At 61.9% G+C, this 55,976-nt stretch carries 56 protein-coding genes and 1 riboswitch (2 of these 57 only partly in view); of the genes, 20 read left to right on the forward strand and 36 right to left on the reverse strand.

The annotated features are described in order from the left end of the window. From xylB to DOM58_RS07065, 6 genes are all read right to left on the reverse strand, one after another. On the reverse strand, positions 1 to 842 hold the 5' portion of the coding sequence (xylB, locus tag DOM58_RS07040) for a xylulokinase (RefSeq protein WP_110692294.1). The gene continues 646 nt to the left of window position 1, outside the view; 842 of the gene's 1,488 nt are visible here — the first part of the coding sequence; it begins with the start codon at positions 840 to 842; its stop codon lies off the left edge, out of view. An 84-nt stretch (positions 843 to 926) separates the two neighbouring features. Beyond that, positions 927 to 2,402, reverse strand: coding sequence for a mannitol dehydrogenase family protein (locus tag DOM58_RS07045; protein WP_110692295.1), 1,476 nt, complete (start codon positions 2,400 to 2,402; stop codon positions 927 to 929). A 56-nt stretch (positions 2,403 to 2,458) separates the two neighbouring features. After that, on the reverse strand, positions 2,459 to 3,604 hold the full coding sequence (locus tag DOM58_RS07050) for an ABC transporter ATP-binding protein (RefSeq protein ID WP_110692296.1): 1,146 nt from the start codon (positions 3,602 to 3,604) through the stop codon (positions 2,459 to 2,461). A gap of 45 nt (positions 3,605 to 3,649) precedes the next feature. Then, positions 3,650 to 4,474 carry a carbohydrate ABC transporter permease gene (locus tag DOM58_RS07055; RefSeq protein WP_075563330.1) on the reverse strand — a complete coding sequence of 275 codons (825 nt, stop codon included), beginning with the start codon at positions 4,472 to 4,474 and terminating at the stop codon, positions 3,650 to 3,652. Next, on the reverse strand, positions 4,471 to 5,394 hold the full coding sequence (locus tag DOM58_RS07060; protein WP_083627909.1) for a carbohydrate ABC transporter permease: 924 nt from the start codon (positions 5,392 to 5,394) through the stop codon (positions 4,471 to 4,473). Before DOM58_RS07060 ends, DOM58_RS07055 begins: the two co-directional genes overlap by 4 nt. Positions 5,395 to 5,563: 169 nt before the next feature. Further along, positions 5,564 to 6,883, reverse strand: a complete 1,320-nt coding sequence (locus DOM58_RS07065; RefSeq protein WP_075563331.1) for an ABC transporter substrate-binding protein — start codon at positions 6,881 to 6,883, stop codon at positions 5,564 to 5,566. A gap of 446 nt (positions 6,884 to 7,329) precedes the next feature. Here DOM58_RS07065 and DOM58_RS07070 point away from each other — a divergent pair, with 446 nt between their 5' ends. After that, positions 7,330 to 8,313: a LacI family DNA-binding transcriptional regulator gene (locus tag DOM58_RS07070; RefSeq protein ID WP_188113789.1), complete on the forward strand. Its 984-nt coding sequence runs from the start codon at positions 7,330 to 7,332 to the stop codon at positions 8,311 to 8,313. Positions 8,314 to 8,370: 57 nt separating this feature from the next. Here DOM58_RS07070 and DOM58_RS07075 read toward each other — a convergent pair whose 3' ends face one another. From DOM58_RS07075 to DOM58_RS07085, 3 genes are all read right to left on the reverse strand, one after another. Continuing rightward, a complete protein-coding gene (locus DOM58_RS07075) occupies positions 8,371 to 9,840 on the reverse strand; it encodes a sensor histidine kinase (protein ID WP_342588584.1) in 1,470 nt (489 codons plus the stop codon). Positions 9,841 to 9,866: 26 nt separating this feature from the next. After that, complete coding sequence (locus DOM58_RS07080) at positions 9,867 to 10,538, reverse strand: response regulator (protein WP_110692298.1); 672 nt, start codon at positions 10,536 to 10,538, stop codon at positions 9,867 to 9,869. A 67-nt stretch (positions 10,539 to 10,605) separates the two neighbouring features. Continuing rightward, the gene (locus tag DOM58_RS07085) at positions 10,606 to 10,947 is read right to left on the reverse strand and encodes a PepSY domain-containing protein (RefSeq protein WP_075563333.1); all 342 of its coding nucleotides are present in this window, start codon (positions 10,945 to 10,947) and stop codon (positions 10,606 to 10,608) included. A gap of 215 nt (positions 10,948 to 11,162) precedes the next feature. On the opposite strand from DOM58_RS07085, the gene DOM58_RS07090 reads away from it, so the two are divergent. Together DOM58_RS07090 and DOM58_RS07095 are read left to right on the forward strand one after the other, a co-directional pair. After that, positions 11,163 to 11,639: a hypothetical protein gene (locus DOM58_RS07090; protein ID WP_157957508.1), complete on the forward strand. Its 477-nt coding sequence runs from the start codon at positions 11,163 to 11,165 to the stop codon at positions 11,637 to 11,639. A gap of 6 nt (positions 11,640 to 11,645) precedes the next feature. Continuing rightward, positions 11,646 to 12,017 (forward strand): hypothetical protein, encoded by a 372-nt coding sequence (locus DOM58_RS07095; protein ID WP_075563335.1) that lies wholly within the window; start codon positions 11,646 to 11,648, stop codon positions 12,015 to 12,017. Between the two features lie 106 nt (positions 12,018 to 12,123). On the opposite strand, the gene DOM58_RS07100 is transcribed toward DOM58_RS07095, so the two are convergent. Next, positions 12,124 to 12,465: a zinc ribbon domain-containing protein YjdM gene (locus tag DOM58_RS07100; protein WP_075563336.1), complete on the reverse strand. Its 342-nt coding sequence runs from the start codon at positions 12,463 to 12,465 to the stop codon at positions 12,124 to 12,126. A 210-nt stretch (positions 12,466 to 12,675) separates the two neighbouring features. Here DOM58_RS07100 and DOM58_RS07105 point away from each other — a divergent pair, with 210 nt between their 5' ends. Further along, positions 12,676 to 12,870, forward strand: coding sequence for a PA3496 family putative envelope integrity protein (locus DOM58_RS07105; RefSeq protein WP_075563337.1), 195 nt, complete (start codon positions 12,676 to 12,678; stop codon positions 12,868 to 12,870). Between the two features lie 181 nt (positions 12,871 to 13,051). Further along, on the forward strand, positions 13,052 to 14,713 hold the full coding sequence (ettA, locus tag DOM58_RS07110) for an energy-dependent translational throttle protein EttA (protein WP_110692301.1): 1,662 nt from the start codon (positions 13,052 to 13,054) through the stop codon (positions 14,711 to 14,713). A 200-nt stretch (positions 14,714 to 14,913) separates the two neighbouring features. Here ettA and DOM58_RS07115 read toward each other — a convergent pair whose 3' ends face one another. The 13 genes from DOM58_RS07115 to ftsB form a co-directional block, all read right to left on the reverse strand. After that, positions 14,914 to 15,072 (reverse strand): DUF1328 domain-containing protein, encoded by a 159-nt coding sequence (locus DOM58_RS07115; RefSeq protein WP_071231586.1) that lies wholly within the window; start codon positions 15,070 to 15,072, stop codon positions 14,914 to 14,916. 139 nt (positions 15,073 to 15,211) lie between these two features. Further along, the gene (lpxL, locus tag DOM58_RS07120; RefSeq protein ID WP_110692302.1) at positions 15,212 to 16,126 is read right to left on the reverse strand and encodes an LpxL/LpxP family Kdo(2)-lipid IV(A) lauroyl/palmitoleoyl acyltransferase; all 915 of its coding nucleotides are present in this window, start codon (positions 16,124 to 16,126) and stop codon (positions 15,212 to 15,214) included. A gap of 57 nt (positions 16,127 to 16,183) precedes the next feature. Next, positions 16,184 to 17,269 (reverse strand): alanine racemase, encoded by a 1,086-nt coding sequence (alr, locus tag DOM58_RS07125; protein WP_110692303.1) that lies wholly within the window; start codon positions 17,267 to 17,269, stop codon positions 16,184 to 16,186. Between the two features lie 177 nt (positions 17,270 to 17,446). Beyond that, positions 17,447 to 18,916: a TolC family outer membrane protein gene (locus DOM58_RS07130; protein WP_110692304.1), complete on the reverse strand. Its 1,470-nt coding sequence runs from the start codon at positions 18,914 to 18,916 to the stop codon at positions 17,447 to 17,449. Positions 18,917 to 19,224: 308 nt separating this feature from the next. Then, positions 19,225 to 20,199 (reverse strand): RNA polymerase sigma factor RpoS, encoded by a 975-nt coding sequence (gene rpoS / locus DOM58_RS07135; RefSeq protein WP_075563342.1) that lies wholly within the window; start codon positions 20,197 to 20,199, stop codon positions 19,225 to 19,227. A gap of 461 nt (positions 20,200 to 20,660) precedes the next feature. Continuing rightward, positions 20,661 to 21,821, reverse strand: coding sequence for a peptidoglycan DD-metalloendopeptidase family protein (locus DOM58_RS07140; protein ID WP_110692305.1), 1,161 nt, complete (start codon positions 21,819 to 21,821; stop codon positions 20,661 to 20,663). A gap of 72 nt (positions 21,822 to 21,893) precedes the next feature. Beyond that, positions 21,894 to 22,814, reverse strand: coding sequence for a DUF368 domain-containing protein (locus DOM58_RS07145; protein WP_245392188.1), 921 nt, complete (start codon positions 22,812 to 22,814; stop codon positions 21,894 to 21,896). Further along, positions 22,811 to 23,446 carry a protein-L-isoaspartate(D-aspartate) O-methyltransferase gene (locus DOM58_RS07150; RefSeq protein WP_245392189.1) on the reverse strand — a complete coding sequence of 212 codons (636 nt, stop codon included), beginning with the start codon at positions 23,444 to 23,446 and terminating at the stop codon, positions 22,811 to 22,813. Before DOM58_RS07150 ends, DOM58_RS07145 begins: the two co-directional genes overlap by 4 nt. 19 nt (positions 23,447 to 23,465) lie before the next feature. Beyond that, the gene (gene surE / locus DOM58_RS07155; protein ID WP_075563346.1) at positions 23,466 to 24,218 is read right to left on the reverse strand and encodes a 5'/3'-nucleotidase SurE; all 753 of its coding nucleotides are present in this window, start codon (positions 24,216 to 24,218) and stop codon (positions 23,466 to 23,468) included. A 140-nt stretch (positions 24,219 to 24,358) separates the two neighbouring features. Then, on the reverse strand, positions 24,359 to 25,441 hold the full coding sequence (gene truD / locus DOM58_RS07160) for a tRNA pseudouridine(13) synthase TruD (protein ID WP_110692307.1): 1,083 nt from the start codon (positions 25,439 to 25,441) through the stop codon (positions 24,359 to 24,361). Next, complete coding sequence (gene ispF / locus DOM58_RS07165) at positions 25,438 to 25,941, reverse strand: 2-C-methyl-D-erythritol 2,4-cyclodiphosphate synthase (protein WP_110692308.1); 504 nt, start codon at positions 25,939 to 25,941, stop codon at positions 25,438 to 25,440. The genes truD and ispF overlap by 4 nt, the downstream gene beginning before the upstream one ends. Beyond that, complete coding sequence (ispD, locus tag DOM58_RS07170; protein ID WP_110692309.1) at positions 25,938 to 26,687, reverse strand: 2-C-methyl-D-erythritol 4-phosphate cytidylyltransferase; 750 nt, start codon at positions 26,685 to 26,687, stop codon at positions 25,938 to 25,940. The genes ispF and ispD overlap by 4 nt, the downstream gene beginning before the upstream one ends. Continuing rightward, the gene (ftsB, locus tag DOM58_RS07175) at positions 26,684 to 27,007 is read right to left on the reverse strand and encodes a cell division protein FtsB (RefSeq protein ID WP_075563366.1); all 324 of its coding nucleotides are present in this window, start codon (positions 27,005 to 27,007) and stop codon (positions 26,684 to 26,686) included. Before ftsB ends, ispD begins: the two co-directional genes overlap by 4 nt. A 226-nt stretch (positions 27,008 to 27,233) precedes the next feature. On the opposite strand from ftsB, the gene DOM58_RS07180 reads away from it, so the two are divergent. Continuing rightward, on the forward strand, positions 27,234 to 27,563 hold the full coding sequence (locus DOM58_RS07180; RefSeq protein WP_075563734.1) for a YqfO family protein: 330 nt from the start codon (positions 27,234 to 27,236) through the stop codon (positions 27,561 to 27,563). Between the two features lie 47 nt (positions 27,564 to 27,610). On the opposite strand, the gene DOM58_RS07185 is transcribed toward DOM58_RS07180, so the two are convergent. Beyond that, positions 27,611 to 28,168: an NUDIX hydrolase gene (locus tag DOM58_RS07185; protein ID WP_110692310.1), complete on the reverse strand. Its 558-nt coding sequence runs from the start codon at positions 28,166 to 28,168 to the stop codon at positions 27,611 to 27,613. 113 nt (positions 28,169 to 28,281) lie between these two features. Between DOM58_RS07185 and DOM58_RS07190 the strand changes: the two genes are divergently transcribed. Both DOM58_RS07190 and DOM58_RS07195 read left to right on the forward strand, forming a co-directional pair. After that, a complete protein-coding gene (locus DOM58_RS07190) occupies positions 28,282 to 28,950 on the forward strand; it encodes a CoA pyrophosphatase (RefSeq protein ID WP_110692311.1) in 669 nt (222 codons plus the stop codon). A 7-nt stretch (positions 28,951 to 28,957) separates the two neighbouring features. Next, positions 28,958 to 29,632 carry a 2OG-Fe(II) oxygenase gene (locus DOM58_RS07195; protein WP_110692312.1) on the forward strand — a complete coding sequence of 225 codons (675 nt, stop codon included), beginning with the start codon at positions 28,958 to 28,960 and terminating at the stop codon, positions 29,630 to 29,632. A gap of 17 nt (positions 29,633 to 29,649) precedes the next feature. Here DOM58_RS07195 and DOM58_RS07200 read toward each other — a convergent pair whose 3' ends face one another. Further along, on the reverse strand, positions 29,650 to 31,032 hold the full coding sequence (locus DOM58_RS07200; protein WP_110692313.1) for an MFS transporter: 1,383 nt from the start codon (positions 31,030 to 31,032) through the stop codon (positions 29,650 to 29,652). A gap of 500 nt (positions 31,033 to 31,532) precedes the next feature. On the opposite strand from DOM58_RS07200, the gene DOM58_RS07205 reads away from it, so the two are divergent. The 4 genes from DOM58_RS07205 (at position 31,533) to DOM58_RS07220 (ending at position 36,521) form a co-directional block, all read left to right on the forward strand. Next, the gene (locus tag DOM58_RS07205; protein WP_110692314.1) at positions 31,533 to 32,822 is read left to right on the forward strand and encodes an MFS transporter; all 1,290 of its coding nucleotides are present in this window, start codon (positions 31,533 to 31,535) and stop codon (positions 32,820 to 32,822) included. Positions 32,823 to 33,128: 306 nt separating this feature from the next. After that, positions 33,129 to 34,421, forward strand: coding sequence for a 3-dehydroquinate synthase (locus DOM58_RS07210; protein WP_110692315.1), 1,293 nt, complete (start codon positions 33,129 to 33,131; stop codon positions 34,419 to 34,421). Continuing rightward, on the forward strand, positions 34,408 to 35,592 hold the full coding sequence (eboE, locus tag DOM58_RS07215) for a metabolite traffic protein EboE (RefSeq protein ID WP_110692316.1): 1,185 nt from the start codon (positions 34,408 to 34,410) through the stop codon (positions 35,590 to 35,592). The genes DOM58_RS07210 and eboE overlap by 14 nt, the downstream gene beginning before the upstream one ends. A gap of 8 nt (positions 35,593 to 35,600) precedes the next feature. Then, complete coding sequence (locus DOM58_RS07220) at positions 35,601 to 36,521, forward strand: UbiA family prenyltransferase (protein WP_110692317.1); 921 nt, start codon at positions 35,601 to 35,603, stop codon at positions 36,519 to 36,521. A 140-nt stretch (positions 36,522 to 36,661) separates the two neighbouring features. Here DOM58_RS07220 and DOM58_RS07225 read toward each other — a convergent pair whose 3' ends face one another. Further along, positions 36,662 to 38,101 carry an alkaline phosphatase family protein gene (locus tag DOM58_RS07225; RefSeq protein ID WP_110692318.1) on the reverse strand — a complete coding sequence of 480 codons (1,440 nt, stop codon included), beginning with the start codon at positions 38,099 to 38,101 and terminating at the stop codon, positions 36,662 to 36,664. Between the two features lie 302 nt (positions 38,102 to 38,403). On the opposite strand from DOM58_RS07225, the gene DOM58_RS07230 reads away from it, so the two are divergent. From DOM58_RS07230 to DOM58_RS07245, 4 genes are all read left to right on the forward strand, one after another. Then, positions 38,404 to 39,270: an EboA domain-containing protein gene (locus tag DOM58_RS07230; protein ID WP_110692319.1), complete on the forward strand. Its 867-nt coding sequence runs from the start codon at positions 38,404 to 38,406 to the stop codon at positions 39,268 to 39,270. 1 nt (position 39,271) lies between these two features. Continuing rightward, complete coding sequence (locus DOM58_RS07235; RefSeq protein WP_075563744.1) at positions 39,272 to 40,192, forward strand: TatD family hydrolase; 921 nt, start codon at positions 39,272 to 39,274, stop codon at positions 40,190 to 40,192. Positions 40,193 to 40,333: 141 nt separating this feature from the next. Beyond that, positions 40,334 to 40,711 carry a DUF4870 family protein gene (locus DOM58_RS07240; protein WP_075563745.1) on the forward strand — a complete coding sequence of 126 codons (378 nt, stop codon included), beginning with the start codon at positions 40,334 to 40,336 and terminating at the stop codon, positions 40,709 to 40,711. A gap of 40 nt (positions 40,712 to 40,751) precedes the next feature. Then, positions 40,752 to 41,675: a lysophospholipid acyltransferase family protein gene (locus DOM58_RS07245; RefSeq protein ID WP_110692320.1), complete on the forward strand. Its 924-nt coding sequence runs from the start codon at positions 40,752 to 40,754 to the stop codon at positions 41,673 to 41,675. Positions 41,676 to 41,725: 50 nt separating this feature from the next. Here DOM58_RS07245 and DOM58_RS07250 read toward each other — a convergent pair whose 3' ends face one another. Continuing rightward, the gene (locus tag DOM58_RS07250) at positions 41,726 to 42,592 is read right to left on the reverse strand and encodes a pirin family protein (protein WP_110692321.1); all 867 of its coding nucleotides are present in this window, start codon (positions 42,590 to 42,592) and stop codon (positions 41,726 to 41,728) included. 95 nt (positions 42,593 to 42,687) lie between these two features. Beyond that, a complete protein-coding gene (locus tag DOM58_RS07255; RefSeq protein WP_110692322.1) occupies positions 42,688 to 43,569 on the reverse strand; it encodes a LysR family transcriptional regulator in 882 nt (293 codons plus the stop codon). Between the two features lie 142 nt (positions 43,570 to 43,711). Between DOM58_RS07255 and DOM58_RS07260 the strand changes: the two genes are divergently transcribed. After that, positions 43,712 to 44,137 (forward strand): VOC family protein, encoded by a 426-nt coding sequence (locus tag DOM58_RS07260; protein ID WP_075563749.1) that lies wholly within the window; start codon positions 43,712 to 43,714, stop codon positions 44,135 to 44,137. 108 nt (positions 44,138 to 44,245) lie between these two features. Here DOM58_RS07260 and DOM58_RS07265 read toward each other — a convergent pair whose 3' ends face one another. After that, positions 44,246 to 45,517 carry an MFS transporter gene (locus tag DOM58_RS07265; RefSeq protein WP_245392190.1) on the reverse strand — a complete coding sequence of 424 codons (1,272 nt, stop codon included), beginning with the start codon at positions 45,515 to 45,517 and terminating at the stop codon, positions 44,246 to 44,248. A 178-nt stretch (positions 45,518 to 45,695) separates the two neighbouring features. Between DOM58_RS07265 and DOM58_RS07270 the strand changes: the two genes are divergently transcribed. From DOM58_RS07270 to DOM58_RS07280, 3 genes are all read left to right on the forward strand, one after another. Then, positions 45,696 to 46,586, forward strand: a complete 891-nt coding sequence (locus tag DOM58_RS07270) for a LysR family transcriptional regulator (RefSeq protein ID WP_110692324.1) — start codon at positions 45,696 to 45,698, stop codon at positions 46,584 to 46,586. 103 nt (positions 46,587 to 46,689) lie between these two features. Beyond that, a riboswitch (TPP riboswitch) is annotated at positions 46,690 to 46,819 on the forward strand. Between the two features lie 115 nt (positions 46,820 to 46,934). Continuing rightward, entirely contained in the window at positions 46,935 to 48,836 is a 1,902-nt protein-coding gene (gene thiC, locus DOM58_RS07275; protein WP_110692325.1) for a phosphomethylpyrimidine synthase ThiC, read from the forward strand. A 195-nt stretch (positions 48,837 to 49,031) separates the two neighbouring features. Continuing rightward, the gene (locus DOM58_RS07280) at positions 49,032 to 50,282 is read left to right on the forward strand and encodes a dicarboxylate/amino acid:cation symporter (RefSeq protein WP_110692326.1); all 1,251 of its coding nucleotides are present in this window, start codon (positions 49,032 to 49,034) and stop codon (positions 50,280 to 50,282) included. Positions 50,283 to 50,461: 179 nt separating this feature from the next. Here the strand turns inward: DOM58_RS07280 and DOM58_RS07285 are convergent, their stop codons facing one another. From DOM58_RS07285 to DOM58_RS07315, 7 genes are all read right to left on the reverse strand, one after another. Then, a complete protein-coding gene (locus DOM58_RS07285; RefSeq protein ID WP_110692327.1) occupies positions 50,462 to 50,647 on the reverse strand; it encodes a CsbD family protein in 186 nt (61 codons plus the stop codon). A gap of 272 nt (positions 50,648 to 50,919) precedes the next feature. Further along, complete coding sequence (locus DOM58_RS07290; RefSeq protein WP_075563754.1) at positions 50,920 to 51,198, reverse strand: peptidylprolyl isomerase; 279 nt, start codon at positions 51,196 to 51,198, stop codon at positions 50,920 to 50,922. A 112-nt stretch (positions 51,199 to 51,310) separates the two neighbouring features. Next, entirely contained in the window at positions 51,311 to 51,622 is a 312-nt protein-coding gene (locus DOM58_RS07295; protein WP_110692328.1) for a glutaredoxin family protein, read from the reverse strand. Between the two features lie 66 nt (positions 51,623 to 51,688). Next, positions 51,689 to 52,330, reverse strand: coding sequence for a hypothetical protein (locus tag DOM58_RS07300; protein ID WP_188113790.1), 642 nt, complete (start codon positions 52,328 to 52,330; stop codon positions 51,689 to 51,691). Between the two features lie 51 nt (positions 52,331 to 52,381). Beyond that, on the reverse strand, positions 52,382 to 53,026 hold the full coding sequence (locus DOM58_RS07305; protein ID WP_110692360.1) for a transglutaminase-like cysteine peptidase: 645 nt from the start codon (positions 53,024 to 53,026) through the stop codon (positions 52,382 to 52,384). 85 nt (positions 53,027 to 53,111) lie between these two features. Continuing rightward, the gene (locus tag DOM58_RS07310) at positions 53,112 to 55,031 is read right to left on the reverse strand and encodes an EAL domain-containing protein (RefSeq protein WP_110692330.1); all 1,920 of its coding nucleotides are present in this window, start codon (positions 55,029 to 55,031) and stop codon (positions 53,112 to 53,114) included. A 15-nt stretch (positions 55,032 to 55,046) separates the two neighbouring features. Then, positions 55,047 to 55,976: the 3' portion of a TolC family outer membrane protein gene (locus tag DOM58_RS07315; protein ID WP_075563758.1), read on the reverse strand. The gene runs 435 nt beyond the window's last position; only the last 930 of its 1,365 coding nucleotides appear in the window; the start codon falls outside the window, past its right edge; it ends in the stop codon at positions 55,047 to 55,049.

Consider the following 55,976-nt stretch of genomic DNA (forward strand, 5'->3'; position numbering starts at 1 on the left):
TTGTCCGGCACCACCGGATCGGAGGAATGAACGGCGATGGTGCCGGAAGTCCCCAGACTGATCGTGACCCGCCCCGGCTCGATATTGCCGGTGCCGATGGCTCCCATCATGTTGTCGCCACCGCCGCTGGAGACGAGCACGTCATCACTCAGCCCCAGCTCGCGGGCCAGCTCTGGGCGCACCTTTCCCACTGCCTCGCGGGAATCGATCAGTCTCGGCAGCACCGTGTCGAAATCGAGCTCGGGGGCGATGATGTCGAACACGTCTCGCCGCCAGGTTCGCGCTCGCGTATCGAAATAACCGGTGCCGGATGCATCGCCTGGCTCGGCCACCCGCTCGCCGGTCAGCCAGAAGTTGAGATAGTCGTGCGGCAGCAGCAGCGTGGCGATTTTCCGATAGGCGTCAGGATGGGTTTCGCGCAGCCAGGCAATCTTGGAGGCGGTATAACCGGTCTGCAGTACCAGTCCGAGCTTGTCGATGCAGCCCTGTTCGCCACCGAGCTGCTCGATCAGTCGCGCGTTCCAATCGGCAGTCTCGGTATCGTTCCAGAGCTTGGCCGGATGTAGCGGCGCGCCATCGCCATCCAGCGCCACCATGCCGTGCTGTTGGCCGGAAATACCGATGGCCCGGATCGTGTCCGCCTTCACGCCGGCATCGCTCAGCGCCTCTTCGAGGGCGCCGCGAAAGGCCTCGGTCCACTCCTCGACACGCTGTTCCCGTCGGCCGTGGTCGCCCTGTTCCAGCTGGTGGGGACGAGAAGCTTCACCAACGATGCGTCCGTCGTCACCATCGACCACCACGACCTTGGTGCTCTGCGTGCCACAATCCACGCCGATATACATCGCGTCCATCCCTTGATCAGTTCCGATTTCGTATCGCTTGCGCGGCCGGCGCGAACGCCGACCTCAATTCGTCACCCGCTGACGTCAATGCGCCACGAGATGCTCGATACAGGCTCGCGCGCCGTCGCGATAAAGCCTTTCGAGTGCATCGAGATAGGCCGCGCGGAAACGCTCGTCGTCGGCCAGATCGCCGAACAGCTGACGATTCTCGATGAAGGCGGTCGGTTCGTCGCGGTTACGTTTGGCGATCGCCGTCAGCTCGTCTTTCAGACGATCGACGACCACGATCGATTCGCCCTGCTCGTCGGCGCCCTCGGCATAGCGCGCCCAGCTGGCGACGACCGCCGCGCTGCGATGAATCTCGCCGCCCTGTGCCAACTGCTCGCGAATCACCGGCAGCAGCCATTTGGGGATGCGATCCGAGCTTTCGGCACACAGCCGCGCCAGGGTGTCCTTGATCTCCGGATTGGCAAAACGCGCGATCAGCGTGTGCTTGTAATCGTCGAGATCGACGCCCGGCACCGGCCGCAGGGTCGGCGTGCCCTCGCGGTTCATGTAATCGAGCAGGAAGTCGACGAACAGCGGGTCCTGACACACTTCATGAGCATAGCGGTAGCCGGCCAGATAGCCGAAGTAGGTCAGCGCCTGATGGCTGGCGTTGAGCAGACGTAGCTTCATCAGCTCGTAGGGCATGACATCTTCGACCAGCTGCACGCCGACCTGATCGTAGGCAGGACGGCCAGCGTTGAAATGGTCCTCCAGCACCCATTGGGTGAAGGGCTCGCAGACCACTGGCCAGCGATCCTCGATACCGAAGCGCTGGTGAATCTCTTCGATGTCCGCCTCGGTGGTCACCGGCGTGATGCGATCGACCATCGAGTTGGGAAAATGCACGTTGGCATCGATCCAGTCACCGAGTTCCGCGTCCCGCGCTCTGGCATAGGCCACGAACATCTTGTGGGCGACTTCGCCGTTACCCTGAATGTTGTCGCAGGACATCACCGTGAATGGCTCGATGCCGCGCTCCCGCCGACGCGCCAACGCCTCGGCGACGATCCCGAAAGTGGTTCTGGGGGTCTTCGGCGAGGCCAGATCGTGTTCGACATCCGCGTTTCCGAGGTCGAACTCGCCGGTGACATGGTGAAAGTTGTAGCCCCCTTCGGTCACCGTCAGCGACACGATGCGGATCTTGGGGTCTGCCAACAATTCCAGCGTTCCTTCGATATCGTCCGGCGCATAGCGATAGTCGATGATCGAGCCGATGACCCGCGCCTGGTACTCGCCCTCGGGATGCTTGATCACCAGGGTATAGAGATGATCCTGAGCGGAGAGCGCCGCCTGCATGCGACGATCGCCGGGCATCACGCCGACCCCGACGATACCCCAGTCCAGCGCTTCGCCTCGATTCATCAGATCATCGAGATACATCGCCTGATGAGCGCGATGAAAGCCGCCGACGCCGAAGTGGACGATACCCGGCGTGACCCGACTGCGATCGTAGGACGGCTTGGCGACGGTATTCTCGAGCTGGCCGAGGGCCGCCGAATTCAGCGATGGCATAGGTTGTCTCCTGAAAAGTCACTGCCCATAAAGATTCTGAATGCGTTCGGCCCCGATCAGGCCTTGGCGGCGACCGAAGACTGCTCCGCCGGCTCGCGACCAATGGCCAGTTCACTGTCGGTGTCGAACAGATGCAACTTGTCGCTGTCGCAGGCCAGCGTCAGGGTGTCACCGATCTCGACTTTCTGGTGACCGGGCAGCTGTGCGGTGACGGAATGCTCGCCCACGCTCAGTTGCACCACGGTCACCGCCCCCAGCGTCTCGACCACATCCACCGTGCCTTCGACACGATTGGTTGCCGCGCCATCGCTCAACCGGAGATGCTCCGGGCGAATACCGACCCAGACATCACCCACGTTCCGGGTGGTCACGACGGGCCGGTGGCTGTCATCCAGCGTCAGTCGATAGCCGTCGCCACTGACGACTCCTTCGGCATGCCTGGCGCGCAGAAAGTTCATCGACGGGTTGCCGATGAAACCGGCCACGAAACGATTGGCCGGGAATTCGTAGAGATTGATCGGCGTATCGATCTGCTGAATTCTGCCGTCCTTCATCACCACGATGCGCTCGCCCATGGTCATGGCTTCGACCTGGTCATGGGTCACGTAGAACGTGGTCACCTTGAGACGCTTGTGCAGCTTGACGATCTCGGCACGCATATCGACGCGCAGTTTGGCATCCAAGTTGGAGAGTGGCTCGTCCATCAGGAAAACCTGCGGATCGCGCACGATCGCTCTGCCCAGCGCGACGCGTTGACGCTGACCGCCGGAAAGCTCGCGCGGCTTGCGATCGAGCAGGGACTGAATTCCCAATGTCTGCGCCGCTTCCTCGATCTTGGCCTTGATCTCTGCCGCGGGGCGTTTTTTCAGCTTCAGGCTGAACCCCATGTTGTCGGCAACGCTCATGTGCGGATAAAGCGCGTAGCTCTGGAACACCATCGCGATATCGCGCTCCTTGGGCGGCACCTGACTGACATCTCTGCCGCCGATCAGGATTTCGCCTTCGGTATTGCGCTCCAGCCCGGCGATCATGCGCATGGTGGTCGACTTGCCGCAGCCCGAAGGACCCACCAGCACCACGAATTCGCCGTCGCGGGTGACCAGGTTGAAGTTATCGACTGCGTTGCTGCTTTTGTCGCCTTTGCCCTTAACGAGACCCTGAGCATAGTTCTTGGCGACATTCTTGAGTTCGACGATGGCCATCTCGTTAGCCCTCTGAAAAAGATTCGTTACCGGCGCGTTCGCCGATCATTTAACGGCGCCGAAAGTCAGGCCTCTGACCATCTGGCGTTGCGTGAACCAACCGAGCACGATGATCGGCGCGATGGCCAGTACCGAAGCAGCGGACATCTTGGCCCAATAGAGTCCTTCGGCACTCTTGAACGAGGCGATGTAGACCGCCAGAGTCGCCGCGTCGTGATCCGTCATGGTGATGCTCCAGAACGACTCGTTCCACGCCAGGATCAGCGCCAGCAGCCCGGTCGAGGCCAGCCCCGGCAGCGCCAACGGCAGCACCACCTTGAACAGCGTCTGCATGATGCTGGCACCGTCGATGTCGGCCGCCTCGACGATATCCTTGGGGATGTCGCGGAAGTAGGAATAGACCATCCACACGATGATCGGCAGGTTCATGGCCGTGAACAGAAGCGTCAGCCCCAACGCGTTGTCCAGAAGCCCGACCGCGCTGTAGACCAGATAGATCGGAATCAGCACGCCGACCGCCGGAATGAACTTGGTCGACACCATCCATACCAGCAGGAAGTCGGTGCGCTTGTTGGGATAGAACGCCATGGCGTAGGCCGCCGGCACCGCCAGTGCCAGCCCGATGACGGTCGAGGCGACGGCGGTCAGCACCGAATTCCAGGCGTAGTGCCAATAGCCGCTGCCCTGCGCCAACGCCGTCTTGAAACTCTCGAGCGTCGGCGAAAAGAAGAAGCTCGGCACGACCGTGAAGGCTTCCTGCTCGGACTTGAACGCCGTCAACAGCAGCCACAGGATCGGGAAGAAGATCAGCAGCGCCACGATCCACGCGAGCACGCCCATGACACCGTTGCTGAAACGAGATGAGTTCATCGTGCGGCTCCCGCGTTGAGGTTCCCGGCAATGAAGCGAATCAGCATGATGGCGAAGATGTTCGCCAGGATTACCGCCCCGATGGCGGCTGCCGAAGCGATGCCGATATCGTTCTGCTGGAATACGGTCTGAAAGATGTAGTACGGCAGGTTGGTGGTTGCCGTACCGGGGCCGCCACCGGTGGTGGTGTAGATCTCGGCAAACGAGGTCAGGAAGAAGATGCTCTCCAGCATCACCACGACATACAGCACCTGCCCCAGGTGCGGAATCACGATGTGCTGGAATTCCTGCCAGGCGCTGGCACCATCGAGCTTGGCCGCCTCGATCTGGTCTTCCGGCAGTGACTGCAGTCCGGTCAGCAATACCAGCAGCGCGAACGGCGTCCACTCCCAGGTAATCATGATGATCACCGATAGCATTGGATAGTGGGCGAGCCAGTCGACCGGCTCCAGCCCCAGTTGCCGTGCCAACCAGGCGAACAGACCGAAGACCGGGTGGAACAGCATGTTCTTCCAGATCAGACCGGTCACTACCGGCATGACGAAAAAGGGCGCCACCGCCAGCGTGCGAGCCACGCCACGGCCGACGAAGGTGCGATTGAACAGCAGTGCCAGTGCCAAGCCCAAACACACCGTGATGACCAGACTGGCCGCAACGATGATCAGGGTATTGGCCAGCGACTTCCAGAAAGTGGCGTCGCCCAGCAGGATCGCGAAATTGTTCAAACCGGCAAAGCCGTTGTACATCGGCATGAGCAGGTTGTACTGCTGAAACGAGTAATAGATGGTCATGGCCAGTGGCACGAGCATCCATATCAGCAGGAAGATGACCGCCGGCGCCATCAGCAGCCGCGTGGTACGAGCGAACGAACGAGCGCCGGTAGCTTCAGCGCTCGGGGCAGTTCGAGAAATGGCTTTCATGCGGGATTCCCGTGGCTTCGGATTGCATGACGCAACCCTTGGTCAGACTAGGCAGGTCAGACTAGACAGCTCAGACTAGACAGCTCCGACTAGTTAGCTCCGACTGGACAGCTCCAGCTTACGCAGCGACACCGCCGATCGAATCGATCGGCGGTGTCCCATGCCTTGCTTACTGCGGTTTGCCGGTCTGCTGCATGATGCGGTCGGTGAAGGTCTGCCCCTGCTGGAGCGCCTCGTCGACACTGCTCTCACCCGAGAGCATTGCTGCCATCAGCTGGCCGACACGAGTACCGATTGCCTGGAACTGCGGAATGGTGACGAACTGCACGCCGGTGTAGGGCACTTCCTGCGCGCTGGGATCGGTCGGGCTGGCGCTCTTGATCGCCGTCTCGACCAGCGGCGCAAACGGCGCTGCCTTGACGTAGTCGTCACTGTCATAGGTGGACTGCCGCGTGCCCGGAGGTACCGCCAGCCAACCCTTGTCGTCCGCCACGGCCTGGATGTAATCCTTGGAGGTCGCCCAGTCGACGAAGGTCTTCGCGGCTTCCTGATGCTTGGACGACTGCGGCACTGCCAGCGCCCAGGTGAACAGCCAGTTGGAACCCTTCTCGGTCTTCTCGTGAGGCGCCTGAGCGAAGCCCACCTTGTCGGCGATCTTGGAGGTTTCCGGATCGCTGACGTAACTGGCCGCCACGGTAGAATCCACCCACATGCCGCACTGACCGTTGGCGAACAGGGTCTCGGACTCGGTGAAGCCGTTGGAGGTCACCCCCGGCGGGCCATAATCGTTGAGCAGTTCGACGTAGGCGTTGGCCGCGTTCTTCCACTCGTCGCTGGTCAGCTGCGGTTTCCAGTCCATGTCGAACCAGCGTCCGCCGAAGCTGTTGACCATGGTGCCGAACAGCGCCATGTTCTGACCCCAGCCCGGCAGCCCGCGAAGGCAGATACCGTAGACGCCATCCGATTTCGACTGGATCTTGGAAGCGAATTCCTTCATCTGGGTCCAGGTCGGCTTGTCCGGCATTTCGATGCCGGCCTTCTCGAACAGATCCTTGCGGTAATAGGTCACCGAGGACTCGGCATAAAACGGCAGCGCATAGAGCTTGCCGTCCACCGACAGACCATCCTTGACCGGCTTGAGAAGATCGTCGGCGTCATAGCTTTCGGGCAGATTCTCCATTGGCGACAGCCAATCGTTCTGTGCCCAGATCGGCGTCTCGTAGTTGCTCACGGTGACCACGTCATACTGACCGGCGCCGCTGGCGATGTCGGTGGTCACTTTCTGACGCAGTTCGTTTTCCGGCAGCGTCACCCAGTTCACATTGATATCCGGGTGGGCATCGTTGAACGCCGACATCATGCTCTGCATCGTCACCATGTCGGGGTTGTTCACGGTGGCCACGGTGATGTCCGTGCTCTGCGCCATGGCAGCGGAACAGACCCCAAGGCCTGCGATCCCGATGCCTGAAACAAACAAGGCAAGTCTCATCTGGAATTCCTCTCGTAGTGCTTGTTATTGCTAGGGCTTTGACGGCTGTCACGCCGAGTGCCGAACGATCCCCGGGCACGGTCCGACCTTGAGATTCCAGGCTGGCGCTGATCAGAGACGAGGACCGACCGTGTGCATTGCAAGAACGGATACTTGAACGCTCATGACATCAAAGATAGATCATAACGTTAACACCCGAGGAATCAAGCTGACGATGATTAAAATAAGCAAGCAAATTCAAAAAGATAAACTCTATTAGACCAATGTTTAATGCCCAGGATAGACCTAAGTATTAGAGAAAAAGGTAGATGACAGAGACACTATCGATGATAGAAAATGATGCGAAATGATACGTAATGTCCAAACGCTCGAGATGCTGGGCATCCGTATCCGGCTTGCCGCATTCGGACACAGAAGATCATGCGGGTCATCAGGGAGATGAGGCGATGCCTCGAACCACGCTCGAAGATATCGCCCGACTGGCCGGTGTCAGCAAGATCACGGTATCGCGGGCGTTCTCCTCGCCGGACAAAGTCCATGCCGAAACCCGCACCCAGATACTGCGCATCGCTCGCGAACTCAATTACGTGCCGCCATCAGGGGCTCGTGATACCGCCGTTACCCGCACCCTGGGCGTCGTCAATCCCAACATGGGCAACCCGTTTTTTGCCCGCCTGACCCGCGAAATCACGCTGGCGGCCAGAGCTCGCGGGTATACCGTGCTGGTATTCGACTCCTACGAATCGGAGACGCTGGAGGCGGAAGCGATCGGCAAACTGATCGAGTTCTCCGTCGACGCCGTCATCCTGTCGGTGATCTCGTCGGATATCGATTACCACCCAGCCTATCTGGATCGCCTCGCCTCGGCGGGCATCCCGGTGGTACTGGTGGATCGCGAGCTCAAGGCGGTCCATTACGGCGGGGTCTACATCGACAATCTCGACTGCGGCTATCAAGCTGGACGCTATTGCCTCGAGCGGGGAATCACGCAGTTGCTGGCGGTCTCCGGGCCGGCCGACTCGATGGTCTCGATCGGCCGCATGTCAGGCATCCGGGAGGCCATCGGGGGCCGTGGGATAACGCTCGACGTGGTGTACAGCGACTTCTCCTTCGAACCCGCCTATGACGCGCTACGCGAGTATCTGCGCGACCACCCCTGGCCGCAGGGAATCATCGGTGCCAACAACCAGATCACCATGGCGGTGTTGAAGCTGTGTCACGAACGCGGGGTCGTTCCACAGCGTGATATCCAGCTGTTCAGCATCGACGACATCGAGCACAGCGACGTGTTCGGCCTGCAGATTCCCTGCATCCATCACAATTTGCCGGAGATCGCGCAGCAGGCGTTGCAGCTGGCGTTGGCGGCCATCCAGTCACCGGATCAACGAGGTTTTCGCACCGTGGTTCGAGGCCAACTGCTGACGCAGTGATCCATGATTCAGTGACCCGATCCTCCGCCGACGCGACCATGGTCTAGCCACACGCCGTCATCCGGGCGTCGAAGTCTCCCCGGACTGCACGGAGACCGGCGACGCCGGAAGCCACACGTCGGCGGCCAACCCGCCGATGGCGGCGCGCTCCAGACGCAGCGTGCCGCCGTAAAGCATCATCAGATCCTCGACGATCGCCAGCCCCAGCCCCGAACCGCCGGGACCGGAACCCGCACTGGAACCCGCGTCGCGCACATCCAGACGCACGCCTCGCGCCAGCGCGGCCTCGCTCTGGGCTTGAGTCATCCCCGGGCCGTCATCCTCGATTCGCAGACGCACACCTTGTGACACCCGAGAGACCTTGAACAGCACTCGGCCTTCTGCCCAACGCAGCGCGTTCTCGAGCAGATTGCCGGTGAGCTCCTGAAGGTCCTGGGGATCGATCCGCGCGGTCGCCCCGGAATCGATATCGGCATCGAAGCGTATTCCCCGTCGCGACGCCAGCTTGGCCAGCCCCTGCACCACCGGGGCGATGGCGTCATGAATCGACACCCGTCCGGAAAAAGCCACGCCACCCGCTGCCGAGGCCCGGGCCAGGTGGTGGCGAACGGCATCGTCGATCCGCGTCAGTTCGGTATTGATGGGCCGGCGCTGCGTCTCCGGGAAGCGTTCGGAAAGCGTCTTGAGCACGCTCACCGGCGTCTTCAGCGCGTGGGCCAGGTTGCCCGCCGCCGCGCGTCCGCGCTCGATCAACCGCCGGTCACGCTCGAGCACGCCGTTCATCGCCAGTGCCAGCTCCTTGAGCTCCACCGGCAACTGGGTATCCAGGCGCTCGATCTCGCCCTCCTCCACCGCTCGCAGATTGGCCGACATCCGGCGTAACGGTGCCAGCCCCCAGCGCATCTGCAGCGCCAATCCGGCCAGCAGCAACACGCCGAAAGTGGCAAGCGACAGTATCAACAGACGTTCGAAGCGTCCGACTTCGTGATTCAGCTCCACGGTCGAACCCGCCAGTGCGACATGGACCGTCTCGCGGTGCCCCGGCAGGCGCAGATCGCGCTCGATCATGCGCAGGTCGTCGTCGCGGGGACCCTCGACTTCGTAGACATGGATTCCATCGTCATCCTGGGGCACCGGCAGTCGCTGATCCCACAGCGAACGCGACGTCAGGGTGAGATCGTCGCCGTCGGTCACTTGCCAGTACCAGCCGGAATAGACCCGATCGAAGCGGGCGTCACCCAACGAGCGGTTGAGCTGCAGGCGCTGGCCGATGTTGTCGACCTGCATGCCGGCCAGCAATGCATTGAGCAGGGATTCGAGACGGCTATCGAAAGAGGCGGTGGCGGATTGGCGGAAGTTGTAGCTCAGCCCGGCACCGGCCAGCGGTAGCAGCACGATGACCAGCACCAGCGATGCGACCAGCAGCCTCGCGCCCAACGGCGCCAGCCGCAGCCACTCGCCAAGCCGGGCCACCCAGCATGGCCGCCAGCGTTTCCAGCCGTCTTCTCTCGAGCGATCGCCTTTCAAGTCTCGGCCTCTCAATTCTCGATCTTTCAAGCCCCGGCCTCGAGATCGACCAGGCGATAACCCTGGCCACGAAGCGTTTCGATGCGGGCACGACCGAACTTGCGCCGCAGACGACTGATCTGGACGTCGATGACGTTGGAATCGGGTTCATGATCACGGTTGTAGACATGCTCGACGAGCTCGGCGCGGCTGACGATCCGCGGCGAAGCATGCATCAGATACGAGAGCAGCCGCGACTCCTGGGCGGTCAGGGTGATCGGGCGACCTGCCAGTGAAACACTGCCCGAATGTGTATCCAGGGTCAGCTCGCCCACCCGAATCACCGGATGAGCGTGGCCGTGACTGCGCCGAACCAGGGCCCGTAGCCGAAACAGCACCTCGGCGGTCTCGAACGGCTTGACCACATAATCGTCGGCACCGGCGGAAAAGCCGGCCGCCTTGTCGGACCAGCGTTCACGTGCCGTCAGAACCAGTACCGGCAGATCGATATCATCCTCGCGCCACTGCGAAAGCCATCGTGTGCCGTCGCCGTCGGGCAGCCCCAGATCGAGAATGACCGCGTCATAGCGTTCGGTACGCACCAGATAATCGGCCTGCTGCCCGGTGGTGGTCGACTCGATCAACAGGCCGGCTTCCGCCAGCGCGCTCGCCAGCGCCTCTGCGAGCGCGGCATCGTCTTCGACCAGCAATACCTTCATTACCGACTCCCTGACTCAAGACACGTTATCGCCCTCGACGCTCGACAAGCGCTCGACAGGCGACAACCTAGGGCGATTTCTTCATCGCCTCGATATTGACGCCTTCGACGCTCAACAGCTCGCCGCTGGTGGCATCGAACTCGAATTCGACCACCTGCCCCTGGGGCCCGATCATTTCTACCTCGTATTCGATCAGGCCGTCGTCCTGTTCCAGCTCGACCTCGAGGATCTGGCCATCATAGCGAGCTTCCAGCCAATCCATGACCTCGTCGATGCCCACCAGATGGCCTTCCTTGACCTCCTGGTGCAGATCTCTCCAGTTGTCGCCGTCGGCGCTGACAGGCACCAGAGTGCCGCTCACCAGCAGCGGCAGGATCGACAGCAGCACGAGCGCGTTTCGAAGTTTCATTTCCATAGTGTGCCGCAATCGCCATTAACCCGAGATGAATCCGCCAGATCAAGACATCTCGCCGATGGCGTCCGCTCAACGAGAGCGATGAACCCAGGATGAACGCCGCCTTCAGTTCGGGGCAAGGTCCCCCCGAGTATAACGGTAGACATCGGCAGAGCCTGCGCGCTGCCGCAGTGGACGTTTTCACGATACCCGGTATCAGGAGACTAGTGATGAAAAATCCATGGATGCTCTCCGCCGTGGCACTTGGCAGCGGGATCAGCGCCGGTGCCATGGCAGACGACAAAACCCTCTCCTACAGCCAGCTGGACACGCTGCTCAACGGTGCCGAACGCTACGGCTTCAGTCGCTATGAAAAGCTCGACGTCGATCATGACGACAACCGTCTCGAGATCGAAGGCTGGCGGGAAGACGGCTGGGAGCTCGATGTTTCGATGACGCTCGACAATGCCGCCCCGACGCGTGAAAGCCAGCGCAAGTCGAACACGCCGGACTGGAGTCTGAGCGGAGAAGAACTACGAGAGGCGCTGGATCGCGCTCGTGATCAAGGCATGCAACATTTGGAGGAGCTCGAGGTCGATAGTGATGGGCACATCGAGATCGAAGGCTACACTGGCAATCAAACTGAGTTCGATCTCGAACTGCATCGCGACGATCTAAAGTTCGTAGATATCAACACCGGGGGGTGAAACCGGATGACCGATAACCGCCAGAATGACAACGCCGCCTGGCGCGCCGCCCAGCAATGGCGCGAGCGCGTCCATCAAACTCGTCCGCGTCAAGGGGCCGGCGGTCTGCGCCTGCTGGCGACCTGGCTACTGTTCGGCGTCATGCTGATCATCGGCACCCTGCTTGGCCTGTTCTTCCTTGTCATCGGCTGGGCGATGCTGCCGTTTCTCCGCCACCGGATGAAAAAGCGGGCCGAGCAGGTTCGCGCTTCCCGAGCGCAATATGCCGGCGGCAGCGCGGATCCGGATATCGGCGCTCACGAAAGTGATGCCAATGCCGCCAAGCGTTCCCAGCACGTCCTCGATGGCGAATACGAAGTGCGCTCGAAGGAATCCTGATCGCACCGAATTGGCACACGCCATGCGATCTTAGCCGCTGCCCTCGGCCGACTTTTTTTGATGCTCTTTACGTTAATGGGTATCCCAAAAACGCTTCGGATCGGTTTCAAGCTTTCTTGACGAACTCCGATTTGAGCTTCATCGGTCCGATACCGTCGACCTTGCAGTCGATGTCGTGGTCACCATCCACCAGTCGAATGTTCTTGACCTTGGTGCCGACCTTCACCACCAGGGACGAGCCTTTGATTTTAAGATCCTTGATCACGGTGATGCTGTCACCATCGGCGAGCGGCGTGCCGTGCGCATCGGTTACGACGCTGTCCTGGCCATCCTCGGCGCCGGCATCCGCATCGGACCACTCATGGGCACACTCGGGGCAGATAAACAGTTGGCTATCGACGTAGGTATATTCGGACCCGCACTGCGGGCAAGGAGGTAACTGGCTCATGCATAGACTTCCGGCGTTCAGGAAAGCCGCGGAGTCTACGCTGCCCGTTTTGGGCTGCCCAGTTTAATTACGCTTGGTTTTCCAGCGTGACCCGCGGGCTGGAGATGATGCTGACAAACTTTTTCACGCCTGAAGTCTTGTATCCTGAATCATACGACGATATATAGCCCGAAGCGTCACTGAGATGCGATATCACGGGAGGGCTAGGCAATGAGCCGTGAAGAATATATCGAAGAGCAGGATTTCTCCGAAGCCGTCAATGATGAGCAGTTCGAGCGTCCCCGCAGCAGCAAGGCGGATTCCTTACGCGCCCGACGTCAGGTCGAGGCACTGCTCGAGGAACGTCGCCTCAAGCGTGCCATCGAAGACGACTGGTACAACGATTTCGGCGACGAAGAAGAGTAGGCCTCGCTACGCGTTTCACAGGCAGACTTCATTACCACGGGATTTACCACGGGCGCTCAGGCGCCCGTTCGCATTGTCGGCATGACTGGTTTACCCTTCCAGAACTACGCTGAGCCCTGTTGACGGGCGTTTCAGCAAAGACTGACTGTTTCTATTCACCGCGACATATAACCGGATTTCCATGGCGCAATACGTTTACACCATGAACCGGGTGGGCAAGGTCGTCCCCCCGAAGCGCGAGATCCTCAAGGATATCTCGCTATCCTTCTTCCCTGGCGCCAAGATCGGCGTGCTCGGCCTCAACGGCTCGGGAAAGTCGACGCTGCTGCGCATCATGGCCGGCCTCGACACCGAGCATAACGGCGAAGCGCGGCCGATGCCGGGCATCAATATCGGCTATCTGCCGCAGGAGCCGGAGCTCGACGACAGCAAGAGCGTTCGCGAAACGGTCGAGGAAGCGCTGGGCGAGATCAAGCAGGCCCAGGAGCAGCTGGAAGCCGTCTACGTCGCCTACGCCGAGCCGGACGCCGACTTCGACGCGCTGGCCGCACAGCAGGCGCGCCTGGAGAACATCATCGAAGCGGCCGATGCGCATAACATCGAGCGCAAGCTGGAAGTGGCCGCGGAGGCGCTGCGGCTGCCTTCCTGGGAGGCCAGCGTGGGCCATCTTTCCGGCGGCGAGCGGCGCCGCGTGGCGCTATGCCGGCTGCTGCTCTCGAGCCCGGACATGCTGCTGCTCGACGAACCGACCAACCATCTGGACGCCGAATCCGTCGCCTGGCTGGAACGCTTCCTGCACGACTATCCGGGTACCGTTGTGGCGATCACCCACGACCGCTACTTCCTCGACAATGTCGCCGGCTGGATCCTGGAGCTCGACCGCGGCCAGGGCATTCCGTTCGAAGGCAACTACTCCCAGTGGCTCGAGTCCAAGGAAAAGCGCCTCGAGCAGGAGTCCAAACAGGAAGCCGGACGCCAGCGCGCGATCAAGCAGGAGCTGGAGTGGGTTCGTCAGAATGCCAAGGGGCGTCAGGCCAAGAGCAAGGCGCGTCTCAACCGCTTCGAAGAGCTCCAGTCGGGCGACTATCAGAAACGCAACGAAACCAACGAGATCTACATTCCGCCCGGGCCCCGTCTAGGCGACAAGGTCATCGAGTTTCACGATGTCAGCAAGCGTTTCGACGAGAAGATGCTGTTCGACAATCTCAGCTTCCAGGTGCCGACTGGCGCGATCGTGGGCATCGTCGGTGGCAACGGCGCCGGCAAGTCGACGCTGTTCAAGCTGATCGACGGCAAGGAACAGCCGGATGGGGGCGAAGTGGTGCTCGGCGACACGGTCAGCGTTGCCTACGTCGAACAGTTGCGCGATCACTTCGACAATACCCAGACCGTGTGGGAAGCCGTTTCCGACGGCCAGGATATTCTCAACATCAACGGCTATGAAGTCTCCTCGCGCGCCTACGTGGGCCGGTTCAACTTCAAGGGCACCGACCAGCAGAAACGTCTGAGCGATCTCTCGGGCGGTGAGCGTGGCCGCCTGCAGCTGGCCCAGACGCTCAAGCAGGCCGCCAACGTGCTGCTGCTCGACGAACCCTCCAACGATCTCGATATCGAGACGCTGCGCGCGCTGGAAGAAGCGTTGCTGGCCTTCCCTGGCTGCGCCTTGGTGATCTCGCACGATCGCTGGTTTCTCGATCGTATCGCGACGCACATCCTGGCCTACGAGGGCGATTCCAACGTGGTCTTCTTCGAAGGCAACTACGCCGAGTACGAAGCTGACTACCACAAGCGTGTCGGCAACGACACGCCGAAGCGAATGAAGTACAAGCGCATCGACGCCTGACTCTCGGATGGCTTTTCGTCCCCGTTGAACGCAAATACCCCGCCAATCAGGCGGGGTATTTGTGAGTACCGAAGCATAAGTACCGAATCGTAAGTACCGAATCGTAAGTACCGAATCATTCGTTGCCGGTTTGTTCGCTGTCGACCTCGCTGCTGCTGGCTGCGAACGCTGCCGACTTCATCGTTACCGACTCTTAAGTGTCAACGGCCTCGGCCGCGGATCAGTGACACGACGAACAGGATCAAGAAGATCACGAACAGAACCTTGGCGATCGTCGCAGCGGCACCAGCGATACCACCGAAACCCAGAACCCCGGCGATGATGGCGACGATAAGGAAAATGACGGCGTAGCTAAGCATGGCAACTCTTCCTGTGCTGACCCGTTGGATCTACCGATCCGGCCTATCCGGTTCGGCAAACCATCCTCTCGTTCCGTGAGGACAGTCTAAGCCTTGCCGTTTCCGACCCTTTCGTCAAGTCTCTCGCGTAACTCCCTGCTCAATAAAAGGAACGCTCGCCCGGGGGGCGCGTCTTGAAGCGTCGATGCAGCCACAGATACTGCTCCGGATGACGCCGAATCGCCTGCTCGATGAACGCGTTCACCTGTGCCGCGTCGGCCACTTCATCGCCACTGGGAAAGTTCTCCAGCGGCGGCAGATATTCCAGCGTATAGGTGCGATTGTCCGGGTTGCGGTGAAACATCAGCGGCATCACCAGCGCGCCCGTCATCTTGGCAATCTTGGCGGTCAACTTGATCGACGCTGCCGGCACACCGAAGAACGGCGCGAACACGCTCGCTTCGCGACCGAAATCCTGGTCCGGCGAGTACCACACGGCATGGCCGGACTTGATCCGACGAACCACACCCCGCAGATCGTGGCGATCGATCGCCGCACCGAAGATGCCGCGCCGAGCGCGGGTCATGAAGTCTTCGAACACGGGATTGTCGTGCGGTCGATAGACGACATCGGCGGGAAAGAACAGCGAATGTAGCGCCCCACCCAGGTCCAGAGTCGAAAAATGAATGCCGATGATCAACGCGCCCTTGCCCTGCGCCATGGCCCGATCCATGTGCTCGGTGCCGCGAAAGGCGACGCGATGACGTAGATGCTCGGGGTCGCGGCACCAGCCGGTGGCCGTCTCGAGAATGCCGATACCATTGGCGACGAAGGTTTTCTTGACCAGTGCCGCCCGCTGCCGATCGTCCAACTCGGGAAAACAGAGCGCCAGGTTGGTGTCGGTAATGTGGCGACGGCGCTTGGCCAGTTTCCAGCTCAGCAGACCGATCGTTCGTCCCAGCACCAGCTTGGCGCGCCAGGGCAGAAGCGCGCCCAGGCGCATCAAGGCGATGCCTAACCAAGCCCCCCAGTAGCGAGGATGAGCATGATTGGCGGGATAGACTTTCTTGGCCATGGACCTTCCGATTCCGTGTGAACGCCGGACAGTGTAGCGAAATGGCGCGAGTGGCTGCTACGCGTCGCCGGAATAGCGCCGAGGTACTCGCGGCAGAACGCCCGTCAGCAGGGTATATCCGATGGTGTCGCTGTGGGTCGCCACCTCGTCGACGCTGAGCCCCCGGCCCCATAGCACGACTTCGCTGCCGACATCCGCCTCGGGCAGATGGCTGATATCGACCGTCAGCATATCCATCGACACCCGCCCCACCAACGGGCAGCGCTGGCCGTCGACCAGGATCGGCGTCCCGTCGCGGGCATGACGGTCATAGCCATCGCCGTAGCCGGCGGCAACCACGCCGATCCGCGACGGCCTGGAAGTCCGCCAGCGAGCGCCGTAGCCGACCGGCTCGCCACCCGCTAGAGACCGCACCGCAATCAACCGCGACCGCAGCGTCATCACCGGTTCCAGCGCAATGCCGGTCGGTAGTGCACTTTCGAGCGGATTGCTGCCGTAGAGCATGATGCCGGGCCGATTCCATTGCGCGTGGGTCTGCGGCTTGACCAGCGTCGCCGGCGAGTTGGCGACACAGCGCGGCGCCTGCAAACGCTCACCGATCGAGTCGACGATCCGCTGCTGCTGTTCGAATTGGGAGATATCGCAACGGTCGGCGCTGGAAAAATGACTGATCAGATGCAGATCGCGAACCCGAGGCGATGCCCGCAGTCGCGCCCAGCGCTCGACGAAAGTTTCGGGATCGTAGCCGAGCCGATGCATTCCCGAATCCAGTTTGAGCCAGACTGTCAGCGGATCAACTGCCGGATGCTTCAACACGGCCTGAAGCTGCCAGTCGCTGTGGACGACTTGCCATAGCCCCAGCGCCTCGACGCGGGGCAGCTCGCCAGCCTCGAAGATGCCTTCCAGCAGCACAATCGGACGCTCGACGCCCGCTTCCCGCAGCGCTTCGGCTTCTTCCAGCGAGGCCACCGCGAATGCAGGCGCGAGGGCTTCCAGCGCCTTGGCGCACGCTACCGCCCCATGCCCGTAGGCATTGGCCTTGATCACTGCCATGCAGCGGCTGAGAGGCGCCAGATCGCGGGCAACGGCGTAATTGTGGCGCAGGGCATTCAAATCGATATCGGCGATGAGCGGCCGGGCCATGACACTTCCTTAAAAGCAACCAGACGACAGGCAACCCCAGCGGATGCCTGCCGCCATTCTACCCTGCCGGACAGCGCTGCGTGCTCGTGAGTACCCTGGAAAGTACGCGCCTCGTGCCCCAATGAAGACGCCGCTGAGTGAGCAGCGGCGTCGGGGGCCATCCAAGTCAGCGTCGTGTCACGACTGCGGCGGCCTGGGTCGCTGGCCGATGTCCTCGGCACCCATGTCCTTATCGGCGTCGTCCATATTCAACGACACCGGGTTGCTGTCGAGCAGCCAACGGTTGGTGCCGCGAATCACGTCGAGGTTGAGCACGCCGGCCTGCTGGCGAAGCTGCAGCAGGTCGGTGACGTAGGTATAGCGGGCATCGGCATAGTCGGACATCGATTCGTAGAGCGACTGCTCGGCATCGAGCACGTCGACGATATTCCGCGTACCCACCTCGTAGCCGGCACGAGTTGCTTCGACCGCACTACGGCTGGAGACGATCGCCTCACGCTGCGCCTCGACCGACTCGACGTCGTTACCTACCCGGGTAAACAGCGAGCGAACCTGCTGAGTCGTATAGCGACGCTGATCCTCGAAATCGTATTGCGTCGCTTCCAGCGTGTAGGTGTTCTCGCGCACCGACGCGCTGGTGGAACCGCCGGAATAGATCGGCAGATTGGCCTGTACGCCGACCTGCAGGTCTTCGCCATGGCCGCGGGTGTAATCATTGTCGCTATCCGAATAGGAGTAATCCGCGAAAGCATCCAATGTCGGCAAATGGCCGGCCTGAGCGATATCCACACCCGATTTTGCCAGATCGACGGCCGCCTGCGCGTACTGGATCGACGGGCTACTGGCCATCGCCATATCGACCCATTCGCCACGCCGGGCCGGAGTCGGCGGCTGGATCGGCAGATCGTCGTCCAGCCGTTCGATGCTGTCGTACTGCCGTCCCGTCAGCCGCTCGAGCGTCTCGAAGCTGACCTGCAGATCGTTCTTGGCGGCAATACGTTGGGCACGCGCCGAATCGAAGGCGGCTTGCGCTTCGTTGACATCGGTAATCGCTACCAGGCCGACATTGAACTGCTCGTTGGCCTGTTCGCGCTGGCGCCCGATCGCTTTCTCCTGCGCCTGACGCGCTTCCAGCACTTCCTTGGCGCGTAGCGTCTCGAAGTAGGCTTCGGAGACATCATAAAGCAGTTGTTGCTGATCGATCTCCAGCTGCAGGGCCTGCTGGCCTACCTGCTTCTTGCTCTGCTGGTACTGATACCAGTTGCTCGCGTCGAACAGTGCCTGAGTGACGTTGACGCCCGCGCTGGTGCCGTTATAGCTGTCATCGGAGCGCGTACCGCTGATAGACCCACTGCCACTGCCGCCGCCACTGAACGTCGAGCTTTGTTCATCGAAGACCTTCTCGTGGTACACGCTTCCCGTTGCGCTGATCTGCGGCAGCAACGCGCCACGCGCCACGTCCTGGCCGGCTTCGGTGCTCTTGAACGTCGAGCGCGACGAGTTCAGCGTTGCCGAATGCGTCAGGGCATCCTGGGTGATGGTCAGTAGATCTGCTGCCTGGACCGCAGGGGCAAACGCCGCGACGACCAACAGCGATATGGCGTGTCGCAATTGAGAACGCGACGGCAACGAGATGAGAGGCGACATCGGGACATTTCCTATCGTTGAGCTCTGGCGATGATACCAAACCGACCGCGCGAGTCCTGCCGGCATGCGCAGGCAATCGAGATTGCCGGGCATCGCCCAGAGACCCAATCATGGCTGTTTTTCTGGCGGACTCGAGACGCCGATGGTCATCGACGTCATCCGGATCACACAACAAACGACCGAGGCGTCGGCAAACTCGCTGACGCCTCGGTTCGAGGTTTACATACAATGCCGCATGTATGCGATCGGATCAATAGCGGGACCGGCCTTCACCGGCATTTGCGCATTTGTTGCTGTCCGATCACCTACTACTCGAAGATCGAATCCATCGACAGGCCCTGCTTTTCCAGCATTCGGCGCAGCTTCTTGAGCGCCTCGACCTGGATCTGACGAACCCGCTCCCGGGTCAATCCGATCTCCTCGCCCACTTCCTCGAGCGTGGCGGCCTCATGCCCGCGCAGACCGAAACGGCGCAGCACTACTTCGCGCTGCTTGTCGCTGAGTTCCACCAGCCATTCGTCGACGTGCTGCTTGACGTCGTCATCGACCAGATTGGACTCCGGGCCGTCCTCGTTTTCGTCGGCGATGGTGTCGATCAGCGGCTTGTCGCTCTCGGCCCCCATCGGATAATCGACCGAGGAAACGCGCTCGTTGAGCCCGAGCATCCGCTTGACGGTGCCCACCGGCTTGTCGAGAAATTCGGCGATCTCTTCAGCGGTTGCCTCGTGATCCAGCTTCTGGGTCAACTCACGCGCCGCGCGCAAATAGACGTTGAGCTCCTTGACCACATGAATCGGCAGACGGATCGTTCGCGTCTGATTCATCAATGCCCGCTCAATGGTCTGACGAATCCACCAGGTGGCGTAGGTCGAAAAGCGAAAACCGCGCTCCGGATCGAATTTCTCGACGGCACGGATCAATCCCAGATTGCCCTCTTCGATCAGATCCAGCAGCGACAGTCCACGGTTTAGATAACGTCGAGCGATCTTGACCACCAGCCGCAGATTGGATTCGATCATGCGTTGACGGCCCGCCGGATCTCCTTTCTGAGCGAGCCGGCCGTAATGTACTTCCTCTTCGGGTGTCAGCAGCGGCGAAAAACCGATCTCGTTAAGATAGATCTGCGTCGCGTCGAGGCTGTGGTGGTAGGAATTTTCTTCACGGTTCAACGCCTTCTCGAAAGCGCTTTCATCATCCTTGCGACCCGTGTCGTCGTTATCGACTTCTGTGGCATCGACACCTTCGAGCTCAACATCCTGAATTTCCCGTTCAAGCATGCTCATGTCCACTACCCCCAATCTTGGCTACCTGAGTACCTCGCCATGGCAATCCTGCCGTATGGCGACCGCGTATTCCTTGCAGTTTTAAACCTTCCTTAGTTATTGATATCGGCCCATCTATTGGCTGGCCATACTACTGACTGGCCCTAATACTGAATGTCCCTATTACTGGCTGGTCCTGGCTGACTCTGTTATTGATCGGCCCTGTCTCGGTCCGGCATCTCGGCCCGCCTCGAGCCACCGAACTCATGCCTCGCATGATCTTGGCTTCGAACCTCAACCGTCTCGAATGGCACAGCCCTTGAATGACACAGCCCTTGAATGACACCGCCCTCGAACCGCGCTCGACGCCTTCCCGATAGGGAACTACGTCAAGTGCAGGGAATCGGATGCGTGCCATTCAGTGTGAGTTCAGCAGGCGACTCGCCAGGAGTCGCCAGCCATCCATGGCGCCGATGTCGTGATCAGCGCGCAGGCAGGTATTTGAGTGGGTCCTGAGGTTGTCCGTTCACGCGAACCTCGAAATGTAGCTCGACCTGGTCAGCATCCGTCTGGCCCATGGTGGCTATCGTCTCTCCGGTCTCGACGACATCGTTTTCCTTAACCTTCAACGAGTCGTTGTGCGCGTAGGCGCTCAAGAAGCGATCATTGTGCTTGAGGATGATGAGGTTGCCATATCCCCGCACACCGTCGCCGGCATACACCACAATCCCTGGCCCAGCCGCTTTAACAGGTTGCCCCTTTTGCCCGGCAATATCAATGCCGGGGGTTATGTTCGAATCTCCATCGAACTTACCCACCACCTGTCCACTCGTCGGCCACTGCCACGGCACGTTCTCGACCGGTTTGTAGGTTCTGTCGGAACGGTCCGGTGCTCCGCTGGGCTCGCCCGCCACCTCCGTGCCTGCGTCGTTGCCGGCAGCCGTTTTCGTGCTTCCCCGATTGATGGAAGCAGAAGAAGATGACGAACCGGTGTCAGCCGGCACAGCGGCAGAAGATTGCTGTGATCGACCACTCTGAGAAGCGCCGGCATTGCCGCCCGCGCTCGCCGCCGACGAACCTTGCTGAGAGGCGTTTTGGGACCCATTTTGCGCGACGGTTCGAGATTGGCCTTGGGAATCTCCTTGGCCACCTCCATTGGAACCGGTCGGCGGCGAAGACGATGCGACATTCGTTGCCTGACCGCTACTCGACGTCCCGCCCGAGCTGGGCGTCTCGCCATCCGAAGGCAACAGCCAGGAGGGATTGTCGCCCTCCGCCGCTGCGGATTGCGTCGAACCCGAGGCATCGAGCCCGGTTGCGGTCACGCCGCCACTGCTGGCCACCGTCTGCGCATTGCTGACACTGGCACCTGATTTCAGCTTCAACTGTTGCCCCGGTTCCAGACGATAAGGGGGCGAAATGCCGTTGAGCTGGGCCAGATCGCGGAAATCCACTCGATTCTGCCAGGCGATGCCGTAAATGGTGTCTCCGCCTTTGACCGTATAGGTCGAATTCGTCTCGCTGTTGCGGCTGACGGAAAGATCCTGCACCTGAGGCCGGCCGCTCGATGTCGTGCAGGCATTGAGCCCGATGACGACGACGGGGAGGAGCCCCAGTAACAGTGCAGTACGACGCTTACTCATAGAAAAATTCCTTTTTCGTCACGAAAAGCCGAGAGTGCCCACGAAAAAATCGAGAGTGATTGGCGAGACGCCTCATGTCGCGGCCTCCTTGCGCTCTCCCAGACACATTACCACCACGACGCCGAAGACGATCAACGCCGTCGCCACGATCCACTGAGAGGGCTGCCCGGTGATCGCGGCGTAATCCGACGGCGCCAGATACTGGTAGGCCAAGGCTATTTGCTGGCCGTCGCCGGCCATCCGGTAACTGGCGATCTGGCGCCAAGGCCATAGTTGAGGCAGCGAACCCAGAATAAAACCGACGATCGCCATCAGGGTGATCGCGTGATAACGCCGCAACAGCCACGACAGGAGTCGGGAAAAGGTGAAAAGGCCCAGTAGACAGCCCGCACCGAAGATCGCGATCAGTCCGAGATCGAAGCTCTTGATACCGTTCATCACCGTGCCGTAGAGCCCCATGACCAGCAGCAGGAAGCTGCCCGATACCCCCGGCAGCAGCATCGCGCTGATTGCGATGGCCCCGGCCACGAACAAGGTCGCACTACCTGCCTGGCTCATGTCGGGCAACAGATGCGGCAGGAATGCCGCCACCAGCAGCCCCAGCAGCACCGGTAGCAGATAGCGCCAGCGCCAGTGGCCCACCTGGCGCACCACCACCCAGGCCGAGGCCAACACCAGTCCGAAGAAGAAAGCGTTGAGCAAGAGCTCATGATGCGCCATCAACCAAGTCACCAGATGCGCGACCGTCACAAGACTGATGAGGATTCCCAGCACCAGCGGAATCAAAAAACGCAGATTGAGATGACTGACCAATCCGGCTAAGCCCTGCTGACGCCAGACGCCGAAAGCGCCCGGCCCGAAACGTTTGATGGTCTCGATCAGCTCCTCGTAGATACCCACGATCAAGGCGATGGTGCCACCCGAGACCCCTGGTACAGCATCCGCCGCACCCATGCCCATGCCTTTCAATACGGTCGACGCAATGCGCTTCAACGGATGACTCCCTCAAGCAATGGTACGAAACGCACCTCTTCGAGACGCTGATGATCGAATACCGGCCCGCGCCGGCGAACTCGGGTCAGCCACTGGCGGCCCTCGCTATCCGCCAGCGGCGCGATCAGTACGCCGCCGTCGCGCAGCTGAGACAGCAGCGGCGGTGGCAGCTCACTGGCGCAGGCCGTCAACAGGATGACATCGAACGGCGCTGCCTGGGGCCAGCCCATGGCGCCATCGGCATGGCGCAGGTTGACGTTGTGCGCGCCGAGTCGAACGAGACGTTGGCGGGCCCGGGACTGCAACGCCGCAATGCGTTCGACGCTCCAGACGCTCTTGACCAGACGCGACAGAATCAGCGTCTGGTAGCCAGATCCGGTGCCGATCTCCAGCACCCGCTGCGGCTCGGCCAGCGCCACCAGCTCGCTCATTCGGGCCACGATCCAGGGTTGAGACAGCGTCTGCCCCAGTCCCAGCGGCAACGAAGTGTCTTCGTAGGCACGATGCGCCAGCGCCTCGTCCAGAAACAGATGCCGCGGCTCCGCTGCCAGCACCTCCAGCACCCGGGCATGACGAATCCCCCCAGCCGCCAGACGTTCGACCATGCGATTGCGCGTTCGTTGCGACGTCATGCCGACGCCGTTCAATTCCTCAGACGTGTGACAGTCCATCCAGCCAGCCCTGTACATCGTTCAGCGTCTCGTGACGGGTCAGATCGGTATGCAGCGGCGTGATCGAGACGAAACCGGCCTCGATGGCCGCGAAATCGGTATCCGGACCATCGTCGGCATTTTCCGACACCGCGGCGATCCAGTAGCGGTCGCGCCCGCGCGGATCCTTGACGTGGATCGGCTGCGACGCCGGACCGCGATACCCCAGGCGAGTCACCCGGAATCCGCGAATTTCGCTCCAGGGAAGATCCGGCACGTTGACGTTGAGCAGACTGCGCGGCGGCAGCGACAGGTTTTCCGCCGCGCCCACCAGGCTGGCCGCGACGCGCCCGGCGGTGTCGAAGTGACGTTGACCGCAAAGGGAAATCGCGATTGCCGCCATGCCCAGATTGCGCCCTTCCATGGCTGCCGCCACCGTGCCGGAATAGAGCACGTCGTCACCCAGGTTGCCGCCGTGATTGATGCCGGAGATCACCAGGTCGGGCTTCTCTTCCCATACCCCGTTGACGCCGAGATAGACACAGTCCGCCGGCGTGCCGTCGACGCTGTAGAAACCGTCGTCGAGCGACGTCAACGCCAATGGCCGCGTCAGCGTCAGCGAGTTGCTGGCGCCGCTCATGTCGCGATCCGGTGCCACCACCCGCAGTCGGGTGTGGCCTTCAAGAGCTTGAGCCAACGCTCTCAACCCCGGGGCATGAACACCGTCGTCGTTGGACAACAACAGTCTGCGCATCTCCTATCCTCCTGATTGATCGTCAATGCGGCTTGTCCCGATCCAGACGACTGCCTCGAATCGACAGCTTTGGATGACAGTCCTGGACGACAGCTCTGAACCCCAGTCCTGGACGACAGCCTTGAACAACAGCCCTGCCATCAGATCAGCGTCGAATGCCGAAACAGCTCCCGCAGCACCGAGGTAGCAAACGCCCCTCGCGGCAGGGTAAATGAGAGCCACACCGAATCGTCCTGCGGGGTCCAGTCAGCGTCCTTGAGACGCAGTCGTAGCGGTCGCCTGTCATGACGCACGCCGGCTTGCACCAGCCCCTCGCTCAGCTCGGCAAAATCCGCCGCGATCGCCGTTTCTCGCTCGGCGACCTGGGCGGCGCTCTCCAGGCGCCCATCGCCCCAAAGCGGCCCGGTGGGATGTAGATCGCCGGCCTCGGCCCTGGCCAATAGGTCCTGATCGACTGTCGCGCTCGCGAAACGGCTGGCTGTGCCTTCCAGATTCAGCACATCGCCGGGCTGCGGAACGCACCAAGTGCCATCGGCGACACGAGCCGACAACACCGCATTGAAAAGATAGCTGCGCGCGGTAGAAAGCAGTAGCCCCTGGGGATCCTGGCGCTTGCGCCAGCCGCGAGCCAGCAGTTGCCGGGCGCGATGCAGGTTGCGGCCCTCGGGGCCGAAGCGCTGGGGGCCGAAATAATTGGGCACGCCGCCGCTCACCAATCGATGCCAGCGTTCACGCGTGGCACCTGACACGGCCGCCTCGCCGCTGATCCTTAAATGGAAGCGGTTGGCCCGGTGGACGCCACGTTTCAGTTTGCGCGGATGACGCACCGCTTCCAGGCAGGTCACGCCGCGCTCGGCCAGCCCGGCATCCCAATCGGCCGGCGGCTCGCGACCGGGCAAGGCCAGCGAGAACCATTGTCGCGTCACCGCATTGCGGTCCTTGAGGCCGCTATACCCCACATCCCGCACCGGAATATCGACCGCCCGCGCAAGCAGCCGCGCCAGATCCGGCGTGGTCAATCCGCGTTTTTCCAGCCACAGCCACCAGTGTTCGCCCTGCCCTTCCGGCGCGAAATCGAACTGCTCCTCGACCTGGAAGTCCTCCGCGCTTTGACGGTACTCCCCGGCAGCAGCCGGCAGGCCCGCGGCATGGTGCCAGTTCGGAGGCCAGTATTCCGTCGATGGCGGTATCGGCTCGTTCGAGGGAGGCTCGCGCTCACTCATTCAACCGCCGCCACTGAGGAGCCGCCGCTGATAAGTAATACGACCGCCTCGGCGGCAATGCCTTCGCCGCGTCCGGTAAAGCCGAGCCGTTCGGTCGTCGTCGCCTTGACGTTGACCGCGCCCAGCTCGACACCGATATCGGCGGCGATCGTCTCGCGCATGTGCGGAATCGACTCGGCCATGCGCGGCGCCTGCGCCATCAACGTGGCATCGAGATTGCCGATCCGATAGCCGGCATCGTTCACCAGTCCCACGACGTGGCGCAGCAGCGCCCGGCTGTCCGCCCCTTTCCAGGCCGGATCGGTATCCGGGAAATGACGGCCGATGTCGCCCAGTGCGCAGGCGCCCAGCAGCGCGTCACTGACCGCGTGCAACAGCACGTCGCCGTCGGAATGCGCGACGAAGCCATGCTCGAACGGCAGCCGGACGCCGCCGATCATCAGATGATCGCCCTCGCCGAAACGGTGGACATCGAAACCGTGACCGATTCTGAAACTCATGCTTCGACTCCTTGACCGGTAGCGGTCGACGCCGACTCTGCCGCCGGTTCCGACGCTGACTCTGTCTGGACCGCGAGAATCCGTGCCGCCATGGCGAGATCCTCGGGATGAGTAATCTTGAGATTGTCGCGACTGCCCGTCACCAGCCGAGGCGAAAGCCCCATGGCCTCGATCGCCGAGGCTTCGTCGGTCACTGCCATGCCGGTAGCCAACGCCGCATCGAGTGCCTGGCGCAGCAGATCGAAGCGGAAAACCTGAGGCGTCAGCGCGTGCCAGAGACCTTCACGGGGCTCGGTATGGCTGACGCGGCCACGCTCGTCCGCACGCTTCATGGTGTCGGCGGCCGGTGTCGCCAGCAGTGCGCCGATCGCCTCGTCCTCGAGCGCAGCGCGCAGGGCCTGCAGATCTTCGATCCTGACGCAGGGTCGTGCCGCATCGTGCACCAGCACCCAGTCATCTGCAGCCGCCTGTTCCTCCAGTGTCGCCAACGCCCGGGCTACCGTGTCGGCGCGCTCATCGCCACCACCGACACGCAGCCAATCCTCGAAGGGCACATCCCGGGGGTCGAAACGGTCGTCGTCGGGATCGAGGCAGAGCCGCAGGACGGCGTCGGGGAAGGCCTGGTGCAGGCGCTCGAGCGTGCGTGCCAGCACGCTTCTGCCCTGCAAAGAGAGATACTGTTTGGGCCGGTCGGCCTGCATGCGCTGGCCACGGCCGGCGGCGGGTACGATCAACCACAGGGTCATCGCTGCACTACCCCCGTACTGGCGGCCGGGCCATCCTTGGGATCAGCAACACCGGGCACCCAGAAGAACTGTTCGTCCTGGCGAACCATGCCGATGTCACTGCGTGCCCGCTCCTCGATGGCATCGAGACCGTTCTTGAGATCGACGACCTCGGCTGCGAGCCGGTCATTGCGGGCCTGAAGCGTGTCGGTATCACCTTCGAGAGCGTCGGCGCGCGCCTGGATGTCGTTGAATTCCCGAATACCGCCCTCGCCGAACCACAGCCGATACTGCATCAGCCCCAGCATGACAACCAATACCACAATGACCCATTTCCACATCGCCAAGGCTTCCGATCGGCACGATTCGTTCGTACGGTTGATTTCGCGCGGTTCAATTGACGCCATTCGTCTAGAACGGTCCGCTTCGAACCCGTCGTCGCGGGCACTGCGCCCTAGGCAGGGCAAAGCCGGCCGCTGTCGGCGCGCGGGCCATTATGCCATCATCGCCGCATGCGGCCCACCGCCACGACCGAATCCGGATCGAACACTCAGGTATCAACTGGCCATGTACAAGCTCGCGTTCTTCGTTCCCGAATCTCATCTGGAAAGCGTCAAGGACGCGGTCTTCGCCAGCGGTGCCGGGCGCTTCAAGAATTACGAGGCGTGCTGCTTTCAGACGCACGGGCAGGGCCAGTTTCGGCCTCTTCAAGGCGCTCGGCCGCATATCGGTGCGGTGGATACCCTGGAAATCGTCGAAGAGTATCGGGTCGAGCTTGTATGCGAGGATCTCCGGATACGCGCCGCGATCACGGCGCTGATCGAGGCCCACCCCTACGAAGAACCGGCCTACGACGTGTGGCCGTTGAGCGACCTGGATTCGCTGCCCCCGGGGTGACAAGGGTCGTCACTCCCTGACGATCGGGGGTAACTGCAAGGCGCCGCTCAAGCGGAGCCGAAGTAACGCTCCCTCTCCGCCTGGCCAATCTGGCTGAGATGCAATTCGAAGGTGCCCCGGCGTCGATCATCGAAGAAGTGCTTGAGGGTGCGCTCGATGGTCGGGAAAGCGAGCTCGTCCCAGGGAATCTGCGACTCCTCGAACAGCTCGACCTCGAGACTCTCCGGGCCGGCGGCGAAATCGCCGTCGAGATCGCCCAGGAAAATCATGTAGACCTGATTGATGTGCGGCAAGCTGATCAGGGTATACAGTGTCGGATCGGCGACGACGGCGCGGGCCTCCTCGCGCGTTTCACGCAGCGCCGCCTGCTCCACCGTCTCCGCGTTCTCCATGTAACCGGCCGGCAGCGTCCAGAACCCTTTGCGCGGTGCAATGGCCCGGCGGCAGAGCAGAATACGCTCGCCGGCGACCGGCAGCGTGCCGGCAACGATGCGTGGATTCTGATAATGGATGGTGCCGCAGGCGTCGCACAGGAACCGCGGACGGTCGTCGCCGTCGGGAATCGCGAAACGCACGGTATGCCCGCAGTGGCTACAGTAGTTCATAGAGATTCAAGTCCACAGGATCGCAAATTGAGAGAGCCTCGAGTTCCCGGGACCTCGCAGGAACCGCCAGCCATCGTCGATCGGTACGCTGACCAGTCTAGAGTCGAAAGCGCATGTTAGAGACACTCCGCGAACGCCTGCAAGCACATCGCCCCTGTCAATTGGATGACGCCTACCCCCAGGCGGCGGTACTTCTCCCCATCGTCGCTCGTCCCGAGCCTACGCTACTGTTCACCCAGCGCACGGCGCATCTTGCTCAGCATGCCGGTCAGGTCGCCTTTCCGGGAGGCAAGCGTGAGCCGGAGGATCGGGATCTGCTCGCCACGGCGCTACGGGAATCCCATGAGGAGATCGCTCTCGAGGCCGCCCAGGTCGATATCATCGGGCGCCTGAGTGATGTGATGTCGCTGCATGGCCTGCGGGTGACGCCGTTCGTCGGCCTGATCGCCCCGGACCTGCCACTGCAGGCCGAGCCGGGCGAGATCGCCGCGATCTTCGAGGTACCGCTGCGCTACTTCATCGAGGATCGCCGCAGTCATACCGATGTCATCCCGGTCGACGACCAACCCTGGTACGTTCCCAGCTACCCTTTCGAGAATCGCGTGATCTGGGGCCTGTCCGCGATAATGCTGGTGGAGCTGCTGGCCGTGGGCTTCGGCAGCGATATCGCCCTGGACCGCAAGCCCGCGCAAGGGGAGTTGCGCTATCACCCGCAGCGCCGCCGCCAGACCGACACGCACACCCCGCGCGACTCCCGTGCCGCCGGCAAGATAGCCAAGTGAGTTCTCGATGACGCCTATCACCGCGAATGACGCCCTTCACGACTTCTGGGACAGCGCGCAGCTACCCGCGTTGATCGATGGTCTGGTGGAACACGGCTGGTATGTCGGCGAGGGATTTCTGGACGTGACGCTGTGCCGGGAATTGCGGGAAGAGCTGGAGCGACTGCATCATCTGGCCGCGCTGCAGGATGCGGCCATCGGCCGTGGCGACGAGCGCACGCTGCGACGCGACATCCGAGGCGATGCGATCCACTGGCTGGATCGCGAGAGCCTGGCACAGCGACGCTATCTGGCGTTGATGGGCGAGCTCCAGCAGCAGATCAACGTCGCGCTCTACGCGGGGCTGTTCGAATTCGAGGCCCACTTCGCCCACTATCCGCCGGAAGCTTTCTATCGCAAGCACTACGACAGTTTCCGCGGCCGAGCCAACCGCATCATCTCGACGGTGCTCTACCTCAACCCGGACTGGCCCACCGACGGCGGTGGCGAAATGGCGCTCTACGACGAACATGACACCGAGCGCGAGGTGGCCCGCGTGCATCCCGAAGCCGGCACTTTCGCCTGCTTTCTCTCCGACCGCATTCCGCATGAAGTGCTGCCGACCCGGCTGCCTCGTATCAGCATCGCCGGCTGGTTCCGGCGCAATGCCTCGCTCGGTGGCGTGATCGACCCGGCTCGCTGAACCTCGTGCCCACCTGATCAGTCGATCGTCGACCGCTGCCGTCCGGCGGCTTCCGCTTCACGAACTTCCACGCCAGGCGTCACGGGTTCGCTCGTCCCCTCATCCGGCAGTGCCGTTTCCACATCCGGCACCACCTGCGAGAGGTCTTCCTGATGTTCGTGCTCGATCGCGCCCTGTACCAGCTCGTCGGTCACGCTGAGCTCGGCGCCCACCACCGACTGCTGCGGATTGGAGGTGAACGGTGCCACCGGCGTCGGTGCCGGACGCCGGCTACGCCGCCAGACGAAGAACGCCACCAGCACCGCACCCAACCCGGCCAGCGCCACGAACAGCCCCACATCGCCGACATGAATCATCAGCGGCGTGATCAGCGGCGGGCTGAGGGTCGCGCCCAGCGCATTGATCAGCAGCAGCCCCTGGCTCATTCGCACCAGCGCACCGGCCGGCGCGCGGTCGGCCGCGTGGCTCACCGCCACCGGGTAGAGCGCGAACACGCCTCCGCCGATCAGGAACAGCATGGCCGCCATCAGGCCGGGCAGATCCGGCAGCAGCATGACGCCGCCGCATAGCACTGCCAGCACCCCACCGATCAGAATCAGCACGATCTGACGGTCGTGGCGATCCGACCAGCGGCCGATCGGATACTGCAGCAGCATGCCGCCAAGAATCACGATCGCCATCATCTCGCCGATCTGCTGCACCTCGAAGCCGCTGCGCTGCAGATAGAGCGGCAGCAGGCTGTAGATCGCCGATACCGCCAGGCCCGAACCGAAACACCCCATGACGCCGGTCGGCGTCACGGTGATCAGTCGCCAGGGCGACAATGGCTCGGCGTGCTCGATCAGCGGCGAGACTCGCGGAATCATGCCCAGCGGCAGCACCGACAACGAGGCCAGCATGGCGATGACCATGAACGGCTGACTGGCACCGGCGTGATCCGCCACGCCCAGTAGTAGCTGTCCGATGACCCCGGCGCCGTAAAGCGCGATCATGTAGAGCGCCAGCAGCCGCCCGCGAACGCGAGTGTCGGCAGCGGTCAGCAGCCAGCTCTCGATCACCAGATAGACGCCCAGCGTCGCCCAGCCACCGATCAGGCGCAGCGTGAACCACAGCTCGGCGTTGAGCCACATGCCCTGCAGCAGCACGGTCACTGCAACCAGCGAGGCGAAGCAGGCGTACGCGCGAATGTGGCCGATCCGCAGCAACAGTCGATCGTTGAACAACGCCCCGATGGCCAGCCCGATGTAATAGGCAGCCGAGACCCAGCCGATGGTGGTGACGGACTCACCGGCCGCATCCAGCCGCAGGGTAATCAGCGAGGCCAGAAAACCGTTGCCGATACCCAGGATGAAAAGACCCAACAGCGGTGCCAGCGCCATGGAGAGCAACTGCCGAGACATAAGGCCACGGACCTCGAAAATACACAGCGAATAAGCTCGGCGATCGGCACTCGAGGCACCGCAGCCGAAGATTCCGTTCGAGTCATCGTAAGACCGACTCGAACGACCAGAAAGTGGAGTAGCGGCTCGCACGCGGGATCAGCAGAATCGACTCTTGCAGCAGAGGCGACGCCACGGGCGGGAGCGAGCGCACTATACGCCCGGCCCTACGCCAAAAGAAGCCAAAAAAACGCCTGAAAAAGGCTCTATTGCGCCGCTTTGGCGCATCGCCCCGCTCATCATTATCCGGCGTTATCCAAAGAGTGCGTTTGACCTACAAAATGCTATCGAAATGACGCTTCTTGAGGCACGACCGAAGAGCTAGGTGATGGTCGATGTGACGTACCCCGTGATGCCCCAAGGCGCCGCCAGCGGCTTTTTGTCACATAACGGCGTATGCTTGGCCATTAGCACGCTAATCCGCCTACTTTCCTCTTCCCCTGCCTCACGACCAGGTCACCATGCCCGCAGATGCTTCCGCCAGTCCCGACAGCCCCGTTTATCGCCAGCCCGGCTTCGCGCCGTTCCTCGCTTCCCGTCTTTGCGCAGTCTTCGCCATGCAGATCCAGGCGATCGTGGTGGCGTGGCAGGTCTACGACATCACCCACGACCCATTGACGCTGGGCTACGTGGGCCTGGCGCAGTTTCTGCCGATGGTCGTGCTGCTACTGCCGGCCGGTGATGTGGTCGATCGCTTCGACCGTAAACGCATCCTCCAGCTCAGCTGGGCCGCTCAGGCACTCTGCAGCGTAATGCTGATCCTGCTGTCGTTGAAACAACCCGATTCGCCGGTGCCCTTCTATGCGGTACTGGTGCTGTTCGGGGCCGCCCGGGCGTTCACCGGGCCGACGCTGCAAAGCCTGCTGCCCCAGATCGTTCCCCGTGACCAACTGGGCAAGGCGATCGCGGTCAACTCGTCGATCATGAAGATCGGTGTCATCGGCGGGCCGATGCTGGGCGGCCTCTTGTATGCCTTCGGCCCGACGCTGACCTACAGCGTCAACCTGGGCTGCTTTGTCGTCGCGCAACTGGCGCTGGCGGGCGTGCCGGTGCGCTATGCGTTCGAACGCATCAAGACCACCGACACCGCCTGGCAACGTTTCACCGCCGGCATCCACTACATCCGCAACAAACCGGTGATTCTCGGCGTCATCTCGCTGGACCTGTTCGCCGTGCTGTTCGGCGGCATCGTCGCGCTGCTGCCGGTCTACGCCCACGAAATTCTCCATGTCGGCCCGGAAGGGCTTGGCGCCTTGCGCAGCTCGATCGCCATCGGCGCCTTTCTGATGGGGCTCTATCTCGGCGTACGCGCGATCAAGCGCCACGCCGGGATGATCATGTTCGCGGCGGTGGCGGTGTTCGGCATCGCCAATCTGGTGTTCGCTCTTTCCCACTCGTTCTGGCTCTCGTTCGGCGCGCTACTGATCGCCGGCGCCGCCGACATGATCAGCGTCTACGTGCGCCTGACGCTGTTGCAGCTGGCCACGCCGGACGAGATGCGCGGCCGGGTCAACGCCGTCAACATGCTGTTCATCGGCGCCTCCAACGAGCTCGGCGAGTTCGAATCCGGCGTCACCGCCTCGTGGTTCGGCACCGTGCCCGCGGCGGTCACCGGCTCGGTGGGTACGCTGGCGATCGTCGGGCTATGGATGTGGAGCTTCCCGGTGCTGCGTCGCGCCGACCGGCTCGACGGCGTCGAGGAGGAACCGTTGGAGGCGCCGCGCGCGGAACCCGCCGGCAAGTCGATGTAACGCCAATGACGTTCGCCGGTGGCCAGGAGCAGAGAGCTGCCTGGTCATTTCCGGGTGGCAAGTTTGAAGCCCTGACAGTGGGTTAGCGTCATCTTTCTACCCTCGCCGACGTTTTAATGAGTGCCGACACATTCAAAAACTCGATAAGCTGCTAATACTTCGTAGCAAAAGAACCATTCTTGTCGCCTGCCCGGTACAACCCCGAAGCTAGCTGTGCGAAATCCAAGCTAGAGGCCAAGCGAGACCGCCCGATAACGAAGCGGTCCGCTTTTTCGTTTTCGGACCCCTTACGCAGGCGATAACTCCATGAACCGGCCCGCATTATCGTTTTCGATCGATGGCAATGTCGCCCTCGATTCGCCATCCTTCACGACGCAGCCGCAGTCGATCAGGCAGCAAGATACTTTTCAACGATCATCATCGACTGAGATCCATTGGCAGCGATTTTCGGTTGCCTATGACTACCCCGTCGCGTTTACCCGCGAAATCTTCTCCCCCGACAACTCGCTACTGGCCGACGCCATTTCACGCAAAGAGCCGGGCAAGAATCACCGCTGCCTGATTTACGTCGACGCCGGCATTGCCGCTACCTGGCCGGATCTCGAGTCCCGAATCAACGCCTACTTCGCTACCCATGCGAGTCAGATGACCCTGGTGACCGCACCGATTACCGTACCGGGTGGAGAAGCCATCAAGACCAACCGGGAGACGATCGACCAGGTGCTGGAAGATATCCAGCGCTTCGGTGTCGATCGACATGCCTACGTCATCGTAATCGGCGGCGGCGCAGTGCTGGATGCACTCGGACTCGCCGCGGCCATGGGCCATCGCGGTGTGCGATTGATTCGCCTGCCGACCACCGTGCTGTCGCAGAACGACAGCGGCGTCGGGGTCAAGAATGCCGTCAACTTCAAAGGCCACAAGAACTTTATCGGCACCTTCGCGCCGCCCTGGGCGGTGCTCAACGACTTCGACTTCCTGAGCACACTCTCACGACGGGACCGAATCGCCGGTATCTCCGAAGCGATCAAGGTGGCTTTGATTCGCGATGGCGCTTTCTTCGACTGGCTGGAAGCCAATGCCGATTCGTTGGCCGAGTTCGACCCGCGCACCGAAGAGATCATGATCCGGCGCAGTGCCGAACTGCACATGCAGCAGATCGGCCGCGGTGGCGACCCGTTCGAGCTGGGCTCGTCGCGCCCGCTGGATTACGGGCACTGGTCAGCGCACAAACTCGAGGCGTTGACCCACCACGGCATCAGCCACGGTGAAGCCGTCGCCATCGGCATCGCCCTCGATGCCCGTTATTCCGTATTGACGGGCCTGCTCCCCGTCGGTGCCGAGTGGCGCATCGTGTGGCTGTTAAAGCGCCTGGGTCTGCCGGTCTTCCATGCCCAGTTGCTGGAAATCGAAGACGATGGCCAGCCCGCCATACTGACGGGCCTCAGCGAATTCCAGGAACATCTCGGCGGTGAGCTGACGATCACGCTGCTGTCCGGCCTGGGTCGTGGGCATGACGTTCACGAGATCGATGAAACCACCATGACAGCCGCGATCGACTGGCTGCGAGAAGAGGCGAATAGCCATGCAGCTGCCTGATGATCTGGGTCAACTGACCTACTGTCTCAATATTCATCCGACCCAGACATGGGAAGCTGTGCGTGAAGCGCTGCTAGGGCCGGTGAAACGGGTGCGTGAAGCCGTCTCCCCCGAGGCGACCTTCGGCGTGGGGTTGCGCCTGTCGGCTCAGGCGCTGGAGGAGCTTCGCGCCCCCGATGCACGGGCCGAGCTCAAGGACATTCTCGCCCGGGAGAACTACCGCATAGTGACCATGAACGGATTCCCGTTCGGCCCCTTCCACGGCATCCCGGTCAAACAGAACGTCTATCAGCCCGACTGGAAGCAGCGCGCCCGGCTCGACTACACCTGCTGGCTGGCCGATCTGATGAGTGAACTCGGTGCCGCTGGCGACACCTTGAGCCTGAGCACCGTGCCCGGTACCTATAAGCCGCTGGCCGAGGGCGCGGAAGCGCAGATGGCGGACAATCTGCTCAAGGCGGCGGCTCACTGTGTCGAGCTCGCCCAGAAGACCCAGGTGACCATCGCTATTGCACTGGAGCCCGAGCCCCACTGCTTCCTGGAAACCATCGCGGAAACCGTTGCCTTCTTCCGCGACTGGCTCTATTCCGACGCTGCCGCAGTTCGCCTGAGCGAACTCAGTGGCTTGTCGCTCGACGAGGCGAAGCAGGCGCTGCCACGCCACCTCGGCGTCTGCTACGACGTCTGTCACGCCGCGGTCGAGTTCGAAGATCCAACCACCAGCATCGAAGCCCTGCGCATGGCAGGCATTCCCATCCACAAGCTGCAACTGAGCGCGGCGCTGCGGATTCCGCAATTCGATGCCACCAAACGCGAAGCGCTGGCGCCATTCTGCGAACGCACCTATCTACACCAGGTCGTGGTCGCCGCAGATGACGGGCTGGTGCGGTATGCGGACCTCCCCGAGGCTTTGGCTGACGACGCCCGCACCGATGGCGAGGAGTGGCGAGTGCACTTTCACGTGCCGATCTTCGTGGACGCCATTGCGCCGTTCGAGACCACGCAGTCGTTTCTCGCCGAGATTCTCGCTCTGCATCGTCAGCAGCCGATTTCCCAGCACCTGGAAGTGGAGACCTACACATGGCAGGTATTACCGGAGAACCTACGCACCGAGAGCGTGGAGACGGCGGTGGCGCGAGAGCTGACCTGGGTCAAACAGCAGCTGACTTGAGCGTGCCGATGTCAGAACCAGAGTCTTCCACGCTACGGAGTTCAAGGGTGCCCGGGCTCAACTCCAAGGTCTGGCTGGAGCTGGGCCGGGTTTCCAACCTGCCCACGGTCTGGAGCAACGCGCTGGCCGGCATCGTGTTGGCCGGCGCCGGGGCGGGCGCTCTATGGCACTCCCCCTCGGCTCTCGCTCTGCTTCTGGCTTTGACGCTGTTTTACCTCGGCGGGATGTACCTCAATGACGCTTGCGATGCCGAGATCGACGCGCGTGAGCGCGCCGATCGGCCTATCCCGCGGGGCGACATCGATCGTTTGATCGTCACGCTGCTGGGGGCCGGGATGCTCGCACTGGGTAGCCTGCTGCTGTTTCTGAGCGATCTCTCCGCCGGGGTGATGGGGCTTGCACTGGTCGCCGCGATCCTGAGCTACGACTGGTGGCACAAGCGGATCGGCTGGAGCCCGGTACTGATGGGGGCGTGCCGCCTGCTGACCTACCTGACGGCCGCTCTGGCTTTCACCAGCACGCTCAACGACATGGTCATCTGGGGCGCGCTCGGTCTCGCCTGTCATGTCGTCGGCCTGACCTATGCCGCTCGTCAGGAGGCCTACGACCGGCTGGGTGCCGCCTGGCCCCTCGGCGTATTGGCCGTACCCGTCGTCCTGATGCTGGCGACCATGCTGACCGGCCCTGAACCTTCGCTGCTCGCCCTGGCGCTGTGGCTGGGCTATCTGGCCTGGGGAGCACGCTGCCTGATGTGGCTGGTTCGCCGCGCGCCGGGAGACGTGCCCCGTGCCGTCGTGGGTCTGATCGCCGCCATCTCGCTCTATGATGCCACGCTGATGGCGGCCATGGGCGCTGATGGGATGGCTTTGCTGGGCGTGCTGGCATTCGTCGCGACCTTGGCGCTGCAGCGAGTAACTTCCGGCACTTGAACACTGGGAGAGGTAGCATTTGATCGACGACAACCTCTGAAACACAAAAAGCCGGGGCGGCATCGTGAAGGTGCCGCTCCGGCTTTCCTGCGTTTCTCGATATCTCCTATGCCATGACTCGACGCTGAAGCGCGACCGCCTCAGGCGCTGGCAGTATCGGCGGCGGTCTCCCGCGGCGACGTGTCGCCATTCTCTTCCCCGAATACATGTGTCAGCACTAGCGCCTTGAAATCGACGGCCTTGAGCGCGCCCTGAGGCAGCAGATCCGCTTCGGACGAGATCACCAGCGGCCCCATGTCTGGGTCGTCTGTCACCCGCCCGTGGGCGCCCTTGACCAGCGTGGTGTCCTTGAGCGAAATGACATCCAGTAGCTGGCGCATGCCCAGCTTGCGCTTGGCGAGACGCCAGCCCGCCGACAGCTTGGGCGACTTCAGCGCAGGATCGAAGAACAACTCCACCGGGTCGTACCCCGGCTTGCGGTGGATATCGACGGTACGCGCATAGTCCGGCGCCAAGGCATCATCCAGCCAGTAGTAGTAGCTGAACCAGCGGTCGGATTCGGCAATCGCAACCAGATCGCCCGAGTTGGGATGATCGAGCCCCTGTTCACGCTTCTCGCTGTCTCCCCAGACGGCCTCCACGCCTTCAAGCCCTTCGAGCAGCGCCCTGACTTTGGGAATTTCTGCGGGATCGCGGACATAGACGTGTGCCACCTGGTGGTCGGCGACCGCGAACGCCCGCGACGCCCCGGCATCGAGCTGTTCGCGCCCATGCTCCTCCCGACGTACGGCGACCAGACCCGCTTCGCGCAGGGCACGATTGATATGCACGGCATCGCGCACCGGGGTGATGCCATATTCGGACACCACGATGACCCGCCGCCCTTCCCGGTCGGCCGCGTCGATCAGCTCGCCGCACAACGCATCGACGTCTCTGAGGTCACGCTGCAATTCAGGGTGGGAAAGATCCGGCCCCAGACGCTGGAGGTTGTAGTCGAGATGCGGCAGGTAGGTCAGCGTCAGTGTCGGGTCGCGGGTTTCCATGACATGGCGCGTGGCATCGCTGATCCAGCGGCTAGAGGAGATGTCGGCCATCGGCCCCCAGAAGCTGAATAGCGGAAACGTTCCCAATCGTTCGTCGAGTTCGTCATGCAGTGCAGGCGGAGAGGTGTAATGATCAGGCAACTTGCGACCGTCTGCAGGGTACATGGGCCGAGGAGTCGCGCTCCAGTCTGCCGTCGAGTACATGTTGTACCACCAGAACAGTTTGGCGCAGGTAAAGTCGGGATTCTTCCGTTTGCCGGCTTCCCAGATCTTTTCACCGGCGACCAGGCGATTGGATTGGCGCCAGAACCAGACCTCGGCGAGATCCTTGAAATACCAGCCATTGGCCACCGCACCGTGCTCGCCGGGGGACAAACCGGTCGCGAGCGTTGCCTGAACACTACAGGTCACCGCAGGCGTTACGGTATCGAGCGGTCGCAACCCGCCCCGCTCGGCCAGCCGCTTCAAGGCCGGTGTATGTTCACCGACCAGTTGGGGCGTCAGCCCCACCACGAGAATTACCAGGGTATTGTGCATGGTACCTGTCTGCCGATTCAGTCATCTGATTACCATCGTCACGAACCTATCGAAACGATATGTAAAGACTGCATACCAGCCAGGCAGAAACCAGACAATCGGCATTCACTTTTTCGCTCCATTATACGAAATCATGACTAAACACCTGACTGAATCAGGATGAAAAGGGATTAAAAACCTTCCTATTAAAAACCAATTTATCGTTCAGAAATGGCGCTTTAATTAGCCAGATAATTGAGCTTGGGGATTGTTTTCAACAGCCGATAGAGTAGTGCCATCGAATATCAGGCCGGAATTTTTACATGCCCGTTACATCCTTGGCGCTGCTGCGCCAGTGGGTCTGTCGCCAGACACCTGAACAAGCCGACTGGCTGAAGACGCAATACGCCCGACTCGGCGAGAGCGCTAACGAACGTGATCTGCACCTGTTTCTGGGTCTCGCGCCCCGTCGTCTCGGCAAGCAGGATCTGATCCTGTCACCGACTGATCTGGCGCTGGCGAATCAGGCCTACCCCGGTTGGAACCCCTCGGGCTGGAGTCTCGATGGTGCGGCCCGTATCGCCGCCTTGCTTATCTTCCAGGGCCCGCGACCGTTCCCGGCCGCGTTTCAGGATCTGGTCAGAACCGCCGATGCCCGTGAACTGGTCACGCTGTATCGCGGCCTGGCGCTCTACCCTCAACCGCAGTTGCTGAGTTTCGAGGTGGGTGAGGGGCTGCGCTCCAACATGCGGTCCGTGTTCGAGTCCATCGTTCACCGCAACCCTTACCCGCGCGATCACTTCGACGAGCACCGCTGGAACCACATGGTGCTCAAGGCGCTGTTCATCGGCAGTCGATTGGGCCCCATCGTCGGCCTGGACGAACGTGCCAACGTCGAGCTGGCGAGAATTCTGCTCGATTACGCCCAGGAACGCTGGGCCGCCGGACGCCAGGTGAGCCCTGAACTGTGGCGCTGCATCGGCCCGTTCGCGGAGAGCGTCTCGGCTTACGAGGCCCTTGAGCGCGCACTGGCGGGAACACCCGACGAACGTGGCGCGGCGACTCTCGCGTTGATCGCTGCCGACACCCCTTCCGCTCGAACCCTGTTGCTGACGACACCCGCCACCACCGCACTGGTGGCCGAGGGGCGCATCAATTGGGACAACCTGACTTTGCTAGAGGCCGCCTGAGATGTTCATCGATCCCCATGCCCACATGGTGTCCCGTACCACCGACGACTACGAGGCCATGGCCGCCGCCGGCATTGTGGCGCTGGTCGAACCGGCCTTCTGGGTCGGCCAGCCGCGTACCTTCGTCGGCACTTATGTCGACTACCTGTCTTCGCTGGTCGGCTGGGAGCGCTTCCGCGCCGGCCAGTTCGGCATTCGCCACTACTGCACCATCGGCCTCAATTCCAAGGAAGCCAACAACGAAGCGCTGGCCGAGGGCGTGATGGAGTGGCTGCCACGCTTCGCCATGAAGGAAGGCGTGGTCGCCATCGGCGAGATCGGCTACGACGAGCAGACACCGCTCGAGGACAAGTATTTTCGGGCCCAGCTGGCCCTGGCCAAGGAGCTCGAGCTGCCGGTCATGGTGCATACCCCGCATCGCGACAAGAAGCGTGGCACTTCGCGCTCGATGGACGTGTGCGAGGAGATGGGGCTCGATCCCTCCTGGGTCGTGATCGATCACAACAATGAAGAGACGGTACGCGAGACACTGGATCGGGGTTACTGGGCCGGCTTCTCGATCTATCCCTCGACCAAGATGGGCAATGCGCGCATGGTCGAACTGCTCAAGCAGTACGGCGGGGACCGCATCATCGTCGACAGCGCCTGCGATTGGGGAATTTCCGACTGCCTTGGCGTCCCCAAGACGGCGCAGCTGGCGCTCGAATCCGGCATCGCCGAATCCGTGGTGCGTCGGGTCACCTATGAAAACGCACTCACGGTCTACGGCAAGAGCGGTCAGATGCACGCCGCCGACTGGCTCGATCCGGCCCCCATCGACCAGCGCACGCTATTCGAAGGCAACTCGATTCTGCGTGGCGGCCGCGATCCTCTTGTCGAGGCAACTCCCGCAAGGCGCCGAGACAATCTGCTCATCGAATGACGCCCGGGTTCCCTCCTAATTCGTCATCAGTCACCGGCATTTCCTACCGCTATCTCATATCGATAATTTCAGCGGAGTGGCAACCGACGCCTCTCGACGGCAAAATGCGGACAACTACCGCACGCCGACGAGAGGAATCTCATGCCTTCGCCGATCGATAACGTCGTCGCCGAATCCAATACCGCTGCGAGGCGACCGGACACCACGCTGGCCATGATCGTCTACGCGTTGTTGCTCGGCGTCTTCATCACCGGCATCACCCCGGTGATTGGCGTGATCATTGCCTATGTCTATCGCGGTAACGGTCCACGCTGGCTGGACGAGCACTATCGCTACCATATTCGTACTTTCTGGATCGGCCTGCTCTACGCCTGCATCAGTTGGATACTGGCCTTCGTGCTGATCGGATTCGTGCTCATGGCACTGCAGGCCGTTTGGCTGATCGTGCGTTGCGTGATCGGGTTCAAGGCATTGCAGGAACACCGCGCACCTGACAAGGTCGAGAGCTGGCTATGGTAACCGGCCCGTCAAGTCGACTCGCAATGAAGAAGAGAAACGCATGATCGAAAGTCTGCAAGCTCGCGCCATCCATCTGCTCTGGCGCCTGCTGTCGCATTGGCGTTTAAAAACGATCTGGTCACTGGCTGGTCTGGCCAGCCACGTGCTGTATGCCGTTTCCCGACGCGAACGTCACGTCACTCGACGCAATCTGGAGGTTGCTTATCCTGATGAGTCCAGCGAGAAGCGCCGCGACCGGATCAAGACCAGCCTGCGCCATTCCGCCGCCACCATGCTGGAGCTCGGATTCGCCTGGCTTGCCAGGCCGAAGCGCGTCGAAGCGTCGGTCGTCGAGGTCCACGGCCGCGAGCTACTCGACAATGCGCGCGCCGACAATCGCGGTGTGATCGTGCTGGCGCCGCATTTCGGCAACTGGGAAATGCTCAATTTCTGGCTATCCAGCCACTTCCCTTTCACCGCGATGTACGAGCCGCCCAAGATTGCCGACCTCGACCCTGTCATCCGTCATGGTCGCGAACGCATGGGCGCCGAACTGGTACCGACCAACCCGCGTGGCGTCGCCGCCCTGCTCAAGGCGCTCAAGCGTGCCGAAGCCGTGGGGATCCTGCCGGATCAGGAACCCGACTGGGGCAGCGGCGTCTTCGCCGGCTTCTTCGGCCGCCCCGCCTATACCGCCACGCTGCTGCCCAAGCTGGTAGCGCGTACCCAGGCTCGTGTGGTCACCGGTGTCGCCAGGCGCCTGCCTGAAGGCCGCGGCTTCGCGATTCATTTTCTCGCCGCCGACGACCGCGTCTACGACAGCGACGAGGTGACATCGGCCGCCGGTGTCAATGCCTGCGTCGAAGCCGCCATCGCCCTCGACCCGGCTCAGTATCAGTGGGAATACAAGCGCTGGAAGAAGACCGAACTGGAGCAGCAGAAGGTTCCCGGGTATCGCGAACAGCGCCTGTACAGCAAGCGCTGATCGTCGAGGGATCGGGGCATGTAAAGACCCGCGTTATCGAAACAACCGCGTTACTGCGCCAGACCGCCGAAACGTCCTGCCTGGTAATCGTCGACCGCCGTGGCGATCTCGTCACGAGTATTCATCACGAATGGACCGTGCGACACCACCGGTTCCTCGATCGCATCAGCGTGGCCGAACAGCAGTCGAGCGTCGGTAGTGGCTTCGATTTCGACGCTATCGCCGCCACGATCCAGTTCGACCAGATGCTGCGGCTTGACCGGTTCGCCGCCCACCGTCACCTCGCCATCGACGACGTAAAGAAAGACCTGGCGGCCACTCGGCGCCATCAGCCGATGACTCGCGACGGCGGGAAGCGACAGCGTCGACATGAAGACATCGGTCAGGGTCTCGATGGGGCCTGTCGATGCGCCATGCTCACCGGCGATCAGACAAAGCTCTCCACCACCGTCCAGCGCAATGGCCGGAATCGAATCTCGCTGCAGCCCGACGTAGCGCGGTTCAGTCATCTTCAGGCTGGCCGGCAGATTGATCCATAGCTGCAGAATCTCCAGCGGGCCGCCGTCGCGCAGAAACTCGGGCGGTGAAATTTCGGCATGCACGATGCCACTGCCCGCCGTCATCCACTGCACGCCACCGGCACGGATCACGCTTTGATGATCGGCGCTATCGGCGTGCGCCAGCGAACCTTCGAGAATGAAGGTCACGGTCTCGAACCCCCGGTGCGGATGAGGCCCGAACGGCAGCCCGCCGTTATTGGCCGGATAGACCTGCGGCCCGTGATGGTTGAGAAACAGGAAGGGGTCGAGCTGATCGAGCCCGGGACCCGGTAACGGCCGGCGAGTCGTCAGATCGCCGATGTCGTCGCGAATGGCCGGGTGCTGGGCGATGATATGGCGTGGTGTGAATGCAGACATAAAGGTTTCCTCGACTCGTTTGATTGCAGTCTAGAGCACGCCAAGCGCGAAAAAAGCGAATGATCTTCACCGCTTCATTGCATCGAATCATCGATTCATGGAAGGGCGCGAATGCCTTGCGCCTTCAGCAGCGCTTCTTCGATCAACGCTACCAACGGCGACTGGGCCGGCGAGAGCCGGGACACCATGATCAATTCACGATGAAAGCGCTGCTCTTCCAGCGAGATCACCCGCACCGGCAACGGCTGCTGGCGGCGCCACAACCCGGTAAGCGGAATCAGCGCGACGCCAAGACCGCACTCCACCATTCGCGCGATAGCGTCGATCTCGTCGAGCTCCAGCCGGATTTCCGGCCGCAACCGTCGCCGTTCGAGAAAGCGCACCACCTGGCGCCCCCCGAAAGAACCCCGGTCGTAGAGCACCAGCGGATGGTTTTCGAGCAGCGATTCCACTGTCCCGCCCTCGACATCGGGCGGTGCGATCAGCACGAACGGCTCGCGAGCAATGACTCGGGAATAGAAGTCGGGAGGCAACGCGAACGGCGGCCGGACGATCAACGCCATGTCCAGATCACCCTTATCGACCTGGTCGAGCAGCGCCAACGAGACACCGGGCACTACACGAGTCATCACCCCTGGCGCATCGCGGGTCAGCGTCTGCAGAACTTCGGGCAATGCCCCGCTCTGCAGGCTGGCGATCGCGCCGAGATGCCATTCGCCGCTCAAACCGTCCACCCCGGAATGACGGATCCGCTCGGCAAGCGTCAGCATCTCGTTGGCCTGCGGCAATAGCCGACGACCGGCCGCGTTGAGCCGGACGGCACGTCCGGTACGTTCGAACAGCGGTTCGCCGATATCGGCCTCGAGCTTGCGGATCTGCGCACTGACCGCGGACTGGGTCAGCCCGACGGCATTGCCAGCGGCGGAAAACGTGCCGTAACGCACGACGGCGAGAAAGGTCTTTAGCTCTTTGAACATGGCAAGAAAACGGCGCCGTGAATCCAGATAATTTGATAGCAGACAGCAATATTATGCGCTTTTCATCAAATTTATTCGCCATCAGAATACAACCACTGAAATTGCCACGATCCGTTTCATCCAAGACCTAAGGAGCTCTTCCATGGCGCTATCCCCTTTCCACCTCGCCATTCCGGTTCACGACCTGCCTGCCGCCCGCAAGTTCTACGGCGAAACGTTCGGCCTGAGCGAAGGCCGCTCCAGCGAACAATGGGTCGATTTCGACTTCTACGGTCATCAATTGGTGATTCATGAGCATCCGCAGACGCCGTCGCAGCAATCCGCCCACACCAATCCGGTCGACGGCCACGATGTGCCGGTGCCGCACTTCGGCATCGTGTTGAGCTGGCCGGAGTGGGAAGCGCTGGCCGAGCGTCTCAAAGGCTTTGGCACCCAGTTCGTGATCGAACCGTACGTGCGCTTCCAGGGCCAGCCGGGCGAGCAGGCGACCATGTTCCTGCTGGATCCGTGCGGTAACGCCCTGGAGTTCAAGGCGTTCAAGGATATGGGTCAGCTGTTCGCCAAGTAACACCCCGTCAGCCAACCGAACAAGGCCGCCGATCCTGAACGACTCAGATCGGCGGCCTTGTCGCTCCCAGAACGTCGTTTGAAGCGCATCGCCGGAGGATGTCGGGCGTCAGGCCGGTTCCAGCCGCCTCAGATGCACGACGCCGATGGCCAGCGCCACCAGCAATAGCACCGAGATAAATAGCGAGACCCCGTTCCAGCCGCCCCAGAACCAGAACGCGCCACCGAGCGTGCCGGCCACACTGGAGCCGAGATAATAGCTGAACAGATAGAGCGAAGACGCCTGTCCCTTGGCCTGCCGGGCGCGCTGGCCGACCCAGCCGCTGGCCAGCGAGTGCGCGGCGAAAAAGCCGAAAGTGAAGACCAGCATGCCGATCAGGATCAGGCTGATCGGCTCGAAAAGCGTTATCGCCAGACCTGCCAGCATCATCGCGATGAACATCCAGAATATTCGCCGACGCCCGAGCCGGTCCGCCAGCGACCCCGCCCAGGCCGAGCTGTAGGTACCCGAGAGATAGACGATCGACAGCAGGCCCACCAGGGCCTGGCTCACCTGATAGGGCTCGGACAGCAGACGGTAGGCGATATAGTTGTAGAGTGTGACGAAACCGCCCATCAACAGGAAAGCTTCGAGGAATAGCCAGGGCAGCCCCCGGTCCTTGAAGTGAACGGTGAATCCGGACAGCACGCTGCGCCAGTTGAGCGGGCGCGGCGTGAAGTGCCGAGACGGCGGCAGCCAGCGCATGAACAGCAGCGCCGCGATCAGCGCCACGATGCCGATGATCGCCAAAGTGACGCGCCAAGGCACCCAGTCCACCATCACCCCGCTGATCAGGCGCCCGCTCATGCCGCCGATCGAGTTGCCGCTGATGTAGAGCCCCATCGACAGGCCCACGTAGCGCGGATGAATCTCCTCGTTGAGATAGGTCATCGCCACCGCGCACAGCCCGGAGAGCGACAGCCCCGCCAGGGCCCGCATGATCAGAATGCCGGTCCAGTTGGGCATCACCGCCGCCAGCAGCGTGCAGATGGACGCCGCCAGCAACGCGACCGTCATGACCGACTTGCGCCCCACCGCGTCCGAGATCGGCCCGGTGATCAACAGCCCGATCGCCAGCATGCCGGTCGCGACCGACAGCGACAGGCTGCTGGTCGCGGCATCGATGCCAAATGCATTCGACAGAATCGGCAGCAGCGGCTGAACGCAATAGAGCAGCACGAAGGTCGAAAAGGCGCCGAGGAACAGCGCCAGCATGGTCGGCCGGTAGCCCCGCTGGCCGCGTTCAATGAAGCCGCTCTCGACGGTTTCCGCTTCGCGTTCCAACTGATGATGAGTGGCCTGCGTGGCGCGGTGGATCTCGGATGAGGAGTGGCGAGACAACCCGGTTCTCCCGATATCGATGACCGAAGCCGACCGGGGATGAAGGTGCTTCGGGGGCATCAGGGGTTTAGAGATTTGACTTAGACCTTGGTAGGTTACGCCGCCGCCATTAAGCTTTCTAATATATTATTCGATGCTTTTGAGAGGTTTTACGACTCAATGGAACTGCGAGGTTCCCATGGAACTACGATATCTACGCTATTTCGTCGCTGTGGCCGAAGAGCTTCACTTTAGCCGCGCCGCCCAGCAGCTGGGCATCTCGCAGCCACCGTTGAGCCAGCAGATCCAGGCGCTGGAGCGCGAACTAGGCACGCGTCTGCTGACTCGGACCAATCGCCGCGTCGAGCTGACCGAAGCTGGGCGAGTGTTTCTCGACGAGGCCCGGGATATTCTGGCACGCACTGAACGCGCCACGCGGCTGGTTTCCCGGCTCGGTCGAGGCGAGGCCGGCCAGTTACGTATCGGCTTTACCACTTCCGTGCCTTTGAGCTCGACGCTGCCGCGCACACTGATGCGCTATCGCCAACGCTATCCCGACGTCGAATTGCGCATGCACGAATTCAATAGCCAGCGCCAAATCGGCCCGCTGCTACAGGGCGACCTGGATATCGGTATCATGCGCCCGGCCACGCTGCCGGACGGCCTCGACGCCTTCACCTGGATTCGCGAGCCGCTGATGGCGGTGGTCAATGAACAGGGCCCGCTCGGCGGCAGCGCGCTACCGTTGACGCTCGACGAACTGGCAACCCACCCGTTCGTCTACTTCTCGCCCGCCGCCGGGACCGGCCTGCTCGATCAGTTCAATGCCCTGTTCGCCACACGCGGGCTCAGCCCTCGTCTGGTTCAGGAAGTCGGCGGCCCGAACACGATCATCAGCCTCGTCGCCAGCGGCATGGGCGTGTCGATCCTGCCCGCGTCCTTCCGGCATATCCGGATCGATAACGTCCGCTACCGCCCGCTGAGCGATGCCGACGCGGTTTCCGAAGTGTGGCTCACCCACGCTCGTCACCATCTGACCCCGCAGGCCCGATCGTTCATCGATCTGGTCCAGCGCCCCGGCGACCCATGACACATTTTATTCTCGCCATCGCAATCGCACCCGGCGCCTTCATACACTCGGCTTGACCTCGTTCCCCCCTCGCCACAGACTGCTCACGGCGATGAACGATATCGCCAGCTTGACGGGGTGCCGGTGGAACCGGCTGAGATCGTCCTGCGCTGAAGCCAATTCACAGCGCCACGACGGATCCCGACGAACCTGATCCGGCTAGTACCGGCGTAGGGATCAAGCGGAGAATCTCACATCCCGGGCAGCGTTCCGTCGATTCGTTCTCCCCCCTCCTGCGCTGTGCGCCGGCCTGACCCGATAGCCTTGGCCAATACGCCGGGCAAGTCATGCCACGGAGCACGACCGAACATGAAATCACCTCAGTTCCTATCCGAAACCGCCCGCGTCGACAGCGCCGCCATCGTCCCGCTGCCCGCCTCGCAGAAGATCTACATCACCGGCTCACGGGAAGACATCCGCGTACCCATGCGTGAGATCGCCCTCTCGCCGACCCAGACGAAGCAGGGTCTCGAGTCCAACGCGCCATTGGCCGTCTACGACACCTCCGGCTTCTACACCGATCCAGCAGCCGAGATCGACATTCGTCGCGGTCTGCCCGAGCTGCGCCGTGCCTGGATCGACGAGCGCGGCGATACCGAATGGCTCGCTGGTCCCAGCTCCAGCTATGGTCGCGTTCGTGCCGAGGATCTACGTCTATCGACGCTGCGATTTCAGCTTCAGCGCAAGCCGCGTCGGGCACGCATGACAAAAGAGGGAAAGAGCGCCAACGTCACCCAGCTCCACTACGCCAGACAGGGCATCGTCACGCCGGAGATGGAATTCATCGCCATCCGAGAGAATCAGCGCCGCCGCGCAGCGAGCGCCGGACCGGAAGACCCCATGCTGGCGCATCAGCATCCGGGCGAGTCTTTCGGCGCCAATCTACCCGACGAGATCACACCGGAGTTCGTGCGTGACGAAGTCGCACGCGGCCGGGCGATCATTCCGGCCAACATCAATCACCCTGAAAGCGAACCCATGATCATCGGGCGCAACTTTCTGGTGAAGATCAACGGCAACCTGGGCAATTCGGCCGTGACCTCCTCGATCGAGGAAGAGGTCGACAAGATGACCTGGGGCATCCGCTGGGGCGCGGACACCATCATGGATCTCTCCACCGGTCAGAACATCCACGAGACGCGGGAATGGATCATCCGCAACTCGCCGGTGCCCATCGGCACGGTGCCGATCTACCAGGCGCTGGAGAAGGTCAATGGCGTCGCCGAGGATCTGAACTGGGAGATCTTCCGCGACACGCTGATCGAACAGGCGGAACAGGGGGTGGATTACTTCACCATTCACGCCGGCGTACGCCTGCACCACGTGCCGATGACGGCCAGGCGCGTCACCGGCATCGTATCCCGGGGCGGCTCGATCATGGCCAAGTGGTGTTTGTATCACCACAAAGAGAGCTTCCTCTACACCCATTTCGAGGACATCTGCGAGATCATGAAGGCCTACGACGTCTCGTTCTCGCTAGGTGACGGTCTGCGCCCCGGATCCATCGCCGATGCCAACGACGAAGCGCAGTTCGCCGAACTCGAGACCCTGGGCGAGTTGACGAAGATCGCCTGGCAGCACGACGTGCAGGTAATGATCGAAGGCCCCGGCCACGTGCCGATGCAGTTGATCAAGGAGAACATGGACAAGCAGCTCGAGTGCTGCGATGAGGCGCCCTTCTACACGCTGGGGCCGCTGACCACCGATATCGCCCCGGGCTACGACCACATCACCTCGGGTATCGGCGCGGCACAGATCGGCTGGTATGGCTGCGCCATGCTCTGCTACGTCACGCCCAAGGAGCACTTGGGCCTGCCCAACAAGGATGACGTCAAGACCGGCATCATCACCTACAAGATCGCCGCCCACGCCGCCGACCTGGCCAAGGGGCATCCGGGCGCGCAACGTCGCGACAACGCGCTGTCGAAAGCCCGCTTCGAATTTCGCTGGGAAGATCAGTTCAATCTCGGTCTCGACCCGGATACGGCGCGCGCCTTCCACGACGAGACGCTGCCCAAGGACTCGGCCAAGGTGGCACACTTCTGCTCGATGTGCGGGCCTAAGTTCTGCTCGATGAAGATCACCCAGGAAGTGCGCGAACGATTTGGTGGCGACACCGCCAATGTCGCCGGCGACGAGCGGGAGGCCGGCCTGCAGGAGCAGGCGGAGCGTTTCAAGCGGGAAGGCGGTGAGCTCTACCGGGAAATCTGATACCGCCTGTGCAAGCGGGCCTGCGTCTTCCGAGCGTCGACGCAGGTTTCACTGCCGGCTCGACGCGCTGAGACTTTGGTCGCAATCAGGTTATATGCCATCCCGTTTTCGAATGGGCGGATCGCAAAAGGCCCGGGGATGCGTAGAATGCGCGCTTTTGCCCCCGGCAATTTCGCCTGCACAAGGAGCCCGCGCATGACATCAACGACCTCCCGGCCAAATCTGTGGCGACGCATTCCCTTGTGGCAAAAAATCATCGCGGGCCTGGCGTTAGGGATTCTGGCGGGCGCGCTGATGGGCGAGCAGGCCAGCGTGTTCAAACCGCTCGGCGATATCTTCATCAACGGCATCAAGATGCTGATCGTGCCGCTGGTGTTTTCGACGCTGGTCGTCGGTATCACCGGCATGCGCGATCCGCAGAAAATGGGCCGTGTCGGTGCTCGCACGATCGGGCTCTATTTGGTCACGACCGCCTTCGCGATCGTCATCGGCCTAGTCGCGGCCACGATCTTTCAGCCGGGTATCGGCGCGGATGCCTCGATGAGTGCAGCGCAGCAGACCAGCGAAGCGCCGTCGCTGGTGGATATCGTCGTAGGTCTGGTGCCGTCGAATCCGCTGCAGGCGATGATCGAGGGCAATATCCTGCAGATTATCGTCTTCGCCATCGGTCTGGGCATCTCGCTGATGCTGATCGGCGAAAAGGGCGAGCCCGTCGTGCGGGTGTTCGAAAGCTTCGCCGAAGCGATGTACAAGCTGACCGCCATCGTCATGGCATTCGCGCCGTTCGGCGTGTTCGGCCTGATGGCCAACGTCTCGGGCCAGTATGGGCTGGACGTGCTGCTGCCGCTGGCCAAGGTCATCGGCGTCGTCTACCTCGCCTGCCTGGTTCACGTCCTCGTGGTTTACACCGGTCTGCTGACGCTGGTCGGACGCCTCAACCCCGTTCGCTATCTGCAAGGCATCATCGACGCCCTAGTGGTCTCATTCTCTTCGGCCTCGTCTTCCGGCACCCTGCCGGTTTCCATCCGCTGCGCGCAAAAGAATCTCGGGGTGTCCGAGGGTGTCTCGAGTTTCGTGCTGCCGGTAGGCGCGACCATCAACATGGACGGGACGGCGATCTATCAAGGTGTCGCGGCGTTGTTCGTCGCCCAGCTGGTCGGGGCCGATCTGTCGATGATGGATTACGGCATGATCGTACTGACCGGCACGCTGGCTTCGATCGGCACGGCGGGCGTGCCCGGCGCGGGTCTGATCATGCTATCGATCGTGCTGGCGCAGATCGGCCTGCCGCTGGAGGCGATCGGTGTTGTCGCAGGCGTGGATAGAATCCTCGATATGGCGCGCACCAGCGTCAACGTCGCCGGGGACCTGATGGTGACGACACTCGTCGCCAAGAGCGAGAAAGAGCTCGACCTGGACACTTATAACCGTTCGAGCAAAGCCTGACAGCCAATTTTCCTGCCCAAACGTCTCTTGCCCAAACGTCTCTTGCCCAAACGTCTCTTGCCCAAACGTCTCTTGCCCAAACGACAGCGGCCCCGGTCAAGACCGGGGCCGCTGCGTGAAGAGTCTTGGCCGGGCAATGATTGGCCCGAAAGACTCGGTGTACTGAGATTCAGCAAGATTTAGTGGCGTGGTTTGGTGGCGTCCTTCAAATCGCCCTTGGCGGACTTGGCATCACCCTTGGCCTGCTGGGTTTTGCCTTTGCTTTCGAGTTCGCGGTCCTTGGTCATCTTGCCAGCAGCTTCCTTGACCTTACCGGCTGCCTTGTCGACCTTGCCTTCCGTCTTGTCTGACTTTGAATTCGTCATGGGTGCTACCTCGTTTTCCGTGGATATCCTTATCCGTTCGCCGTTCCCTTAGATACTGAGCTGCGAGCATCGTTTACAGCGAACGTAATCTCAGAGTAGTTCGCCGCGGGAAAGTCGAAACGGGAGATTGGTAACAATTTGTTCGCAAAGGCGGACGTTCTGCGGAGGGCGCGTCACGGAACCGCGGGAAAGAACCAAGAGCAGAGAACACGCAGCGAATCGGCGAGAGCCGCCCGACTGCAGACGGCTCGATGAAAATCAGACGGGGAACATCAAGTGCGTGAGGTCACTTCCAGCAAGTGGTAGCCGAACTGGGTCTTTACCGGACCGTGCACTTCGTTGACGGCGCCATTGAAGACGACTTCGTCGAACTCCTTGACCATCTGGCCACGTCCGAACGTGCCCAGCTCGCCGCCCTGGCGCCCGGAGGGGCAGTTGGAATGCTGACGTGCCACTTCGGCGAAGTCGCTGCCGGCTTCGATCTGCTGCTTGAGTTCGAGACACTTCTGCTCGCTGTCGACGAGAATGTGGCGGGCGCTGGCCTGTGCCATGAGATCACTCCTGAGTCTTGACCATTGGGAAGCGGGCATTCTACGAAATCCGCCCTGCCGGCGTCACCGACAATCGTCTCGACGGCGCTCGACAGAGATTGCGTTGCCCCGGTCAACCGAAGCGCTGTTCGAGATAGCGATTGATGTCGGCGGATTCGTACATCCACTCTAGCGTGCCGTCCGCTTTCTCGATGCGCAGGCACGGCACCATCGTTCTTCCGCCGCCCGCCATCAGTTCCTGGCGATGACGAGGGTCACGCTGGGTATCGCGCAGCTCAATGGGCAACGCCAGTCGCTCGATCTGGCTGCGCACGCGCTGACAGAAGGGGCAGCTCATGAAATGGTAGAGTGCGAGACGCTGGCAAGCGCGGTCGACATCGGCCTGCGCTTCGGCTGAACGTTCGAGGGGAATCGATGAAAACATGGTCTTGAGCCACTCCGTGATTCGATGGGACATGAAGAGAGATAGCACGCTTTTGTCGGGTTGGCGTCAGTTCGGCGGCAGAGAAACGTCACGGTTCGAGGTGTCAGCATCTTCGGAACCGATGTCGTCGCCATTGTCATTGGCGTCGGCGCCCTCGGAAACGGCGCCTTCAGCACGCGCATTATCAGCGGCTCGATCGAGCGCAGCGGCCTCCTGGTCATTGATCAGCACCGGAATCGTCAACGGGGCGTCGGACGGCGTCGCCAGACTCGTCGGGGAGAAAGCATTGATGGGCGCGGGGGCGTAGCGCTGAGTGGGAGGCAGCGGCGGCAACAGAAAATCGCTGGAAACGATCGGCTGGGCGAGTTCCGCATCACCCGGTAGCCGCAGGGTCGTTTGCACGAGCGGTGACGCGAACTGATCCCGGAACTCCTGACGCGAAACGTCTCCGCTGCCGTCGGCATCCAGCGTGTGCCAGTCACCGCCCAGCCCCAACCGTTCGATATCGATCGGAAGAAGGTCGCCGTCGGCGTCGCTGTCGGCGGTATCGAACACGTTATCCGCACTGACCTGAGCCACACCCTGCGGCGTCGCGCGATCGATGACGACATCGCGCCCATCGGGGGTCGACGCACAGGACGCCAACACCAGGATACCGGGCAGTAGACTGGCGAGACGCCAACACTGCCGATGCATTCTTTTTCTCATCGATTTCTCTCCCGCTGTTGGGTCCATGGTAGCCGGCGCCGAATCGCCGAGTCAGTCACGAGGATTGCGCAGCGTCCCGCTGTCGAGACGCTGTTGCCAGCTCTGCCAGAGGCTGAGCCGGCTGGATTCGCCAACCTCGCGTCCACCACCACTGAGCTTGCTGATCCAGAGATGGCTACCATTGAAACTGTAGATCGGCACCAGATCCTTGCGTTTCGATGCCGGCTCGAGGGTCTTGACGATATTGTCCAGTACGATCGGTGGCGAGGTCGGCGATGCTGCCCAGGTCACCACCATATGAAACTGATCGTAGGGAATGTATTTGACGTAATGCAGCCGCAACTGGTCATCGGATACACCCAGCTCGCGCAGCGTCAGATATTTGGCCATGGCGAAGTCTTCGCAATCGCCGGCGCCCACGCCGAGAAACTCGAATGGCGTTGCCCAATAATCTTTCACGTGCCAGACATCGATATCGTCGACGAAGCGAAGCTGATTGAAAAAGTCGTTCACACCCGCCAGTTTCACCTCGATGGATCGTCCCTGTAGACGATCCATCAATGCTGGCCACTGCTGAATGCGTTGCCACCCGTTCGCGCCATATAATGTCTCGACTTGCTGGCGCGGCGGCAGCCGCGGCAGAGCGTCGACCGGGAAGCCGCTGCTCCCCAGCGTCAGCGCCACGACAAACGCCATCAGCCAGCATTTCAGCGGCCGGCCCCCACCGTTCGGTGGCGTCATCGGCTCGGCGACGCGTCGGTTGGAGAGCACCGAGGCGAGACTATGTCAGTTCCAGCGGCACGATCGGTGCCAGATAGCCCTGATAGCCATCGGCACCCACTTCCGCCACCCGCTGGCGCTGTTCGTCGGACTCCACGCGCGTCACGATGACCTTCGCTTCGACCTGATGGGCTGCCATGCACAGACTACGCAGAAATTCGGTATCGACATCGTCACGCACGAAGAAGCCCTGATCGATCTTGACGTAATCCGGGCGCAACCGTGCGAGATAGCTCATCGCGGACAGATTGCGTGCGAACCGGTCGATACCACCGCGAGCGCCGAATCGATGCGCCACCCGGAACAGCTGCTGCACCCTGTCCAGATGCTCGAGCGCGATCTCTTCACTGACCTCCAGATCGAGCTTGGCGGCGAAGCGCGGGTTCGACTCGAGCCAGCCGACGAGCCGTCGATACTGCGCCTGATCGGCTACCGAGTCCGCAGTCAAGTTGACGGCCAAACGCCCCCCGAAACGGGCCTCGCGATCGCCAAGACTTTCGAGCACCGCTCTATCCAACTGCACCCCCATCTGGAAATGATTGATGACAGGAAGGAAGATATAAGCCGGATGTTGAGTTTCTCCTTCGTTGAGTCGCACCAAGACCTCTCGGTGTAACTCGCTGCCGTCAGTCAACAACACGGGCTGGGCAACGAAGCTGATATCTCGGGCTTCGAGCGCATGCTCGATGATCTGACGCCACTCCTGACGTCCCCGCGCCGCGGTCACGTCGCCAGGATGCGCGGTGACCCATCGCTGCTGGCGTTCGATCGCTTCACGCAATGCACTGTCCGCTCGCGCCAGAATACCCTCCCGAGTCATGCCGCGTTCGCGCAGAACGACGCCGCCCCGGGTGTGCAACGCGCGAGCTTCCGCCAACGGATTGGCATCGACGATGTCATCGATGCGATCGAAGGTATCCGTCAGCCACTGCTCTCTCGGCGCATCATCGGTATCGGGGAGCAGTAACGCGAACTCCTCCGCCGACAGGCGTGCCTTCATCACTTCCTGTCCCGCGAGTTGCGCGCTCTGAAGGTACGTACCGATGTTGCGGATCGCCCGATCACGCGCCTCGAAGCCATCCTGGCGGTAGAGCTCCTGAAGATGATCGATGCGCACGATGACGAGTGCGCCGCCGACGGGTGCCGATAACCATTCGTCGAGCACGCGGGCCAGATAGGCACGATTGCCCAGCAGCGATACGGCGTCCTGCTCGGTCAGCCGTTGTAGACGCACGACCTGTTCGGCCTGCTGGTCGAACTGCTGGTTGAGACGCATGCCGAGATGATTGACCGAATCGGTGATGCCCTGAAGCTCGTGAACGCGGCTCTCCGGCAGCGGCTCGTCGAAACCGTCGATCTGCATGTCGGCAATGCGGCGCGAAAGCCGATTCAGCGGTCCCAGGAGCAACTTGACGCCGACGATACTGAGCACGAAGACCATGACCATTCCCACGGCCAGCCAGGTGATCAGCTGCAGCGCCAGAGACCACAGCTGATCGTAGGCGTAGGCACTTTCGGAAGCGATCTTGACACTCCCCAACGCCGACCAGCCGCCGCTGATTTCACGCTCTCCGCGAGCGCTCGGCAGGCTGATCGCCTGCTGGAACCAGTGTGGCGTGTCGCTTTCGCGGGCGGCATCCACCACCAGGGGGTCATCGCGGCCCACGGCTTCCAGTTCGATACGCCTTATCACGCCGCCATCGGAGACGGCGCGCATCAGCGTCTCGGCACTGGTCCAGTCACCGATCTCGACGAACGGCACCAGCGACAGACTCAGCGCCTGAGCGAGATTATCGACATCGATTTGCTGGCGCTCGGCCAATGATGCTCGAGTTTGACGCACCTCGATGGAGAAGATACCGATCGAGAACAACAGCAATAGCCCGACCATGATGGCGACGGAGCGGCGAAACAGACTCATAAGCGGGGTCTCCGATCAGCCCTGGGGATTTTCGTCGCGACGAATCGGCGGCGGATAACGATCATCGGCAGCCCCGACCATGTCGGGATTCACCTGTAGCGTATCGAGCAGCTGGCCGGTGGCGGAGAGTAACCGATAGTTGGCCCGACGCAGCGAGAACTCGGCTTGAACCTGCGCCTGCTGCGCATCGTAGAGCTCGGTCTCGCTGTCGAGCATGTCGAGCAGCGTGCGTCGGCCGATGTCGAACTGCTTGCGATAGTTGACGCGGGTTTTCTCGCTGGACTCGACATGACGAGCCAGAAACGGCAGCTGGCTGGTGACATAGTCGCGGGCATTCCAGGCTAGCCGGAGTTCATCGCGAATCTCGCGCAGGGAGCGGTCGCTATCGTAACGCACGGCGCGCAGTGAATCCTCGCGTGAACGCATTTCGGCCGTGTCGATACCTCCCCGATAGAGATTCCAGGACATCACCAGATCTGCGTTCCAATCGTCGGAATCGTTACCTTCGTAGTCATAATCCCGAGCCGCCTGACGGCTTGCTTCGGCACGGAACGTCGGCAGAAAATCGCCTCGCTCCGCCGCCACTTCATGACGTGCGGCATCGATGGAGTGCGTGGCGGAAATCACCAGCGGGTTGTTCGATGTCGCCATGGCGATTGCGGCGTCGAAATCCCCCGGTACGCCAGTCATGTCGACATCGGCTGGCAGCGTGAGATTTCGGGGCGTCTCGCCGACATAGCGCAGAAAGGCAGAGACCGCGTCGTCGAGGTTGTTGCGAGCGGAAATCAAGCTGGCCTGAGCCTGAGCCAGACGCCCTTCGACCTGGCTGGTGTCGGTCGTGGTGCCGGCCCCGAGCTCCTCGCGACGCCGAATGTCGGACGCAATGCGCTGATGGGTATCGACATTACGCTGCGCCAGTTCGAGCAGACGCTGCGATTGCAGCAC

This window comes from Salinicola halophyticus (assembly GCF_003206695.1).
Taxonomy (GTDB): domain Bacteria; phylum Pseudomonadota; class Gammaproteobacteria; order Pseudomonadales; family Halomonadaceae; genus Salinicola; species Salinicola halophyticus.

Excerpts from the sequence above, each read along its gene's own strand:
- DOM58_RS07185 (WP_110692310.1), bottom strand. The coding sequence starts at position 28,168 with ATGAACTACTGTAGCCACTGCGGGCATACCGTGCGTTTCGCGATTCCC.
- DOM58_RS07225 (WP_110692318.1), bottom strand. The coding sequence starts at position 38,101 with ATGCACAATACCCTGGTAATTCTCGTGGTGGGGCTGACGCCCCAACTG.
- rpoS (WP_075563342.1), bottom strand. The coding sequence starts at position 20,199 with ATGAGCATGCTTGAACGGGAAATTCAGGATGTTGAGCTCGAAGGTGTC.
- DOM58_RS07200 (WP_110692313.1), bottom strand. The coding sequence starts at position 31,032 with ATGTCTCGGCAGTTGCTCTCCATGGCGCTGGCACCGCTGTTGGGTCTT.
- truD (WP_110692307.1), bottom strand. The coding sequence starts at position 25,441 with ATGAGTGAGCGCGAGCCTCCCTCGAACGAGCCGATACCGCCATCGACG.
- DOM58_RS07180 (WP_075563734.1), top strand. The coding sequence starts at position 27,234 with ATGTACAAGCTCGCGTTCTTCGTTCCCGAATCTCATCTGGAAAGCGTC.
- DOM58_RS07065 (WP_075563331.1), bottom strand. The coding sequence starts at position 6,883 with ATGAGACTTGCCTTGTTTGTTTCAGGCATCGGGATCGCAGGCCTTGGG.
- DOM58_RS07270 (WP_110692324.1), top strand. The coding sequence starts at position 45,696 with ATGGAACTACGATATCTACGCTATTTCGTCGCTGTGGCCGAAGAGCTT.
- DOM58_RS07055 (WP_075563330.1), bottom strand. The coding sequence starts at position 4,474 with ATGAACTCATCTCGTTTCAGCAACGGTGTCATGGGCGTGCTCGCGTGG.
- DOM58_RS07070 (WP_188113789.1), top strand. The coding sequence starts at position 7,330 with ATGCCTCGAACCACGCTCGAAGATATCGCCCGACTGGCCGGTGTCAGC.
- DOM58_RS07230 (WP_110692319.1), top strand. The coding sequence starts at position 38,404 with ATGCCCGTTACATCCTTGGCGCTGCTGCGCCAGTGGGTCTGTCGCCAG.
- DOM58_RS07095 (WP_075563335.1), top strand. The coding sequence starts at position 11,646 with ATGACCGATAACCGCCAGAATGACAACGCCGCCTGGCGCGCCGCCCAG.
- DOM58_RS07250 (WP_110692321.1), bottom strand. The coding sequence starts at position 42,592 with ATGTCTGCATTCACACCACGCCATATCATCGCCCAGCACCCGGCCATT.
- DOM58_RS07210 (WP_110692315.1), top strand. The coding sequence starts at position 33,129 with ATGAACCGGCCCGCATTATCGTTTTCGATCGATGGCAATGTCGCCCTC.
- DOM58_RS07080 (WP_110692298.1), bottom strand. The coding sequence starts at position 10,538 with ATGAAGGTATTGCTGGTCGAAGACGATGCCGCGCTCGCAGAGGCGCTG.
- DOM58_RS07235 (WP_075563744.1), top strand. The coding sequence starts at position 39,272 with ATGTTCATCGATCCCCATGCCCACATGGTGTCCCGTACCACCGACGAC.
- DOM58_RS07085 (WP_075563333.1), bottom strand. The coding sequence starts at position 10,947 with ATGAAACTTCGAAACGCGCTCGTGCTGCTGTCGATCCTGCCGCTGCTG.
- DOM58_RS07305 (WP_110692360.1), bottom strand. The coding sequence starts at position 53,026 with ATGGCGTTTGTCGTGGCGCTGACGCTGGGGAGCAGCGGCTTCCCGGTC.
- DOM58_RS07060 (WP_083627909.1), bottom strand. The coding sequence starts at position 5,394 with ATGAAAGCCATTTCTCGAACTGCCCCGAGCGCTGAAGCTACCGGCGCT.
- alr (WP_110692303.1), bottom strand. The coding sequence starts at position 17,269 with ATGGCCCGGCCGCTCATCGCCGATATCGATTTGAATGCCCTGCGCCAC.
- DOM58_RS07100 (WP_075563336.1), bottom strand. The coding sequence starts at position 12,465 with ATGAGCCAGTTACCTCCTTGCCCGCAGTGCGGGTCCGAATATACCTAC.
- DOM58_RS07115 (WP_071231586.1), bottom strand. The coding sequence starts at position 15,072 with ATGCTTAGCTACGCCGTCATTTTCCTTATCGTCGCCATCATCGCCGGG.
- thiC (WP_110692325.1), top strand. The coding sequence starts at position 46,935 with ATGAAATCACCTCAGTTCCTATCCGAAACCGCCCGCGTCGACAGCGCC.
- DOM58_RS07240 (WP_075563745.1), top strand. The coding sequence starts at position 40,334 with ATGCCTTCGCCGATCGATAACGTCGTCGCCGAATCCAATACCGCTGCG.
- DOM58_RS07280 (WP_110692326.1), top strand. The coding sequence starts at position 49,032 with ATGACATCAACGACCTCCCGGCCAAATCTGTGGCGACGCATTCCCTTG.
- DOM58_RS07130 (WP_110692304.1), bottom strand. The coding sequence starts at position 18,916 with ATGTCGCCTCTCATCTCGTTGCCGTCGCGTTCTCAATTGCGACACGCC.
- DOM58_RS07285 (WP_110692327.1), bottom strand. The coding sequence starts at position 50,647 with ATGACGAATTCAAAGTCAGACAAGACGGAAGGCAAGGTCGACAAGGCA.
- surE (WP_075563346.1), bottom strand. The coding sequence starts at position 24,218 with ATGCGCAGACTGTTGTTGTCCAACGACGACGGTGTTCATGCCCCGGGG.
- DOM58_RS07255 (WP_110692322.1), bottom strand. The coding sequence starts at position 43,569 with ATGTTCAAAGAGCTAAAGACCTTTCTCGCCGTCGTGCGTTACGGCACG.
- DOM58_RS07140 (WP_110692305.1), bottom strand. The coding sequence starts at position 21,821 with ATGAGTAAGCGTCGTACTGCACTGTTACTGGGGCTCCTCCCCGTCGTC.
- DOM58_RS07300 (WP_188113790.1), bottom strand. The coding sequence starts at position 52,330 with ATGAGAAAAAGAATGCATCGGCAGTGTTGGCGTCTCGCCAGTCTACTG.
- DOM58_RS07045 (WP_110692295.1), bottom strand. The coding sequence starts at position 2,402 with ATGCCATCGCTGAATTCGGCGGCCCTCGGCCAGCTCGAGAATACCGTC.
- lpxL (WP_110692302.1), bottom strand. The coding sequence starts at position 16,126 with ATGGCCAAGAAAGTCTATCCCGCCAATCATGCTCATCCTCGCTACTGG.
- DOM58_RS07190 (WP_110692311.1), top strand. The coding sequence starts at position 28,282 with ATGTTAGAGACACTCCGCGAACGCCTGCAAGCACATCGCCCCTGTCAA.
- DOM58_RS07105 (WP_075563337.1), top strand. The coding sequence starts at position 12,676 with ATGAGCCGTGAAGAATATATCGAAGAGCAGGATTTCTCCGAAGCCGTC.
- ettA (WP_110692301.1), top strand. The coding sequence starts at position 13,052 with ATGGCGCAATACGTTTACACCATGAACCGGGTGGGCAAGGTCGTCCCC.
- ispD (WP_110692309.1), bottom strand. The coding sequence starts at position 26,687 with ATGACCCTGTGGTTGATCGTACCCGCCGCCGGCCGTGGCCAGCGCATG.
- DOM58_RS07050 (WP_110692296.1), bottom strand. The coding sequence starts at position 3,604 with ATGGCCATCGTCGAACTCAAGAATGTCGCCAAGAACTATGCTCAGGGT.
- DOM58_RS07290 (WP_075563754.1), bottom strand. The coding sequence starts at position 51,198 with ATGGCACAGGCCAGCGCCCGCCACATTCTCGTCGACAGCGAGCAGAAG.
- DOM58_RS07205 (WP_110692314.1), top strand. The coding sequence starts at position 31,533 with ATGCCCGCAGATGCTTCCGCCAGTCCCGACAGCCCCGTTTATCGCCAG.
- eboE (WP_110692316.1), top strand. The coding sequence starts at position 34,408 with ATGCAGCTGCCTGATGATCTGGGTCAACTGACCTACTGTCTCAATATT.
- DOM58_RS07260 (WP_075563749.1), top strand. The coding sequence starts at position 43,712 with ATGGCGCTATCCCCTTTCCACCTCGCCATTCCGGTTCACGACCTGCCT.
- DOM58_RS07150 (WP_245392189.1), bottom strand. The coding sequence starts at position 23,446 with ATGACGTCGCAACGAACGCGCAATCGCATGGTCGAACGTCTGGCGGCT.
- ispF (WP_110692308.1), bottom strand. The coding sequence starts at position 25,941 with ATGAGTTTCAGAATCGGTCACGGTTTCGATGTCCACCGTTTCGGCGAG.
- DOM58_RS07310 (WP_110692330.1), bottom strand. The coding sequence starts at position 55,031 with ATGAGTCTGTTTCGCCGCTCCGTCGCCATCATGGTCGGGCTATTGCTG.
- DOM58_RS07195 (WP_110692312.1), top strand. The coding sequence starts at position 28,958 with ATGACGCCTATCACCGCGAATGACGCCCTTCACGACTTCTGGGACAGC.
- DOM58_RS07295 (WP_110692328.1), bottom strand. The coding sequence starts at position 51,622 with ATGTTTTCATCGATTCCCCTCGAACGTTCAGCCGAAGCGCAGGCCGAT.
- ftsB (WP_075563366.1), bottom strand. The coding sequence starts at position 27,007 with ATGTGGAAATGGGTCATTGTGGTATTGGTTGTCATGCTGGGGCTGATG.
- DOM58_RS07220 (WP_110692317.1), top strand. The coding sequence starts at position 35,601 with ATGTCAGAACCAGAGTCTTCCACGCTACGGAGTTCAAGGGTGCCCGGG.
- DOM58_RS07090 (WP_157957508.1), top strand. The coding sequence starts at position 11,163 with ATGAAAAATCCATGGATGCTCTCCGCCGTGGCACTTGGCAGCGGGATC.
- DOM58_RS07245 (WP_110692320.1), top strand. The coding sequence starts at position 40,752 with ATGATCGAAAGTCTGCAAGCTCGCGCCATCCATCTGCTCTGGCGCCTG.